Annotated in this window: 67 protein-coding genes (2 of these 67 running past the window's edge); 19 read left to right on the forward strand and 48 right to left on the reverse strand. The window is 61.3% G+C overall.

The window, feature by feature from the left end; genetic code table 11:
- The 5 genes from Q0602_RS11160 to Q0602_RS11180 all read right to left on the reverse strand — a co-directional run.
- On the reverse strand, positions 1-292 hold the 5' end (the start) of the coding sequence (locus tag Q0602_RS11160; RefSeq protein ID WP_298842998.1) for a hypothetical protein. 650 nt of this gene lie to the left of the window's left edge; only the first 292 of its 942 coding nucleotides appear in the window; its start codon is at positions 290-292; its stop codon lies beyond the left edge, outside the window.
- Positions 293-328: 36 nt separating this feature from the next.
- The gene (locus Q0602_RS11165; protein WP_298843001.1) at positions 329-1,159 is read right to left on the reverse strand and encodes a hypothetical protein; all 831 of its coding nucleotides are present in this window, start codon (positions 1,157-1,159) and stop codon (positions 329-331) included.
- 131 nt (positions 1,160-1,290) lie between these two features.
- On the reverse strand, positions 1,291-1,581 hold the full coding sequence (locus Q0602_RS11170) for a hypothetical protein (protein WP_298843004.1): 291 nt from the start codon (positions 1,579-1,581) through the stop codon (positions 1,291-1,293).
- A complete protein-coding gene (locus tag Q0602_RS11175; protein ID WP_298843007.1) occupies positions 1,578-1,952 on the reverse strand; it encodes a MarR family transcriptional regulator in 375 nt (124 codons plus the stop codon). The genes Q0602_RS11170 and Q0602_RS11175 overlap by 4 nt, the downstream gene beginning before the upstream one ends.
- 51 nt (positions 1,953-2,003) lie before the next feature.
- Positions 2,004-2,798 carry a hypothetical protein gene (locus tag Q0602_RS11180; protein WP_298843010.1) on the reverse strand — a complete coding sequence of 265 codons (795 nt, stop codon included), beginning with the start codon at positions 2,796-2,798 and terminating at the stop codon, positions 2,004-2,006.
- Positions 2,799-2,878: 80 nt separating this feature from the next.
- Here Q0602_RS11180 and Q0602_RS11185 point away from each other — a divergent pair, with 80 nt between their 5' ends.
- The gene (locus Q0602_RS11185; RefSeq protein ID WP_298843012.1) at positions 2,879-3,346 is read left to right on the forward strand and encodes a hypothetical protein; all 468 of its coding nucleotides are present in this window, start codon (positions 2,879-2,881) and stop codon (positions 3,344-3,346) included.
- Here Q0602_RS11185 and Q0602_RS11190 read toward each other — a convergent pair.
- From Q0602_RS11190 to dnaN, 6 genes are all read right to left on the reverse strand, one after another.
- Positions 3,343-3,837 carry a dihydrofolate reductase gene (locus tag Q0602_RS11190; protein ID WP_298843014.1) on the reverse strand — a complete coding sequence of 165 codons (495 nt, stop codon included), beginning with the start codon at positions 3,835-3,837 and terminating at the stop codon, positions 3,343-3,345. The genes Q0602_RS11185 and Q0602_RS11190 overlap by 4 nt on opposite strands.
- A gap of 25 nt (positions 3,838-3,862) precedes the next feature.
- Positions 3,863-4,780 carry a thymidylate synthase gene (thyA, locus tag Q0602_RS11195; RefSeq protein ID WP_298843016.1) on the reverse strand — a complete coding sequence of 306 codons (918 nt, stop codon included), beginning with the start codon at positions 4,778-4,780 and terminating at the stop codon, positions 3,863-3,865.
- Entirely contained in the window at positions 4,777-5,397 is a 621-nt protein-coding gene (locus Q0602_RS11200) for a MotA/TolQ/ExbB proton channel family protein (protein WP_298843018.1), read from the reverse strand. Before Q0602_RS11200 ends, thyA begins: the two co-directional genes overlap by 4 nt.
- A complete protein-coding gene (locus tag Q0602_RS11205) occupies positions 5,394-5,765 on the reverse strand; it encodes a hypothetical protein (RefSeq protein ID WP_298843020.1) in 372 nt (123 codons plus the stop codon). Before Q0602_RS11205 ends, Q0602_RS11200 begins: the two co-directional genes overlap by 4 nt.
- A 212-nt stretch (positions 5,766-5,977) precedes the next feature.
- Entirely contained in the window at positions 5,978-6,526 is a 549-nt protein-coding gene (locus Q0602_RS11210) for a DUF2726 domain-containing protein (RefSeq protein ID WP_298843023.1), read from the reverse strand.
- A 107-nt stretch (positions 6,527-6,633) separates the two neighbouring features.
- Entirely contained in the window at positions 6,634-7,728 is a 1,095-nt protein-coding gene (gene dnaN, locus Q0602_RS11215) for a DNA polymerase III subunit beta (RefSeq protein ID WP_298843026.1), read from the reverse strand.
- Positions 7,729-7,885: 157 nt separating this feature from the next.
- Between dnaN and Q0602_RS11220 the strand changes: the two genes are divergently transcribed.
- Genes Q0602_RS11220 through Q0602_RS11230 form a run of 3 tightly spaced genes read left to right on the forward strand, consistent with a single transcriptional unit; the run spans position 7,886 to position 13,413 of the window.
- Positions 7,886-8,194 carry a hypothetical protein gene (locus Q0602_RS11220; protein WP_298843028.1) on the forward strand — a complete coding sequence of 103 codons (309 nt, stop codon included), beginning with the start codon at positions 7,886-7,888 and terminating at the stop codon, positions 8,192-8,194.
- A 22-nt stretch (positions 8,195-8,216) separates the two neighbouring features.
- Positions 8,217-12,359, forward strand: a complete 4,143-nt coding sequence (locus tag Q0602_RS11225; protein ID WP_298843030.1) for a hypothetical protein — start codon at positions 8,217-8,219, stop codon at positions 12,357-12,359.
- Positions 12,352-13,413 (forward strand): hypothetical protein, encoded by a 1,062-nt coding sequence (locus Q0602_RS11230; protein WP_298843032.1) that lies wholly within the window; start codon positions 12,352-12,354, stop codon positions 13,411-13,413. Before Q0602_RS11225 ends, Q0602_RS11230 begins: the two co-directional genes overlap by 8 nt.
- On the opposite strand, the gene Q0602_RS11235 is transcribed toward Q0602_RS11230, so the two are convergent.
- Positions 13,400-14,008, reverse strand: a complete 609-nt coding sequence (locus Q0602_RS11235) for a hypothetical protein (protein ID WP_298843034.1) — start codon at positions 14,006-14,008, stop codon at positions 13,400-13,402. The two genes, Q0602_RS11230 and Q0602_RS11235, sit on opposite strands and share 14 nt — an antisense overlap.
- 216 nt (positions 14,009-14,224) lie before the next feature.
- On the opposite strand from Q0602_RS11235, the gene Q0602_RS11240 reads away from it, so the two are divergent.
- Positions 14,225-15,091 (forward strand): hypothetical protein, encoded by an 867-nt coding sequence (locus Q0602_RS11240; protein WP_298843037.1) that lies wholly within the window; start codon positions 14,225-14,227, stop codon positions 15,089-15,091.
- A 53-nt stretch (positions 15,092-15,144) separates the two neighbouring features.
- On the forward strand, positions 15,145-15,507 hold the full coding sequence (locus Q0602_RS11245) for a hypothetical protein (RefSeq protein ID WP_298843040.1): 363 nt from the start codon (positions 15,145-15,147) through the stop codon (positions 15,505-15,507).
- Here the strand turns inward: Q0602_RS11245 and Q0602_RS11250 are convergent.
- The 15 genes from Q0602_RS11250 to Q0602_RS11320 form a co-directional block, all read right to left on the reverse strand.
- Complete coding sequence (locus Q0602_RS11250) at positions 15,498-15,848, reverse strand: hypothetical protein (protein WP_298843041.1); 351 nt, start codon at positions 15,846-15,848, stop codon at positions 15,498-15,500. The two genes, Q0602_RS11245 and Q0602_RS11250, sit on opposite strands and share 10 nt — an antisense overlap.
- A complete protein-coding gene (locus Q0602_RS11255) occupies positions 15,848-16,270 on the reverse strand; it encodes a hypothetical protein (protein WP_298843042.1) in 423 nt (140 codons plus the stop codon). The genes Q0602_RS11250 and Q0602_RS11255 overlap by 1 nt, the downstream gene beginning before the upstream one ends.
- 17 nt (positions 16,271-16,287) lie before the next feature.
- Positions 16,288-16,896: a DUF1643 domain-containing protein gene (locus Q0602_RS11260; protein WP_298843044.1), complete on the reverse strand. Its 609-nt coding sequence runs from the start codon at positions 16,894-16,896 to the stop codon at positions 16,288-16,290.
- Positions 16,878-17,336 carry a hypothetical protein gene (locus tag Q0602_RS11265; RefSeq protein ID WP_298843046.1) on the reverse strand — a complete coding sequence of 153 codons (459 nt, stop codon included), beginning with the start codon at positions 17,334-17,336 and terminating at the stop codon, positions 16,878-16,880. Before Q0602_RS11265 ends, Q0602_RS11260 begins: the two co-directional genes overlap by 19 nt.
- Before the next feature lie 69 nt (positions 17,337-17,405).
- A complete protein-coding gene (tmk, locus tag Q0602_RS11270) occupies positions 17,406-18,035 on the reverse strand; it encodes a dTMP kinase (RefSeq protein ID WP_298843049.1) in 630 nt (209 codons plus the stop codon).
- On the reverse strand, positions 18,032-18,466 hold the full coding sequence (locus Q0602_RS11275; RefSeq protein ID WP_298843051.1) for a hypothetical protein: 435 nt from the start codon (positions 18,464-18,466) through the stop codon (positions 18,032-18,034). Before Q0602_RS11275 ends, tmk begins: the two co-directional genes overlap by 4 nt.
- Complete coding sequence (locus Q0602_RS11280) at positions 18,466-19,050, reverse strand: hypothetical protein (RefSeq protein ID WP_298843053.1); 585 nt, start codon at positions 19,048-19,050, stop codon at positions 18,466-18,468. The genes Q0602_RS11275 and Q0602_RS11280 overlap by 1 nt, the downstream gene beginning before the upstream one ends.
- On the reverse strand, positions 19,047-20,324 hold the full coding sequence (locus Q0602_RS11285; RefSeq protein WP_298843055.1) for a VWA-like domain-containing protein: 1,278 nt from the start codon (positions 20,322-20,324) through the stop codon (positions 19,047-19,049). The genes Q0602_RS11280 and Q0602_RS11285 overlap by 4 nt, the downstream gene beginning before the upstream one ends.
- Complete coding sequence (locus Q0602_RS11290; RefSeq protein ID WP_298843058.1) at positions 20,321-21,454, reverse strand: MoxR family ATPase; 1,134 nt, start codon at positions 21,452-21,454, stop codon at positions 20,321-20,323. Before Q0602_RS11290 ends, Q0602_RS11285 begins: the two co-directional genes overlap by 4 nt.
- Before the next feature lie 70 nt (positions 21,455-21,524).
- Positions 21,525-21,983 (reverse strand): hypothetical protein, encoded by a 459-nt coding sequence (locus Q0602_RS11295; RefSeq protein ID WP_298843061.1) that lies wholly within the window; start codon positions 21,981-21,983, stop codon positions 21,525-21,527.
- A complete protein-coding gene (locus Q0602_RS11300; protein WP_298843064.1) occupies positions 21,980-22,600 on the reverse strand; it encodes a hypothetical protein in 621 nt (206 codons plus the stop codon). Before Q0602_RS11300 ends, Q0602_RS11295 begins: the two co-directional genes overlap by 4 nt.
- The gene (locus Q0602_RS11305) at positions 22,597-23,187 is read right to left on the reverse strand and encodes a hypothetical protein (protein WP_298843067.1); all 591 of its coding nucleotides are present in this window, start codon (positions 23,185-23,187) and stop codon (positions 22,597-22,599) included. Before Q0602_RS11305 ends, Q0602_RS11300 begins: the two co-directional genes overlap by 4 nt.
- A complete protein-coding gene (locus Q0602_RS11310) occupies positions 23,178-23,732 on the reverse strand; it encodes a hypothetical protein (RefSeq protein ID WP_298843070.1) in 555 nt (184 codons plus the stop codon). The genes Q0602_RS11305 and Q0602_RS11310 overlap by 10 nt, the downstream gene beginning before the upstream one ends.
- Positions 23,729-24,415 carry a hypothetical protein gene (locus Q0602_RS11315; RefSeq protein WP_298843072.1) on the reverse strand — a complete coding sequence of 229 codons (687 nt, stop codon included), beginning with the start codon at positions 24,413-24,415 and terminating at the stop codon, positions 23,729-23,731. The genes Q0602_RS11310 and Q0602_RS11315 overlap by 4 nt, the downstream gene beginning before the upstream one ends.
- On the reverse strand, positions 24,412-24,981 hold the full coding sequence (locus Q0602_RS11320) for a hypothetical protein (protein WP_298843075.1): 570 nt from the start codon (positions 24,979-24,981) through the stop codon (positions 24,412-24,414). The genes Q0602_RS11315 and Q0602_RS11320 overlap by 4 nt, the downstream gene beginning before the upstream one ends.
- 133 nt (positions 24,982-25,114) lie before the next feature.
- Between Q0602_RS11320 and Q0602_RS11325 the strand changes: the two genes are divergently transcribed.
- A complete protein-coding gene (locus Q0602_RS11325) occupies positions 25,115-25,570 on the forward strand; it encodes a hypothetical protein (protein WP_298843078.1) in 456 nt (151 codons plus the stop codon).
- A gap of 45 nt (positions 25,571-25,615) precedes the next feature.
- On the opposite strand, the gene Q0602_RS11330 is transcribed toward Q0602_RS11325, so the two are convergent.
- From Q0602_RS11330 to Q0602_RS11355, 6 genes are read right to left on the reverse strand one after another with little or no spacing between them, the layout of a single operon-like run.
- The gene (locus tag Q0602_RS11330) at positions 25,616-26,143 is read right to left on the reverse strand and encodes an RNase H family protein (RefSeq protein ID WP_298843081.1); all 528 of its coding nucleotides are present in this window, start codon (positions 26,141-26,143) and stop codon (positions 25,616-25,618) included.
- A gap of 49 nt (positions 26,144-26,192) precedes the next feature.
- Entirely contained in the window at positions 26,193-26,981 is a 789-nt protein-coding gene (locus Q0602_RS11335; RefSeq protein ID WP_298843084.1) for a methyltransferase, read from the reverse strand.
- A gap of 14 nt (positions 26,982-26,995) precedes the next feature.
- Positions 26,996-27,736, reverse strand: a complete 741-nt coding sequence (locus Q0602_RS11340; protein ID WP_298843087.1) for a hypothetical protein — start codon at positions 27,734-27,736, stop codon at positions 26,996-26,998.
- 42 nt (positions 27,737-27,778) lie between these two features.
- Positions 27,779-28,054, reverse strand: coding sequence for a hypothetical protein (locus tag Q0602_RS11345; RefSeq protein WP_298843090.1), 276 nt, complete (start codon positions 28,052-28,054; stop codon positions 27,779-27,781).
- A gap of 1 nt (position 28,055) precedes the next feature.
- Positions 28,056-28,721, reverse strand: coding sequence for a PH domain-containing protein (locus Q0602_RS11350; protein ID WP_298843093.1), 666 nt, complete (start codon positions 28,719-28,721; stop codon positions 28,056-28,058).
- Between the two features lie 12 nt (positions 28,722-28,733).
- Positions 28,734-29,009: a hypothetical protein gene (locus tag Q0602_RS11355; protein WP_298843097.1), complete on the reverse strand. Its 276-nt coding sequence runs from the start codon at positions 29,007-29,009 to the stop codon at positions 28,734-28,736.
- Between the two features lie 203 nt (positions 29,010-29,212).
- Here Q0602_RS11355 and Q0602_RS11360 point away from each other — a divergent pair, with 203 nt between their 5' ends.
- Positions 29,213-29,647 (forward strand): hypothetical protein, encoded by a 435-nt coding sequence (locus Q0602_RS11360; protein ID WP_298843100.1) that lies wholly within the window; start codon positions 29,213-29,215, stop codon positions 29,645-29,647.
- A 1-nt stretch (position 29,648) separates the two neighbouring features.
- On the opposite strand, the gene Q0602_RS11365 is transcribed toward Q0602_RS11360, so the two are convergent.
- From Q0602_RS11365 to Q0602_RS11385, 5 genes are all read right to left on the reverse strand, one after another.
- Positions 29,649-29,876, reverse strand: coding sequence for a hypothetical protein (locus Q0602_RS11365; protein ID WP_298843103.1), 228 nt, complete (start codon positions 29,874-29,876; stop codon positions 29,649-29,651).
- A 12-nt stretch (positions 29,877-29,888) separates the two neighbouring features.
- The gene (locus tag Q0602_RS11370; protein ID WP_298843106.1) at positions 29,889-30,368 is read right to left on the reverse strand and encodes a hypothetical protein; all 480 of its coding nucleotides are present in this window, start codon (positions 30,366-30,368) and stop codon (positions 29,889-29,891) included.
- Positions 30,369-30,431: 63 nt separating this feature from the next.
- On the reverse strand, positions 30,432-30,806 hold the full coding sequence (locus Q0602_RS11375; protein ID WP_298843109.1) for a hypothetical protein: 375 nt from the start codon (positions 30,804-30,806) through the stop codon (positions 30,432-30,434).
- The gene (locus Q0602_RS11380) at positions 30,803-31,162 is read right to left on the reverse strand and encodes a hypothetical protein (protein WP_298843112.1); all 360 of its coding nucleotides are present in this window, start codon (positions 31,160-31,162) and stop codon (positions 30,803-30,805) included. Before Q0602_RS11380 ends, Q0602_RS11375 begins: the two co-directional genes overlap by 4 nt.
- Before the next feature lie 83 nt (positions 31,163-31,245).
- On the reverse strand, positions 31,246-31,950 hold the full coding sequence (locus Q0602_RS11385; RefSeq protein ID WP_298843115.1) for a hypothetical protein: 705 nt from the start codon (positions 31,948-31,950) through the stop codon (positions 31,246-31,248).
- Between the two features lie 166 nt (positions 31,951-32,116).
- On the opposite strand from Q0602_RS11385, the gene Q0602_RS11390 reads away from it, so the two are divergent.
- Positions 32,117-34,414 carry a thrombospondin type-1 domain-containing protein gene (locus Q0602_RS11390; protein ID WP_298843118.1) on the forward strand — a complete coding sequence of 766 codons (2,298 nt, stop codon included), beginning with the start codon at positions 32,117-32,119 and terminating at the stop codon, positions 34,412-34,414.
- A gap of 89 nt (positions 34,415-34,503) precedes the next feature.
- Complete coding sequence (locus tag Q0602_RS11395; RefSeq protein WP_298843121.1) at positions 34,504-35,637, forward strand: hypothetical protein; 1,134 nt, start codon at positions 34,504-34,506, stop codon at positions 35,635-35,637.
- 36 nt (positions 35,638-35,673) lie between these two features.
- On the opposite strand, the gene Q0602_RS11400 is transcribed toward Q0602_RS11395, so the two are convergent.
- The 10 genes from Q0602_RS11400 to Q0602_RS11445 form a co-directional block, all read right to left on the reverse strand.
- Entirely contained in the window at positions 35,674-36,150 is a 477-nt protein-coding gene (locus Q0602_RS11400) for a hypothetical protein (protein ID WP_298843124.1), read from the reverse strand.
- Between the two features lie 54 nt (positions 36,151-36,204).
- Positions 36,205-37,293: an RIP metalloprotease gene (locus tag Q0602_RS11405; protein WP_298843127.1), complete on the reverse strand. Its 1,089-nt coding sequence runs from the start codon at positions 37,291-37,293 to the stop codon at positions 36,205-36,207.
- Positions 37,294-37,371: 78 nt separating this feature from the next.
- Positions 37,372-37,953 (reverse strand): hypothetical protein, encoded by a 582-nt coding sequence (locus Q0602_RS11410; RefSeq protein WP_298843131.1) that lies wholly within the window; start codon positions 37,951-37,953, stop codon positions 37,372-37,374.
- Positions 37,954-38,056: 103 nt separating this feature from the next.
- A complete protein-coding gene (locus Q0602_RS11415; protein ID WP_298843135.1) occupies positions 38,057-38,707 on the reverse strand; it encodes an MT-A70 family methyltransferase in 651 nt (216 codons plus the stop codon).
- 23 nt (positions 38,708-38,730) lie between these two features.
- Entirely contained in the window at positions 38,731-39,597 is an 867-nt protein-coding gene (locus Q0602_RS11420) for a hypothetical protein (RefSeq protein WP_298843138.1), read from the reverse strand.
- Entirely contained in the window at positions 39,587-40,132 is a 546-nt protein-coding gene (locus Q0602_RS11425; protein ID WP_298843141.1) for a hypothetical protein, read from the reverse strand. The genes Q0602_RS11420 and Q0602_RS11425 overlap by 11 nt, the downstream gene beginning before the upstream one ends.
- A gap of 73 nt (positions 40,133-40,205) precedes the next feature.
- Positions 40,206-41,252 (reverse strand): hypothetical protein, encoded by a 1,047-nt coding sequence (locus Q0602_RS11430; RefSeq protein ID WP_298843144.1) that lies wholly within the window; start codon positions 41,250-41,252, stop codon positions 40,206-40,208.
- 271 nt (positions 41,253-41,523) lie between these two features.
- Positions 41,524-41,748 carry a hypothetical protein gene (locus Q0602_RS11435; RefSeq protein WP_298843146.1) on the reverse strand — a complete coding sequence of 75 codons (225 nt, stop codon included), beginning with the start codon at positions 41,746-41,748 and terminating at the stop codon, positions 41,524-41,526.
- A 1-nt stretch (position 41,749) separates the two neighbouring features.
- Entirely contained in the window at positions 41,750-42,202 is a 453-nt protein-coding gene (locus tag Q0602_RS11440) for a hypothetical protein (protein ID WP_298843149.1), read from the reverse strand.
- Between the two features lie 67 nt (positions 42,203-42,269).
- Positions 42,270-43,619, reverse strand: coding sequence for a helicase HerA-like domain-containing protein (locus Q0602_RS11445; RefSeq protein WP_298843152.1), 1,350 nt, complete (start codon positions 43,617-43,619; stop codon positions 42,270-42,272).
- A gap of 208 nt (positions 43,620-43,827) precedes the next feature.
- Between Q0602_RS11445 and Q0602_RS11450 the strand changes: the two genes are divergently transcribed.
- From Q0602_RS11450 to Q0602_RS11490, 9 genes are all read left to right on the forward strand, one after another.
- The gene (locus Q0602_RS11450) at positions 43,828-44,295 is read left to right on the forward strand and encodes a hypothetical protein (protein WP_298843155.1); all 468 of its coding nucleotides are present in this window, start codon (positions 43,828-43,830) and stop codon (positions 44,293-44,295) included.
- A gap of 29 nt (positions 44,296-44,324) precedes the next feature.
- A complete protein-coding gene (locus Q0602_RS11455) occupies positions 44,325-46,763 on the forward strand; it encodes a hypothetical protein (protein WP_298843158.1) in 2,439 nt (812 codons plus the stop codon).
- A gap of 1 nt (position 46,764) precedes the next feature.
- Positions 46,765-48,000: a hypothetical protein gene (locus Q0602_RS11460; protein WP_298843161.1), complete on the forward strand. Its 1,236-nt coding sequence runs from the start codon at positions 46,765-46,767 to the stop codon at positions 47,998-48,000.
- 14 nt (positions 48,001-48,014) lie between these two features.
- A complete protein-coding gene (locus tag Q0602_RS11465; protein WP_298843164.1) occupies positions 48,015-48,419 on the forward strand; it encodes a hypothetical protein in 405 nt (134 codons plus the stop codon).
- A 470-nt stretch (positions 48,420-48,889) separates the two neighbouring features.
- A complete protein-coding gene (locus tag Q0602_RS11470; RefSeq protein ID WP_298843167.1) occupies positions 48,890-49,333 on the forward strand; it encodes a hypothetical protein in 444 nt (147 codons plus the stop codon).
- Between the two features lie 172 nt (positions 49,334-49,505).
- Positions 49,506-49,730 carry a hypothetical protein gene (locus Q0602_RS11475; RefSeq protein ID WP_298843170.1) on the forward strand — a complete coding sequence of 75 codons (225 nt, stop codon included), beginning with the start codon at positions 49,506-49,508 and terminating at the stop codon, positions 49,728-49,730.
- Between the two features lies 1 nt (position 49,731).
- The gene (locus tag Q0602_RS11480) at positions 49,732-51,225 is read left to right on the forward strand and encodes a hypothetical protein (protein ID WP_298843174.1); all 1,494 of its coding nucleotides are present in this window, start codon (positions 49,732-49,734) and stop codon (positions 51,223-51,225) included.
- A 133-nt stretch (positions 51,226-51,358) separates the two neighbouring features.
- Complete coding sequence (locus Q0602_RS11485) at positions 51,359-53,254, forward strand: GspE/PulE family protein (RefSeq protein WP_298843177.1); 1,896 nt, start codon at positions 51,359-51,361, stop codon at positions 53,252-53,254.
- A protein-coding gene (locus Q0602_RS11490; RefSeq protein ID WP_298843180.1) for a hypothetical protein crosses the window boundary here: on the forward strand, positions 53,255-54,620 show its 5' portion. It continues 89 nt past the right edge of the window; 1,366 of the gene's 1,455 nt are visible here — the first part of the coding sequence; it begins with the start codon at positions 53,255-53,257; the stop codon falls past the right edge of the window. It abuts the gene before it with no gap.

Raw genomic sequence — 54,620 nt, forward strand, 5'->3', positions numbered from 1 at the left:
TCCGGGCATTCTTCGACTTTCCTATCTGAAGCCTCATCGGGGGAGCCTCGAAGGGAACGGTTTCGAGGACCACGTGCCGGGTCTCCTCGCTCGAGAGCGTCCTGCTGCTGCAATAGGCGTATTTCCCCATATGCCGTCTTTTCCAGCATATCTCCTCGATCACGGATTCAGGATCGCATCCGTAGTGACGAAGCATCAGGCAGACGTATTCATCGAGGAAGAGGCGATCGGGAGCGGGCCCCCACTTCGCGAGTCTTTCTTCATGCGTCAGTGGCTTTCGGATCGATCCCATGGCCTCATTCTAGGACGGCGCCCTTCCGCCACCAAGTCAACCGATGCCGTTCTCCTGCATCTGCGGCAGGATCGGGACTGTGTAGGGAATTGATACGGCCGGTTGCGGATCGGGTCGGGTCTGATGGATGATCCTGTGCCGCTCGGCCGCGTTGCGTGCGAGACCGGCCTCTGATGCGCTGGCCTGGGCCTGCCACTCGATCCCCACGATCATGACCGGTCCGTTGGGGGATCCCGTCATCGGCCTCGTGGTCCATCGACCGTTGACGCCATTTTCCGGATCGCCCACGAGCGCCTCGTTCCATGATCCGGCGTTGGTGAGGCCTGATCCCAGCCCGATGACCCGGCGGGCCGCTCCGATCCTGCCTTCGGCAAGGCCGTCCATCGGGACTATGTAGTCGGCCTGATCACACCGTATGAGGACGGCGTATCCGTCGCGGTCGGTGCCTCCGTCGTAGATGATCGGGCGGGGATCGGGAAGCATGGAGACGGCATGCGAGAACGGGCTCTCGTTCGCCGTGCCTCCCTCGAGATAGTCCACTGTCGATCGGCTGAGATGAGGTCTGACCCATGCGGCTCCACGCATGGTGGCGCGATGCCCCTCGGAAAGCCATTCCCAGCGGTCCTCACGGGACAGGCTGGCGAGAGCTCCGGCCTCGGCACTGCGGACGCTGTCCTCGAAGCCGTATCCCTGGAGCGAGGCGGCGAGCATCGGAAGATGTATGTGGACGTATGTGGCACTGGTCAGACGTTCGCCGTCCGGAAGACGGAGATCCTCGGGCGAAACCATCTCGGCGAGATCTTCGTGGGCACGCTGTATGGTTTCATGGAGTGGGAGATCATGGGAGTTCATCCTCCAATCGTACATGTTTCCGCGTCCTTTCGCCATGAGCATTCGCGCGACATCGGGAACCCGGTCGCTTCTCCGCCGTTGATGTCACGGTTCCTGAGAAGATACGAGTTCCTGAAGGGGTCCGGAAATCCGGGCCCCTTTTCCTGTCAGAGGTCGATGTCCAGCTGCTTGGCCCGGTTCCTGACCGGCCTCTTGAAGTGCTGGGGTATCTGCCTGACCAGCATCCTTTCACGAGGTCCCTTGTCTCCGTTGATCACGACCAGGGAGACATCCACCTTCCTTCCGGTGTCCGTCCGCCTTTCGTGCGCCCTGCGCCAGCCCATCTTGGGCTCGGGACGCGCCATGAGGGAGAGAAGCGTGTGATCCAGAGGGAGTTCTTCCTGATCCATCCCACTGGGATAGACGGTATCCCGGCTCTGTTCAATGGTCCGGGTCAAAGATGCCTCGTTATCGATGAGAGCGCCCGCCCGATCATGGCCTCGCCCCGGGGCCTGAGGAACAGCCTGACGTATTTCCCGTCTCGCTTGCGCCTGATCACCTTCTTGTTCTCAAGCGCGTCAACCGAGCGCGAGATGCTGGACATCGAGATGTTGAGGAGCTTGGCTATGTCGCTCATCGAGAGGCCGTTCGCCTCGGATACGTGCATGAAGATGGCCATCTGACGCATCGTGAGATCGCCGATGTCGTTCTCGAGGATGCCCGTGAAGGCGTCCTTGAGAACCTTGCCGGCGTGCGCCTCGCGGTCGCACGTGGTCCGCGCCGCCTTGGCTTCCGCTATCTCTGCGCTGACCTTCTTGACGCTTGCCACGGTGGTGCCCCATCGACTTTATTCCAGCGTCTTTTAGGATGGCCCTCGTGGTTATCCAAGCAATCCGGCGATTCCCTCTCCGACCTTCGTCTTCTTCTTGCGAGGATCGACGAGGATGCCTTCGTAGAATATGACCGCCTGCGAATCGGCGTCCTCCAGGATGTCCATCCACCATGGCAGGGACGAGGTGGCCAGGGGCTTGTGCGAATCCGCCCGACCGTCGTTCCCGGAGACATGGACCTCCATGCACAATGGACTGGAGATGAGATCCCTGACCAGGTGGTCACGCCGCCCGTGGACCCTCGTCACGATGTTGAGATGCGATAGATCGAGTGCGTATCGGAATCCGCGTTCCGCGACCCTCTCGTGCTCCTCCCATGTGGACATGAGCCAGCGATCGCGAGGCGAGGGATAGAGGCCCTCCACTCCGATGGCCATGCCGGTGCGCTGCTGCAGTGCATCCAGCCGGTCGAGCATTCCGTCTATGTCACAGTCGGCTCTCTCTCCGGCGTGGATCGTATGTCCGTGCCCACCGAGCCTCTCGCCGTAATGGAAGGCCTCCTGGATGTAGGCGGGGTGCTGGTCGGAGTTGCTGACGTGGACGATTGCCCTTCCGTATCCGCTGAGCTTGGGTGAGGCGTGTAGCCTGAAGCTGGTCGAGGGATAGAGTTCCATCAGCTGGTCGAGCAGTTCCTCGTCGATGTATCCGGCGTGCTGGGGGCAGAGCTGGACATGTTCCATGCTGATCGGGCCCAGGACGTCATCCTCGAGGCCTTCCGCCAGATGGGAGAGGGCGCGCTTGTGCGTGGTGACGGGCGCGACGGCGCTTGCTGCATGTATCTTCATGTTCGCCCCTTTTCCTTTCCATTTCACTTTTCAGGATGGACGATCTATAAGAACGTTCGATTCTCACACGAGGAACCACCGTGACCAATCTCATGCTTTCCACTATCGGGGTCCTTCTCGCGGCCGCAGCCGTGCTGATGATCACGTTCTACGGTGGCGATGCATTCTACTCCGGGACGGAGAAGGCGGAAGCGTCACGACTGACGGTGGAGGGAGCGCAGATCGAACAGGCTATCTCCAATTACACCGTCAGATACGGCAAGGCGCCCGGAAACGGCGGGTCGCACGAAGACGCCATGGCCGATCTGGTCTCCAAGAAGTTCCTTGCCTCGGCCCCGCCGGGCGGAGGTGAGCCGTGGGTGATCGATTACGGCCATGGTCTCATCAGGTCCGACATAGGATCGTCCGACGACGACAGGGCGCGCGACATATGCGCCGCTGCGAGGACGCAGCAGAACCTTCCGAATCCTGAGAGGGTCTATCGTTGCGACGGGTCCGATCATCCTTCGGGGATGCTGCCCGCGAACGAGCCCTGCTGCCTCTTCTAGTCCTCGTTCTCGTATTCGCGGAACGTACAGTTGAGCGAGGGATCGTCAGGATGCGTCCACCTCTCCTCGGAGAGCAGAACCTTGGACTCGAGAAAGGGAACCTTGAAGTAGACGTCGGCTGGCCAGCGTCCTTCGATGGTCGTCAGAAGGAAATGGTTCACATAGAGCAGTGAGTGGGAGAATATGCCTCTTCCGCCTATGAAGAAGGGGTGGCTGTCTCCAGCCTCCTCCAGAGCTTCTTCGATCGTGCTGACTGCGTCGGCCTTGGTCGGGTCTATCCTCGAGGGATTGCTCGTTATCACGATGTTGTGCCGATACGGAAGAGGCTTGGGGAGGGATTCCCAGGTGTGCCTCCCCATGATGACGGCCTCGCCGAGTGTCGCCTCCCGGAAGCGTCGCATGTCCTCGGGGTGATGTGGCCAGGGCAGCCCTCCATCATGGCCGATCGCGCCGTCGGCGGCGTGGGCCATGATGAGGGTTATGCGTTTCAAGTCTTCTCTCCTCTTTTCCGTTGGCTCAGACGGCCACGGGCGCCTTGATGGGCGGATGCGGGTCGTATCCGGTGACCACGAAATCGTCGATCCTGTAGGAGTGGATGTCCTTCGCCTTGGTCAGGTGGAGAACGGGCAGATCCCTGGTCTCGCGGTCGATCTGTTCTGCGATCGCATCACCGTGGTTCAGATAGACGTGAACGTCGCCGCCCATCCATACGATCTCCCCTGCCTCCAGTCCCGCCTGCTGAGCGATCATGGACGTCAGTGTGGCCTGTCCGGCCAGGTTGAACGGAAGCCCGAGGAACATGTCGCAGCTTCGCTGATAGAGGAGGCAATTGAGGCGTCCTCCGTCCACGTGGAACTGATAGCTCTTGTGGCAGGGCGGGAGTGCCATCTCGTCCAGCTGCGCGACGTTCCATCCTTCGATGATGTGGCGCCGACTCGTGGGATTGGTCCTGAGATCCTCGATGACCTTCGTGACCTGATCGATTCCCGGACCCTTGCGGAAGAGGCCTTCACCGGCGGGCTCGTAGGTGTCCCAGTCGACCCATTGCTTTCCGTAGACCGGACCCAGATCACCCCACTGCGATGCGAATCCTTCGTCCTGGACGATGCGCCTCTCGAAGTCCTCGAGGGAGATCTGCTCGCCGGTCTCCATGACATATTTCTTGTGCGGCCACTCGCTCCAGATGCTCACCCCGTTCTCGAGGAGCGCCCGGATGTTGGTCTGACCGGTGAGGAACCAGAGCATCTCCCTCACGGCGGTCTTCCAGTAGACGCGCTTGGTGGTGAGAAGGGGGAAGGTTCCGCTGCCCATGTCATGGCGCAGCATCGCACCGAAGACCGAGCGTGTTCCGACACCCGTCCTGTCGACCCGTTCGTCGCCGTGATCATGGACGTTGCGGATCAGTTCGAGATACTGCTCTTCGATGTTCTTCATGCGTTCTTCTCCGTGAATCTTCCTGGTGATCTTCCCTCGAGGATGCGCATGTGCGCTCCTGAGACACTGCCTGTCTGCAGATAGACGGCATAGGCGAGCAGCATGTTCTCCAGTCTCCTGCGCATCTGCCCTATGGCATTGTATCCCATGACAGCGGGTATCGCGACCAGCAGGCCGAGGGCGGTCATGACGAGAGCCTCACCCACTGGCCCGGCGATCCTGTCGGGTGTTATCGATCCTCCTCCACCGAGCACCTGGAGAGCACCGTAGATCCCGACGACGGTCCCGAACAGGCCGATGTAGGGAGCATTCGAGCCGATGGATGCTAGTGCCGTGGATGGGCCTGCGCCCCGTCCCATGGCCTCTTTCACGGCCACCTGCATGCGCACCGTGAGCTTCTTGCCGGCGTATCCCGCGGCGAGACTGCGCTCGTATGCATCCCGGACGAGCAGCCAGACCCCTTCCGGTTCCCTTCCCGAAAGTGGTATCGAGTGCATCTCGCGTCGCAGCCTGACGGCTTCCATGATGATGCTGGTCAGGGACACGATCGACATGAATATGAGAATGGCGGCCGTCAGGATGCTCTTCCACCCTCCGGCCAGCACGGCTTCTATCATCTGTTCTTTTCCCCTCTTGCGATCCTTATCGCCCTGTAGAGCCACACGGAGTCGGGTCCGGCACGGTGGACGAAGCTCGTCCTTCCCCGCATCTCCTGGACACGCTGGGCGATCCCGCCATCGATGTCCGCGAGGCTGAAGGCGGGGACCCTGTCCTCATAGAGCCTGTTCAGCCAATAGCGGTCATGGGATCCGCCGTCGCAGACCAGGGTCATTCCGCTCAGCGTGGAATCGAGAATGTCGCAGACCCTGTCGGCATCCACGGCGTCCTCGAGATCACGAGCATCTATGCCGTTGATGCGGAATGCGTTTCCGGCACTCTCGTGGCTCCAGGCATCCCGCGGGCGCACGAGCATGGATCCCGTCATAGACGGCTCCATTCCGAATCCTACGGCATATCCGACCTCGATCGGATAGGTGGAATGCTCCAGACCGTTCGACTCCATGTCGAAGACGGCGAGCATGGCGCGTGCCTCCGAACGACGCCCTGAACGCAGGGCGTCGGATTGATCCCGAAGGACCCTCTCGCGCCTGGTCATCCTCTCGAGGACGGCGGCATCGTCCTTCTCTTCGGAGCCGCTCACTTCAGGATGCCCGAGAGACGCTTGGCCATCTCGCTCGATGAGACCCGGGGGTCCTTGACCCTGATGATGGGCAGACCTGCGCGCCGCGCCTGCTCCTCGCGCTTGTCGTCCTCTGCCGAATCGAGCTCGATGACGGCCACGGCGATGCGACTGCGATCGAGGATCACGAAGTCGTGCGCATCGTGGATGAGACTCTTGAGGATGGCCTTGGTGACCTTGGGGTGCTCCTCTTCGGTGGCCCCCAGGATGGCGGCGGTGGAGACCTTGGGGTGCACGGTATGATTGGGGAACGAGGTCATGGCGGTGACCAGGACCTTGTAGAGGGCGTGCTCGCGATCGTTCATGACGGGGATCGGGGCCACGGGGAGGCGCTTGGGGACCTTGACCTTTTCCGGCTTGCCCGATCCGCCTTCCTTCTTGGTCGCCGAAAGGATCACGACTAGGATGAGAATGATGATGAGCAGGCCGATCAACCCGCCTGCCCCCATGATGACGTATTGCGCCTCCTGGGGCAGTTCGTTGAATTTCTCGATAAGGGCGTCCATGCCTGCCTCTGGTTCTTCGTTTAATGTCCAGCGGGGACGATCATGGATCGCCCCCGCTGCTCTTTTAGGATGATTTCATTCCGGGCAGGAATGGTTTCTGCGATCGGTCAGATTCGCATGGGCATGAGAACACTGCGGTTCACGGTCGAGTTGTCGGGCCTGATGAGGGCCGGGGACGTCTCGTTGCCGAGGCTGATCGTGACCATGTCGCACTCGGAGTAGTTGGACAGGATGTCCTTCAGGTAGTTGGAATTGTATCCGACCCTGATCTCCTTGGTCGACTCGGCCGGCACCTCTTCCTGCGCACTGCCGGTGTCCGGACTGGTGGCGATGATCGTGATCTTGTCCTTCTCGACCGACAGCGTCACGGCGCTGGTCTTCTCGGTGGTGACGATGGATACCCGTTCGATCGCCTGCTGGAGAATGACCGGATCGACCTTGATCACGACGTCGTTGCCGCTGGGGATGACCCGGGCATAGTCCGGGAAGGTCCCGTCGATGAGCTTAGAGCGGAAGAGCAGGTCTCCGGCCTCGAACTCGATGCTGCGCTGATCGATCCTCACCGTCACCTGACCCTCGAACGAGGGCATGATCTTGATGAACTGGTTGACGGCCTTGCGCGGGACGATGGCGTTGGGAGCGTCCATTCCGACGTCCGCGATCTTCGCGATGCCGAGACGATGGCCGTCCGTGGAGACGGCGACGAGGTCCTTATCCTCGATGGCGAGGAAGGCCCCGTTGAGATAGTATCGGGTCTCTTCCGTCGACATGGAGTCGCGGATCAGCTTGAACGCACCGACCATGTCCGTGATCGAGAATTCGATGTCCTCGCCCTGCGTGGGCTGGGCGAGCGGGAAGTCGTCGGCCGGAAGCACCGGGATCTGGTAGCGGATGCGACCGGAACGGATCGTCATCCGTCCTTCCTCGACCTTCATGTCGATGAGGGACGAGGCGGGCATCTTGCGGATGAGGGCGGAGAACGTGGCGGCACCGACCGTGGTCTTGCCGGCTGCCCCGACGTCGATCCCGGTGATCCGATCGCGGATGGTGATGTCCAGGTCCGTCGCGGTGACGGCTACGGAATCCCCCTCGACCTGGATCAGGACGTTGGACAGGATCGGGATGGTGTTCCGGCGCTCCACGACGCCCTCAACGTGCTCGACGAGGCCGAGGATCTTTTCTCTTTCGATGCGGAATTCCATGGATTTTCCCCTTTCTTGGATTGACGTATTAGCGATTTCGTCGGGTTTTGGAAGATTGCTAATCAGGTTGAAAATTATTGCCGGTGCGTTTGGCCGAACTTCCTTTTCCATCCTATAACGGCCCGGTAAGTCACCCACCGCCGATAGGAGAGCCGTTTTGACCGACAAGGATAAAGAGACCCTCGAAGAGATCCGTGGCATCCACTCGAGGATGCAGGAGCTCCAGAAGGCCGCAGCGGCCGCGAAGGCCAACGTCTCGAAGAAGGAGACGGCCCTCACCAAGGCGCAGGAGCGTCTGGACGAGGCGAAGACGCAGCTTCAGGAGGCCGATTCTGCCGTCTCGGCGTTCGCGTCGGAACAGAAGAAGGCCACCCAGAAGATGGTCAACCTGATGAGCAAGAACCCCGAGATGGTCCACGATCTGCTGGGCTCGGCCCTGAGCATGGCGCCCTCGACGGAAAGCTGAATCGGACAGGAAGACCGAAGCGATGGAACCCGCTCTCGAGACGATAAGGTCATGGCTACGCTGGCGCGCGGAGAAGCGTTCGAGCGTGCTGGGATGGATCGGGGTGTTCGCCGGCCAGGGGCTGGCCGGCGTCGTCCTGTATGCGGCGTTCCTCTTCCTCATGGGTGCGCCCTTCAACGCTGCGACCATCTACGCCGGCGCGTTCTTCGCTGTCGGATGCGCCATTTCCGGTGTCGCGTTCGGTATGATCTGGGCGATCCTGTTCACCCAGATCATCGGGATCGCGATGGGTGTCTCGGTAGGAGTGTGGTTCAATCTGCCTTCCTGGTGGGAGGCGGCTTCGACCGAGTGGGGAAATGGTGCATCCGTGCCGCTGCTCGTGGTCGTGCTCGGCCTCGTCCTTCCCCCGCTCTGGAGTCTGAGCTGTTTCATCGTCCACAAGGGCTGGATCAAGGTTATCGATATGATTCTTAGTAGATTGATGGCTTCCATCACGGGAAGGCCGTCCGAAGCGGACAGACGGAAGGCTGCGGCGAAGGATCTCAAGGTGTCCGACACCGAAGCTGATCGCGCCATGCGCGAGACCGAGACGGAACCCGAAGGCCTGACGGTCATCAACAAGTCGAGGATCGTTCGCGAGGAGCAGGCGGGGGATGAACCGGAGCCCGAAGGGGAATCGCTCTACGGCAGTCTCGCTGTCGAAGGCAATGACGCCGAACTGGACGGTCTTTCCGAATCGGCTGCGAAGTCCAAGCAGGTCGTCGACGCCTCGGGCGCGGTGATTTCAGGAGAGCCGGAGATCAAGACCGCCAAGCCGACGTTCACCGATGATTTTTCCTCTCCCTTCGAGAATCAGGCAGCACCCGCTCCGGCAGCGAAGTCGAAGCCCCAGGAGGAGGCGCCGGAGAGACTGCGCTCGGAGGACAGGAACAGGCTGATCTTCGTCACTGACGACTACAACGTGATGATGACGCAGTCGTCGAACGAGAACGACGCCCTGCTCGACTTCATGGAGCGCCACACGAGCACGCTCCTGGGCCTCACCGATCAGGAGATCGCCTTCCTGCGGTCGCTTCCCGATGGGGCGGGTCTCGGTGTGGCCGAAGCTGCGATGCAGATCCAGATGAACACCTCGGACATGGACACGTCCTTCGAGGACATGGTCAGCGCAGGCCTCGACGAGGACGAGATCATCGCCGCGAGGCCGACGGCCGAGGTGTCGGAAGAGGATGATGACGGGTTCGACGTCAGGTCCCTCTACGAGGACCTCGACGTATCGGATGGTGGAGCCGAGGAATCGCCCGAGAAGGATGACGTATCTCCGACTGAGGAGGCAGCGACGTCACCGGTCGACGACTTCACTCCCGACTTCAGTTTCTCCGGGGATGATGCCGCGAAGTCGCTTTCCGGACGCAGGGTCGCATCCCTTCTCTCGGCTGCGGCATTCGGTCCGGCTGGAGATCGCTCCCAGGGATTCGAGAGCGACGACGATCAGGAGACGGACGAGCAGGAAACGGACGAGGAGGGTGTCGTCCTTTCCGAGGGTGATACGGCTCCTGCCTCTACGGACGCAGCCCCGTCGGTCTCGTCTGATCGATCGATCGATCCGGTGGCACGCAAGATGGAACTGATCCAGGGAGGGATGTCGTTCCGCGAGGCTACGGCTGCGGTGGAACGCGAGCAGGCAGAATCCGGGGCCGAACCCGATGGGGAAGATCCCGACGAGGCGCGGGCTGCGGAGACCCTGGGCGGTGAAGGTGAAGTGCCTTCCATGACGGATGGCGACGCCGCCTCGGATGTCTCTGCGCCGGATGGTGGTTCCTCGGCTACCGAGGGTGATGAGGCCTCCGATGAGATATTCGGCTTCGAGGTGGACCCGTCGGTTGATGGCGCGTCAGCGGGTGATGAGACCGGAGTCACGGGGGACGGGGAAGAGACGCATGCCGCCGAGGACGTCGGTGGCGATGAAACAGCGAAGTATGGGGAAGCCGATGGCACCTCCGATGAAGAACAGGAAGATACGGACATGAGCATCGAAGTTCCGCTTAGCTGGGAGCAGGCCTCTGCGATCTTCAAGACCATGAACGATACGAATCTCATGCCGGAGGGCAAGTATGAGGCCCTGATGCGCATCGAGAAAATCGAAGGCAACATCGATACGGTCTCGGCCTACAGGTCGAAGGCGCTGATCGAGCACTTCGGTGAGAAGCCGGCGCATGACCTGAAGAACCAGATCATCGCCCTCTTCCGGGACTTCAAGGACTCGGAAGCCGCCAAGTTCGGTGAACTGGCCTCCGAGGCCGAGGCGAAGATCGCTGACATGCGTCAGTTCCCGCACAAGATCGATTCCTCGAAGTTGAATCTCCTCGCGACCTCGGCCTCCCAGATGGACGCGCTCCTGAAGGGCAACCCTTCGAACATGGGGATGGAGCGCAAGATCAGGCTTTCGCGCATCCGTGCTGACATCGAGAACCTGAAGGATCTGCTCGAGAGCCAGACGACCCCTCCGGTCAGGAAGTCGGCTGCCGCCTCCGAAGAGGGAAGACGCAAGGCCGAGGACATGATCAAGAGCCTGTCGGGGCACGACGTCTCGGTGTCCACGGCTCAGGATGATGACGCCGAGGGCGAGGAAGTGGACATGGCCGCCGTTGCGGCCGACGACGGAGAAGATGAGGACATGGTTCAGGGGCCGTTCGCGGACAAGCCTTGGCTCGATCCCGAGCTGGGTGATCTCGATGAGGAATTCGTCCTCGTGCCGGAAGGCCTCGACATCAACACCTCGCAAGGTGCGGCCACTCTCCAGGAGCGCACGGCACTGCTTGCCCGGAGAGTCAAGGCCAAGGAGGCGCGTGACGCCTTCGAGGAGACCGAGAAGGCCGCTCGTGCGGAACGCGAGGCCGAGGAAGGCGAGGAACGTGCCCGAGTGATCAAGGCCTCCGAGATCGCCCAGAAGGAGGAGAATCTCGTCGAGCGCGAGGATGACCTGGCACGTCGCGAGGCCGATCTCGCCGAGCGCCTCCGAGATCTGACGAGAGAAAGGGAGGAGGATGCCAAGGTTCTCGCCGAACAGCGCAGGACGATCGAGGAGGAGCAGACCCGCCTCGGTGAGCGCGGCAAGGTCCTCGACCGGCTGTCCGACGTCTTCAAGGGCGACGCGGAGAAGAAGGTCGAGATCGTCCGCTTCGTCAGCGACAACATGTCGGGGCTGTTCTCGGTCCGTGAGGTTCCGGAACGCTTCGCGCAGGTCAACGGCATGTTCATGGACCTGGCTCTGGCGCGCGCCATCCAGAAGCGCGTCAAGGGTTCCTCCGTCGGTCTGCAGGACGCCCTCATGAGCGAGGGATCGGAAGGCCTCCCGGAGAGGATCTTCCCGAACAAGCTCAACATGGCGTTCCATGGCGCCACCGTCTTCCGCAAGTCGGCCGAGATCGTCCACAAGCTGGCGACGGAACTCGAAGTCGAGGTCTCCGTCCCGAATGCGTTCGAGGAGGAAGTGGACGTTCAGGCACTGATGGACGCTTGCACCAGCGAGGACGAGAAGGCCTTCGTGGCGGACATATCCAACTGGATGAAGTCCTCGCGCACGGAATTCTTCGAGATGACCAAGGCCATGGAGGACAATGTCCACGACTACCGCCTGGCACGGAAGATCGAATCCTCGAATGTGCAGGACGTGGAAGAGCTGGCGGCGGCCAATGTCCAGTTGAAGAAGGAACTCGAGGCGCGCAACGGCGAACTGGTGGAAGTGCGTGCGGCGCTGAAGCTGGCGGAATCGAAGCGCCCGATCGCCAATGCGACGACCGAGACGGTTGAGGGATACGTGGACAGCGGAACGGCCGCCATGGAGATCCACGAGATGTTCGACAAGGAGGACTTCACGGCTCCACGTGGCAAGGGCCTCAGGGAGGTTGGTCAGCGCAAGGTGGCCATAGGTCTGCTTGACGGGAATTCCGGCTTGCCGTCGAAGAAGAAGATCATGGCAGAGCTGGAGGCCGGCTCCTCTTTGCCGGTCGTCATCTTCACCAACGCCCCTGACGATGAGCAGGAGGACATCTCCAATCATCTCGCCGAATTCGCTCAGGTCACCATCTCGTTCCAACCGCTGGACCCCGATGTCGCTCGGGATTTCATGCTCGAAGAAATCAGGAAGATTGAAAATGAATAAGTTCAAAATGATCGGTCTGCCGCTGGTCGCGGTCGCATCCATGTCGGCATTGTCGAGCCCGGTTCATGCCGCGGACCCGGAATCGCTGGCGATCGGTCGGTGCGACATCCCGCGGTCGACATCCCTCTTCGAGCGCACGCCGGAGAGACTGCCGGCATCGTGGGTGATCGAGACGCGCGGAGCGTCTCATGGTTCGGCGCTCCCTTCGGTCATGGTCGACGGCTGGCCTGCGAAGAAGGCGCCGGCTGACGTGCTTCTACGCGAACTCATGGACGAGGCCGGTTTCTCGTACGCAGGGAACCAGGCACTCCCCATGGTCGACTGGGATGGCCGCACCGCCTCCTTCGAGGAAGTCGTGAGCGGTCTCGTTTCGCAATTCGGAGGCCACTGGACCTTCGACGGATCGCGACTCTCCGTTTCTCCGACGGTGCCGGTCACGTCCTCGACCGCTTCGGTGGCACTGCCCTCGGACAGGGATGTGCGCCTGGCAACAGTCGATGTCCTTCGCGCCTATGATCTCGATGTCTCGATCGGGGCCTCCTCCATCTCGCTGGTAGGAAGCAGGGAGGAACTCGACAAGGCGCGGAAGGCGCTGGCAGAAGCCAAGTCGATCACCGTTCTCGATGTCATCTTCTTGCGCGGTCGTCCGTCAGATGGTCGCTATGACTGGAATGCGCTCGGCGCCGTGAAATCGAGCCCTAACGGTGCAGGAGGCAACTTCGTGTTCACCGATCCGGAGCCCGAAGCGTTGATCAAGCGCTTGGTGGCGCGTGGTGATCTCGTCGAGGACAGTGCTCAGTCGGTCGCCGCTCCCGAAGGATGGGGGCATGCCGTACCGCCCGAGCAGTGCGGAGCCGGCAATGGTGAGATCGTCGTGACCACGAAGAAGAGCGGCGACAAGCTGGACCTGACCGTGGAGGGATCCATGATGGACGCGCAGTTCCCCGGGTTCGTGCTGGGGAGTACGGCCGCGTCGGTCTCTCCGGCTCCGCAGGGAGGCTGGATAAAGATGGTTCTGGTTCGTCCGCGAGTGGTGAGCTTCAGCACTCGTTGAGAGTCAGCATCCTCTGTCGCCCGATGGCGATCGAAAGCGTCTCCTGGGTCGTCATCGCGCTGATGTCGTCCCAGGGGATCGACCTCTCGGATCCGAGGTTAAGACCCTCTTCGTCGACGATGAACTCGGCGGCGTCCATGACCTCGCATTCGTCATCCGCGTCCTCGGACAGAAGGATCCTCGTTCCGCAGTTCATGGAATTGGTGGCTGCGACATCAATGGCTTCGGCGGCGAACTGCATCTTGAGCTGCCTGCCGGTGTCACGACCGACGACGGTAAGGAAGCTACGATCCTGCGATCCGTAGTCGAATACGCACGCCTCCCCTGCCATTATGTCCTCGATCGTAGGCAGGTCGCCATGCGGGACCCTTGTCACGATCCTGAGATTCTCGTAGGGGATGGTGATCCCTCGCAGGCGCAGTGCGCTGCTGCCGATCATGACGTCACCTGCGTCGATGTCCTGCAGGGTCTGTTCTGCGATGATCGTGACGCTCTCTGAGTGGAGCTTGAGGATCTCCGATAGCCGCATGAGCGCGGTCGCGGACTTGCTCGTATCATTGGCGGCGACGGCCGCGATGATCTTGCTCGGTTTCATCATAATCTTTTTTCCCTTCTCGGACTTCAACTTAGCCCGTCCAGGATAAAGGTCTACCTTCGCCTCGCGAAGCGAGGTGCACAGATGTGGGTTCTCATGTCGGTATTGTCCTCTTGCTTGTTTGGGCCGTGACCGGCCGCATCCTATAATTGGCTGATGAGATTCTCGCCCGTTCCCCTGATAGTAGCCGTGGCGTGTCTCGCTGGTGGCGCGGCCGTGAGCATGTCGTCCCTGCGGATAGACAGCGACTTGGGCTCGGAATGGGATCAGCGGAATCCTACGCCGGTGGTACAGTCCGACCAGCCATCCTCGCTGGCGAGATCCGTGAGGGAGGACATCGAGACCGAGGCCCTGATGGCCATGAGGATACTGAAGGACAAGGAGCGCAGGAACGTCGTCCTGGAATCCAGCAGTTTCTCCCGTGGGGGCGGTGCGGTCCGCGGACAGGGAGTGTTCTGGGACGGTGCCGGTCCACGGGAGATAAGGATGTATCTCGACGCCTACGGAGACGGTCGTCTGCCGATTGCGTCATTCCCGTTCGATTTCGTATCGACGGGGCAGAAGCAGCCCCTGTCCGTGTCCGCGCGGGACTATCCGGCATTCAAGAGGTTCGCCTTCCGGTTCTCGCATGAGGGGGTCACTCTCGATCTCCAGGCGCAGCAGGAGGGCGATCTTGCGGTGTCCTCCGTGTCACCTTCGGCGATGCTGTTCCATTCGGACTACGGAGAGCTTGCCGGGCTGCTGGAGGCTGCCGGATTCCGCTCATCCGCGAGTATCGAGCCGGAGGCCATGCTCGGCGCGGTGCGCCGCTTCCGAGCGGAAAATGGAATATCGGGACCCGATTTCGTATCGGTGGGCGACCTCTTCGCGCTGCGGCGGGTGACGAAGGTCCAAGGAGGACCGACCTCCCTTATCCCCTATGTGGAATGGTCGACGGCATCAGGCGGAGCGCGCGAGAAGCACCAGGAGGAGTACTCGGAACCCGTTGCGGAAGACGAGAGCACGAAGCGGGAGCCGGATCCCGAGGAGATATATGCGGACATGGATCCGCCAGCGGAACAGGACAGGGATTACCCACGATGAACGAAGCAATGAGAGAACCGGCACCGGGATGGAGGATCCTTGCGGAGAGATCCATGGTAACAGGGACGCTTATTCTGGGATGCGTGCTCTTCGTGAGCATGATCGCTGCGCCTTCGGTCATTGCGGATCCGATCTCGTCGGGGGTGGCGACCGCCGGCCTCATCCTTGCGTCCGCTGTCGGAGGATGGTGCTACGCCGGAAGGACCGACAGATCCGCCGTGATCGGGTTCGGTCTGGGAATGCCGCTGGGCTTCTTCTATTTCCAGAACGCCTACGCGAGGAAGGCCAGCATCGTCGATCTCGCAGCGGGTTCGGCCAGGATCATGCTCGTTGCCGCGATCGTCGCCATCGTTGCCGGCGTCTCCGCGTGGGTTGTGCGCAGATTCATGTCACCCGGGAATGGCGATCAGAGATAGTAGCCGGGATCCAGCGTGCCGTCGCTCTTGACGAGCTGGCATCTGTATCCTCCGTGTTCCTGCATGAAGTCCACGACCTCGTGGAGACGCCGCCGGTTGAGGATCCGGTAGAGCGCGACCTTGCGCGCATTGTTCGGAGCGCCCGGCCCGTTCGCGGTGCTCAGATTGACGAGCTGGATGATGTCCTTGTGCTCGTCCTCGGGATATCCGATGTCCATCGGGATCGCCCCGCTTATCAGGAGAATCTCTCCGTCTTCGGATTGCGCCATGTCGCGAGCCAGGTCGAGCGGCATCCTGCTGGTGGCGTAGGCGCGGAGTTCGTGTAGTTCGGCATGTGCCATCACCTTTTCCTCCTCAGTGCGAAAGGCATGAGCACGTCCCTCAGTTTCCTCCTCTTGTCCGGTATCCATGGTGCGAAGATCACCGAGGGGTGATCGATGTCCCCGATGTCGATGTCCTCATCGGGGAATGACTCGGAGAGCTCACGATGTAGCAGATAGGCAAGCTCTCTGGCGCTCGAGAGAGCTTGCCTCCAGATGAAGATCGACAGTCCGATGCCCATCACGACCGTTGCCGCGGTCTTTAGGAATCCCTCCAGGCCATGGGTGTCGTTGGCGGTGAGTACTGCGGAGACGGCGGTCATGACGACGGCCAGCCCGGCAGCGCGACGCATGAGACGGACGCGGTGACCGCGCCGGATGAAATCCGGATGCAGACCTTCCCATTCCTTGTCGTTCCGCTTGGTCCTTCCGGCATCGAGCATCGCGACGAGCGTGGCGCTCAGTTCGTCGATCCAGACAGAGGCAAGGGAAACCAGCCTTGCTCGAGTCTCTTGTATAGAGGATGCTCGGGTTGTCCGTCCTTCGAAATCTTCAGGGTGACGGGACTCCTGCCCTTCTTCACGATTCTGCAAAGCACTTCCTCGCTTCTGTTCAAGTGTGTTCCGTGGGTCCCCCATGCACACAGGAGGACGCAGTCTTCGGCCTCGAGAGCCGTGTCGATGGCGGTGTCATTATGCGGTCCGACCGGGTCGGATGCCTTCTTCATCTCGGAGGGCTGCGTGGCCCGCCAGGCGAAGAGATTCAGGACGAGGATCCCCCCGTGGCCCGTCATCCTCGCTCTCGCGATCAGCGTCTCTATGGTCCGATCGTTCTTGTCGTGATCGGCCGTCGACGGATTCAGCATGATGACGAGAAGGACCGGCAATGAGCTGTCCCATACTCGCCAGAGCAGGTAGCGGTATAGCGCCTCCTCTTCCGCGCTGAGGACCGCTCCGCTCAGCTGCCCGCTGCCGAAGAGATCCTCCTCGTCGGAGGTGAGGAGGACGAGTTCGGGGCATTTGCCCATGAGTCCCTCGACCGTCGTCTCTATCATATGCGGAAGGCGCACGGCATGATCTCCCAGGTCTTCCTGTCTTCATCGAGCATGCACGAGATGGCATCTATGCATCCTGAACGGTCATCGGGATGGTGCCATGCCCCGGTGAGGAGGAAATGGTCCCCATCCGTGGCGCCGATCGCCTGGCGCGCGATATCTATCCACATGGGATCGCTTGCGCAGGCATGGGAACGCCTGACGTCTTCCAGACCGGAAATGGCCAGCCCTATCTGACCGTAGGTTGCCAATTCGTCGTTGAATTCATTGTCGAATACGACTGCAGGACCCTTCCACTGGTGAATGGTCCTGCCCAGGGCATAGCGTGCTTCGGCGGCCTCTATGTCTCCCATGCTGAAGTCAGCGGAGCCGCACGCGGAAGCAGGGTGCACGACGACGAGCACGCATTTTCCTCTTTCCCCCATCTCTTCCTCCAAATTCATCATGTCGGGCATGGAACGCCGAGCACGAGAGTGATGGCGGATTGCCTTCCGTTATACCGGTGCAGGCGTGTTTTCAACGTCCTAGGAGGATGACAGAAGTCCTCTCAGGACATCGAGAACGTCCGAGAGAACGTGGTGCTGGGCGCGTGAGGCATCGATGATGGTGCGGGGCGAGAGATCGTATGAGAGCATGGTGGCTCTCATCCTGTCGTGGAAAGAGAGATCGTATCCCTCGAACCTGTTCTCGCTGTTCTCCTCCTTTGCGAGGCGACCGATGCTCCGCTCGAGTCCGACTCTCGGATCGACGTCGAGGATTATGGTATGATCGGGCATGAGATCGTCCGTGGTCGAGGCGTGGAGCGATCTGATGAATTCCGCATCGACGCCTTCCGCGCCCTGATAGGCGAGAGTGGAAAGGAAGAAGCGATCGCACACGACCCAGTGACCGGCCTCGAGGGAGGGACGGATCAGCTTCTGGACATGATCCCTCCGTGCAGTGGCGAACAGGAGCGTGTTCGAGATGCTGTCGTATGTCGCACCCTCGGTGATGAGGATGGAGCGGATGATCTCCGCATTGGGAGTGCCGCCTGGCTCCCTCGTCAGGACGACGGGCAGGTCGTGGCTGCCCTTCAGGTAAGCGACGGCCTCGCGGGTCGCAGTGCTCTTTCCCGATCCTTCGCCGCCTTCGAATACGATGAACTTGCCTCTCATGCGAACTTCCCCTTGGTCATGTCGTGATTGATGCGCCGGACGAGAGCCTCCTCGTGAAGCGCGGGACTTCCGCCCTCGCAATGTGGTCCGTCCGCCCATGCCTCGAGCGCCTCCCGGTCGAACAGTGTCTCGATATGCCACCCGATGCCGTCTCGATAGAGCACCGTGCCCACCTTCCGGAAGGTCTCGGCGTCTCCTCCGGTCATCTTCGATGTAGGATAGCTGTCATGGAGTCGCCCGGCGGCATGGCGTATTCGGTCCTCGTGCGTCACCACATTGCTCGCGTCGCCGGGTTCTTCGAGGTGGACCAGATAGCGCCCGTCTTCGAGATCCATGCCGACGAAGGCGGTCTGCGGTGCGAACATACCCCTCATCACCCCGATGGGGACCATGAGATGATAACGTCTGGAGGCATGACCCATGTCGTTCATCAGCGGGCTCCCATGTATCTGCGCAGGCTGTCCTGCATCATCTCGCGATAGCGTTGCTTCAAGACCGCTCCCGTAGGCGTGCCGCCCACTCTGGATGCGAGATCGCCAAGGAGCCTGATCTCGTTGTGGACGAAGGACAGGAGATGTTCCGCGGTCCGCTCGTCGTGCATGATCTGGGTGGCGCCATAGAGCTCGTCCCAGTCGTCATCCTCCCTGACGAGACGGTATGTGCCGGTGAATTCGGCATCGGGCTCGTCGCGGTACTCGATGTTCCGACCGTAGAGGCCCTCGATCAGGAAGCCGTCCTGTCCGTCGCGAGGTCTGCTGTGGAACAGGAGCGTCTCCTCGTACCACCCCTTCTCGTCGCCGTTGATCTCGGTGTTCACCATGCAGTAGTGAGGCTCCTCGTCTTCCTCGTAGGGAAAGACTTCGAGGGCGGTCTTGCGGATCTTCACGGTGAAGATGCATGGCCCGTCCTCCTGCTGCTCGATGGATTCGGGATATTCCCCGCAGAGACGCTGTATGTGATCCGCGGCCGCGAGGATGTGTTCGTCCTTCTCCGTCATGTGGTCTTCGTCCTTCATGATAGTTCGATGAGCCTTCCGAACGGAGGCTCCTTGCCCTTCCCCTCGGGTGCTACCCAGATCACGGGAACTCCGCATCTATCCGGGAACGGTCCGTCCATATCGGTCATGTAGATGATTAGATCGACGCACATGGCCTCGGCCGACTCCAGCGGCTTTATGAAGTTGGTCCCGCCCCTTCCTTCGAGGCTCAGTCCCCTGAGATCGGTGGTGTCGGTTATCTCACGGACCTCCCCGAGCTCCGTGTCGGCGAGGGCGAAGAGGAGTGTGGCGTTGGTCCTGCGCCGCATCCCCGATAGCTCTCCGAGGAACCCCAGATACATGTCCATGCTGATGGAGCCCGAACTGTCAGAGATGACCAGTGCCTTCGGCCTGGGAGTGCGCATCCGACCCGGCTCCCATACCGCACGCGAACCCATCGCGTCACGACTGATCATGGACCCGCTCGGTTTGCGGTTCGTCTTCTTGCGCTCGCGCGTGAGATGCTTGGCGGTTATCGTCCTGAAGGATGATTCCCAGGGGACCCTTCCCTTGGGAATGTCGCCCTTGATCCTTTCCAGAAGATCGCCCTTGGAACTCCCGAAGGAGCGCGCGTTGTCGAGACGGGCCGTCTGTTCCCTGATCCTGTCCTTCAGCTCCTCGAGGGTGCCACTGTCGGCGACGAGGTCGGGCTCATCGTTGAACATGGACCCGATGCGGTCGAGCGCCTTCTGTTCGGCTTCGGTCCTCTTGCCTTCAGCCGGCCCTCCGCCTGCGGCATCGTTCGGGTTGTCTTCGTCCTCCTGTTGCATGGCGCGAGCCTGCATCAGTTTCTCGTAGATGGTCTCGACATTGGTGGCGACAGGATCCAGTCCGTCCTTGTCGATGATGCCGAGTGTCACGAGATCCTCGCGGATCTTCCTGATGTCTATGCACCCATCGGGAAGCGCCAGCAGGCTGCTCCGTGCGGAATCCTCCCTGATGACATGGTTGATGAGGGCATCAGCGGCGATGTTGAAGCCCGTCGGGCAGTATGCATCATGCAACTTCAGCCGAAGGAGGCCGGCCCTTTGCGGGTGAGAAAGCACGCAATGCATGTATTCGTGCAGCACGACACCGTTCTTCTCCGCTTCCGTCAATGGCATGAAGCCGGGGCCGAAGATCACCTGCCGTCCGTTGGTCGCGGCGATGGGGACATCCCCCTCGACGTGATCCATGAAGAGCGCGGTCGAGCCCATCATCGGATAGACCTCGAGTATGCGAGCGGAATTGCGTTGAGCGGGATTCCTCCTCATGCCGCCTTCATCTCCTGGAGGTTGTCGTTGGTGCCGTCGCCGTCTTCGCGGCCTTCCCTGCGCCACTTCCTCAGCTCCTCCTTGATCCGCGGACTGTCCTGGACCTTGATGCCATGGAGGTTGCGTGCGCGGTCGAGGATGTTCTCCATGACGTTCGAGCGGCATTCCACGAGCGGAATGGAGGTCTTCCGGTCGAACGCGTCGAACAGATCGATCACCTGGAGGATGCGCTCGTTGGTGCTTGCGTACCAGATCATGGACTGACCGTAGGCCCACATGACGTCCATGCTCTTCGGAGTGTTCTCGGCCTGCTGCTTCTGGGACATCTTCAGCATCTCCTCGAGACTCGGCAGGTCGGCGAGCGTGCCGAGAAGGGTCCAGAGCGAGTCCCCGATCTCTTGGCCGAGCTTGCCCATCAGACCCGCCTTCATGACTGCGGTGTCCACGTTGTTCTCGCGGCAGTGACGGATGAAGTCGGAGACGGCGATCCACGAACGCGGGCTGGGCTTGATCACCTTGTCCTGCGCGTTCTCCTCGTCGGTGAGATCGAAGTGGTCGGTGCGCATGCGCAGGTATCCCATGATGGCGGGATCGACCTTCTTGTTCTCGGCGTAGCCGTTCGCCCAGATCTCGAAATCGGGTCGGACGAGAATGATGCCGAACCGATCGGCTGTGGCGCGATCCAGTTCATAGACGTTGGATCCGTCCTCGACGCTGTTGCCGGCCGCCATGAAGTAGCAGTTGTCCGGGATCCTGTGATCTCCCAGATGGCGCTCCAGAAGCGCGCTCATGATGCCCTTTCGGTATTCGTCCGGAGCCTGCATCAGTTCGTCGAAGAAGACCACGACATTGCCGTCCTTGCCGTCCTCGTCGGGCACCCAGCTGGGCGCATAACGGATCGTCCTCTTCGCCTCATGATCGAGATACTGGAGACCGACCGCCTCCTCGGGGGGAACGCTGTTCAGCCGGATGCCACGGAGCGTGGCGCCCATCTCCTTCGCGATGGCCTCGGCGGTGGTCGTCTTGCCGGTTCCGGGCGGTGAGATGAGAAGCGGGATGATGCCGCTTCTCATGTAGGCCAGCGCGAGGTTCATGGCGACATCGAGTGAGACTGGCGTTGTGTTGTACATTTCCTGTTCCCTTCCGGAATGATTGCCTTTTCCCCCCATTTCGGGAGGATCGTTCTCTTCTCCCTCCGAACTAGAGGGGCCTCATCTCGTTGCGCGAGTAGGTCAGATTCCCGGCGTTGCCGTAGTCGCTGATCGCCGGAACAATCTCCATTCCGATCTTCGCGAGCAGTCGCATGGCGTCTGGAGCCTCGTCCGGCCACATGAGTTCGAGCGCGTATTCGGCATCGGACTGTGCGATCGCCCTGTCCGTCTCGGAATCGATCCTGATCGAACGATGCTGCGTCTCGAAGAAGGGGTCCTGCTCGAGGTCGATGACGACATGCCCGATTCCTGTGGGAATGAGAGCCTGGGCCAGGCTCTGTTCGTCGATCCTCATCCCCCATCCCTTGATAGGGAGGCCCTGGGCGCGGGACAGGGCTGACAGAGCGACGCCGGGAGTCTCGTCGTTCCATTCGACCAGATCCTCTCCTTGGGTGGCGGCGAGGTCCTCGGACAGTGCCTTGCGGACCTTGTCTACGATGTCGTTCATCGGGTGTGCTCCATATTGAACTGGAAATGGGTGAAATCGAGTCCGTCCATCGCGGTCGTCAGGTCCCTCTCTTCGTCTAGATCATAGGAGAGGAGGGTCCTGCGGATGGCTCGTGTTTCGAATTGCTCGAGGAGATGTGCCCGGCGTCCGCCGATCTCGGCCTCCTCGGTCGCGGTGATGCGCGGAACTGCCTCGAGATGGATCCCGCCCCCGGTCAGCCAGGAGACCGGATCTGCTTTCGGGTCCCGCGTCTCGCTGCTGACCCTGAACCTGTCCCTTCCGACATGATAGCTGATACAGAGGGAATCCCTCCCGATGGTCAGGCAGAAGTGGTCGACACCGCGGAGGAACCCCTCCTCGATTCCCTTGGCATCCAGGAGATCCTGCATCATGCTGTCGTTCTGGCGGGTCAGATCCGGGTCCGTCCTCCTTATGGAGGGACCGGTTATCCAGGGCAGCTGCTGACCGGGATGGAGTTCGAGCCTCACGGAATTCCAGGCTCTCGTTTCTCCGCGCTCGTGACTGATGTAGTCCGCTTCCTGGGAGATGCATGAAGCGCGCAGGGCATGGACTTCGGGAGTGTCGAACCACGGATGGAGGACCCGACGGAGACTCATGCCGCCTTCAGGCAGTGCCTGACCAGATCGGTGATCGAATCACGCGCCACGGGTTCGCGATGTCCGAGGGCGCGAAGGGTCCGGACCTGGTTACTGGTGGTCCTGACCATGTCCTCGACTGCGGACTCGATGTCGCGGATGCAGTCCTTCCGGCTCTCCTCCTCCGCCCAGCCGCTTGATCCGGCCTCGATGTAGATGATGCCACTGAGGTATCCATCGCTCTCATCGTCGCAGTATTCCGGGGCGGAGAGATTGCCGGACAGCATGATCGTGATCATGTCATGAGGAAGGTCCTCGAGATGCGGGTTCTCATGCATGTCCTGCTTCTCGATCACGATCCCGGTGCGGAATACGGTATCCGTGGGGGCGTTGTCGGAGGTGGAATTCCCCGTCACGAAGGAGATGTCGAGCGAGGAATCACCGCTCACGAAGAGCTCGCCCTCGTCGCGTGGCGAACCCTGGATGGTGATGGAGGCCTTGACCCTGTTGGAATCGAGGATCTGCAGGTCCTCGATCTCTATGTCCTCGGGTTCGTATTCCATGAATCCGGGAAGGATGTCTTCGATCTGCTTTGCGTTCAGAGGCATGCTATCTTCCTCATTATTGCGGAGACGTATTCCTTGAGAGCCTCCTTCTGATGGGAGACCATTGGCTGTCGTATGTGGTCGAGTTGACGCAGGACGAGGAACAGGTCGCCGGACGCCTCCGATGCCAGATGCTGCTCGAACTCTGCCCGTATCGCACTGCGAGGCCCTTCCGAGAGATCTGCGGGGCCCAGCCAGGCGGTTATCCTGTGCGTGTCCGGTGAATCTGTGTATTCGTCATACCCCTCCACCGCCGAGCACCATTCGGCCTGCCAGCCGTCGGGGATGCCTTTTCCGAATTCCCACTTGCTCGATTCGGCAGAACCGAGTCGGGCGCTGTGATATTTGCAGTCACGGCCTCGCAGGGGGACGAGAATTTCCTGTCCCTCCCTCTCTCCGAAGTCCTCCGAGGAGAAGGGATTGCCATCCGCCTTGATGCTTATGTCCCAGCCTCCGTCTTCGTCCGGACGCAGATCGATCTCCTCGATCTGCGTGCCGTTCTCCTCACCGATCTCCCTGAGGAGCTCTTCGAGATCGACCGAGGTCATACGACGCTCGACTCGTGATGTTCGAACAGACCGCCACCCTTGGCGATGATGGTCAGACGGTCATCGTCGGGCTCGTAGAGATGCGTCAGGCGCGTCACGTCGGGCATCGTCTTGAGACCCATGGAATCCGCGGAGATCTGCTGCATGATCTCCGCCGTGTCGTCCATTGCCAGGACGGTCTCGCTCACCTCGAAGTCGTAGAGGATGATGCGCTCCTCGTATTCCCAGGCTCCGTCGACCATGACGGCGTGGGCTTCGTAGTCCGCCTCGTCGGTGAACTCCGAACGGTTCCATTCATAGGCGAAGCCGTCACGAGTGAAGTGATAGTTGAATTCACCGGTCGTGTTGCCTTCGTCGTCCGCGTCGAAGGGGGCGAAGTCCCACACATCCACCGCACGTCGTTCCAGGCGCCGCATGGCGGGAACATGGTCGAGTTCGTCCTCCGAGACGCTGTCCTGGTGATCCACCGGCGAGATGCCGGCGTGGCCGCGAGGATCGATGTTCGAATTGTCGTCGTAGTAGTAGCGGGCGTAGAGATCCACGTAGACCGACCTGATCTTGGCGCCGTGTGCGGCCGTGAGCTCATCCACACTGGCTGCGATCCAGTCGGGAACCAGACGGACGTCCAGCCCCGTGAAACGGGGCCAGGGTCCTTCGGTCTTGATCTCGGTCATGCAGTTCATGCAGCGATCCTTTCGATGGTGGAGCGGGCCTGACGCAGGAGGGCCAGACGCCTGTTGTATGGAGCGTCCTGGCTCCGATCGACGAGATCGTGCACCAGGCCGGCCACGTTCACGATGTCGACGCCTTCCTGTTCCGGTTCGCTCTGGGAGAGAGTGGAGAGGAGCGCGGCGTCCTTGAGCATCTTTTCCATGGCAGCGCGCTCGGGGCGGAATGCGTCCATGTTCCCGATGATGCTGCTTGCGAGCCGCAGACGCACGGTGCGGAAGCCCTCCGGAGGCGCGACGAAGACAGGGACGTTGCCGGCCGGGATGTCATCGAGCAGCTGGTTGAGCATGGCCGATGCGGTGGCCATAGCATCCTGCTGCGTCTCGAAGTCGGTGGCCTTGGTGATCTCGTCGAACTGCGAGAGCATGTCCGACAGATCGATACCGTCCTCGATCGCGGCGGCTCCCAACTGGGTGGTCCATCCCTCGGCGACGATCGCGGCGGGATTGGAGAAGACGCCTCCGGCCTGCAGGGTCCCGAGGAGAGGCAGGATGCTCTTGATGGTGACGAGGCTTTTCATGCTCTTTTTCCTTTCAAAAATGCTTATGCATTAACCCCGTCCAGAGAAGGCCTAACCGCACGTTTGTCGTAGCGGTGTTTTCCATCCTAAAAGGGACACGGAAAAGAATTCCGGCAATGAAGGGAAATCACAGATGAGTCTGAAGGCGAAGATGGCGGCGCAGCGGGCCAAGAAGGAACAGAGGTTCGCGGAGCGTCAGCTCATCAAGGCTGGCGAGACCGGGGAGTCGCTCGCCCGCAGCATCTCCTCGATGCGACAGCCGTTGAACCTCAAGAGGATCGAGGACGCCGCGGCGATCTTCGATCCGAACTCGCAGAATGCCGAGGTGATCGAGAAGCTGTTGAGCAAGCCCAAGGAGAAGGCCATGTATCTCATGGTTAAGGACGAGCTGCAGGGGGATTGGATGGCGGATTTCCGTCGCCTGCTCTCCGTCATGCCGCAGGTTGCGATCATGCAGGGTCAGACGCTCTCGTGGGATGACTGGCGTGGCTACGCCGATCAGGCGGGTCTCGACGAGAAGGGGCTGACCCAGGCGCTCAAGCTGATCGTCGTGTTCCGAAAGGCGGAGAACAAGCGCGCCGGAGGCTGACGGACCGGTGATTATCGGAATAGGCCGGCCACCTCGGTGGTCGGCCTATTTTCTTGCCAGCTTGCGAGCTTTCTTCATGGCCTGCCTGGCTCTCGTGTCGCAACCGTGATTGACGGCTGCTCGCCTGTCTATCTTCCCGCGATGGGCCTTGACGTGGTTCCATCTGAGATCGAAACCGGTCTGCGTAATCTTACGGTCGAAGATCGACGATATCTTGTCGATGTGTTCGTTGCTCTGCTTCACGTAGAGGCGGAGCTCCTTCATTGTCCATCCACGCTTCTTGGCGTCCTTGCGCCTGAACTTGCGACGCGCTTGCCCCGTGAGGACGTTCATGACATTGTCGTTGTCCGTGGCGAGGACGACGACGTCACCTTCCTGGATCATGTCCTGCGCGATGGCATAGCAGATGCAGTTGAGAGCCGCCATCGCCTCCGCGATCGTCGTGTCGAGCAGCTTCGCCTTGAAAGCGCCATCGATCTCGAGGACTCCGCGATCGCTCTTGATCCATCCTGCCCATCCTCCGGCCATTGTTCCGGGGCAGATGGAGGCGTCGCTGAAGATTGTGACGTTCACGTCGCCATTGTAGGAAGAAAATCCCCCTCGGCGTAGGGGAGATTTAGGATCATGCGGCGATTCCGAAGAGTTCTCCCTGTGCCTCCTGCCTTCTCTGTCTGGCTTCGCTGAAGTCGGCCATCACGATCTCGACCGTGATGGTCGTCGAGCGGAAGGGCGTGAGCACGGTCGTATCCGTCGCGACGCCCAGTTCGAGTTCGACGCCGGTGGCCTTGCTGAACCGATCGTAGCGCTCGTTTTCGATACGGGTGAATCCCTGCCGGCCCGAGTAGGCGAAAGGACAGGCCTGCTGGGGAAGGATGAAGACGCCGTAGTCCGCGATGTCGCTGACCATGTCGATGGCCTCGTAATGGGCCTCGCCCTTGAACCGCGGTCCTGACGCTCCTTTCGGTTTCGAGACGTTGCCGAAGGGAGGGTTGGAGATGACCGTGCGGAACCCGCGACTGGTGAGCTCCCTCAGCAGGACGTCATCGTAGATGGATCCGCAGATGACCTCGGCCATGGGAAGGATCTTCCGGGCCACTTCGCAATAGTCGGGGTTCAGCTCCAGCAGGACGATCTCATCGAACGTCTGGCCGTGGTCCAGTACGGCGGCGGTGAGTCCTCCGATGCCCGAGCATAGGTCGAGCAGCTTTCCGCCCTGCGGAACGTTGAGAGCGAGGTGGAAGCCGATGTCCCATGGCGTGAAGAATGCGCTGTTGGCGGCATTGTTGTGTGCCGCACCCTCGTGCCATCCGTCGATGACGGCGCGCCGCTCGTCGACATGATGGGCGTTGCCGCTTCCAAGGATGCGTTCGGCGGTCGCGTGGGAGTTTCTCTGTGTCCTGGTGAGCTTCATGAGGGTGTTCTCCGTCAGAAGGGGATGTCATCGTAGACGACGGGGCCCGTGATGGGGGCGAGGTCATCGAAGGGATCGCGCTCGGGCATGCCTTCGGGTCTGTAGTCGACGCCGGGGCGCCATTTGTTCGGGTCCCCGGCGACGATCGCGGGCTTTCGTGCGGGTGTGGGCGCGGGTGCATCCAGTGTCAGGAAGGGTATGCCGAGTCCTCCGGCGAGGAGAGGCAGCACCGCGACCTTGTCGAAGGGCAGCATCGCTGCTCCTGAGCGATTTCTCATCGCGAACCGCATCTCGTCTTCCGCGATGATGGCGGAGACGATCGTGGCCATCATGCGCCGGCCCTGGGTCGCCTGGGCTGCCTTCATCCACCTGATGACCCGGATTTCGGTGCCCCCGTCATCATGGACGTCCTGCCGCATGATCTTCGTCATGGTGGGAAATCGAGGAGCCTCGGTGACGAACCTTCGTTGCAGGTCCTCATGTCGTTCGAGGATCCTGAAGTCCTGGGGACGCCAAGGCTCGACATGGTCCATGATGACGCGGCTCCCGCTCACATCGCCATCGAGGATGACTTCCTCTCCCTCCTGCGGCTTCCAGGACACGTCCCGGTATTGCGCATTGATGGCCTTGGCTATGTGGCCCCGGGTCTTGAACTCGTATTCTGAGCCCTGGATTTCGAGTGTCCCGGTGAGGGAGTTGTCCCTCCAGTGCTCGAGGTTGAGCACACGCGCGCGCATGCAGACGGCGTAGGCCATCGTATTTCTCCTGATTGTTGGAATGGGTGGTCTGGTGGACCGTCAGTCGAAGAAGACGATCCGTCCGAGACGGTCGTCGACACGCAGGAAGAGCCGCGTGCGTTGCCACAGCCAGGTGGCGAGAATCCCGGTCAGGATCGAGGCGGGCAAGGCGATGAAGCCATCCATGCCGCTGACCCAGAGGATGTAGACGCCGATGGCGAGGCTGGAGATCATGGTCCAGAACTGCCAGATCATCTTGAGGACGAGACCGCCGGCGAACCAGATGAGCGGCGCCAGTATCACCACGATCACGCCTACGGCGACCCAGATGTTCATGTCAGGCCAAGCCGGCCTTGGCGAGCCTCTGCATCGCGGGATTGCCCTTGGGCGCGCTCGGTGGATCCTGTCCCGCCTGATCCTGCTCCGGATCGGAAAACGCATGGAGAGCCAGCGGCCCGCTTTCCTGAGGAGGCGTATACACCTCGTAGTCGCCTTCCACGAGACCGTGGTCCTCTTCTCCCTCGGGCATCCCGGGAGGGACCGTTTCGGAAGGGGGACCGCCCGTACCGGGCGATCTCATGATCTGCCGGTTCTGCTTCGCCTTGACGGCTTCCCGGAGCTTCTTGGTGAAGGGATCGACGGTCTTCTTCCAGACGTTCGTGATCTCGTAGACCTCGGCATTCGACCCTATCGATATCCGGCCGAACATGAGGCCCTTCTCGCTGTCGAAGTTGTTGACCCGCTCGAGTTCGATGCTGCTCTGCTTGAGACCGTAGAGCATGCCCTTGTCCAGGAAGATGACCCGCTCGTTCGTCAGGACGATGAGCCACGTGTTCCCCTTGTGCAGGCCCGAGGAGAACGCCAGGACCTGCTCCTGATTGTCGAGGATGCGAGGAAGGTAGTCGAGCTCCTTGCTCGTGAAGAAGCGATCGTCACCCATCTCGTCGGCGATCGCCTTCCACACTCTCTCGAGCTGGGACCTGTCCGCGGTCGTGAAATCCATCAGTTCCATTCGTCAGTCCCTTATACGAGGAAGCACGAGCGATATCTCGCACAGGAGAGGCTCCCAGGATGGCGGGTAGATGTCCATGAACCAGGTATCCCCGGTCAGCCTGACATGGGGACTTCCATGCTCCATGAGGGTGAGCCGTCTCCCGTCGCGCAGATCCTCGCTGAAGTCGGATCGATGCGGCATCTTGAGGGAGACGGACAGGAAGGCGTGGAATATCTCGGCCTCGTCCTTCTTCATCCTGACCTGAACCGTGGGATCGAGGGCGTCGGAAAGGATCATCTCTCCTCCGCTGACGCTGATGGTATGGGAGTGCCCGACCCCGTCGTTCACTGTCCTGGCCCTTGCGGCCGTCGTTCCTGGTGCCTCGTTCATGCTGGCGTTATAGGTTGCTTTTCTCCTGCGCCAAAGCACGCACGGCCTTTTTGTGGAGGCTTGGTGACTTTCGGTTTCCTTCCTAGAATACGGGGAAGGAAAGGTTCGTCATGAAAAGATTTCTTCTGCCCTTGTGCATCGTGATGCTCGCTTCGGCGTGTGGGAGCGAGAACGGCACCGACGCCTCGGAGGCTGATCTGGTGAGGCCCGAGGCGGAAGTCTCGCAGATGCGCATGGTGGCCGGTCGCTGGCAGTCCCGCACCGGAGTGCTGCCGGGGCAGGACAGGCGTCATCTCGTGGTCGATTTCGCGAATGATGGTTCCGTGAACATGACCCTGCGCGAGAGAGGCCCGAAGATGGACATAATCATAGCGGAGAGCACGGGGACCATGGTCCTGGGCAAGGATTCCATATCCGGGACGCTCGATGAACCCGGTAGGGATCTGCGTGGATTCCGGAGCTTCTCCGCCGCGATGCCAAGGGAGGGCGTCCTCTCCCTGAAGGGCAGCGGGATGGGCGTGGACATGACCTACAGCGGCCAGTGACCTAGAAGTCGACCTCCTCGGCGAGCTTGTCGATCTCCTCCCTGTCGGGCTTCTCCGCCTTGGGGGCGAGGTAGCGCCGGCCCTCTTCCTCTATCCATTCCTCGAAGGAGCGCCTGTTCCTGTCTACCTCGAGCTGGAGATCGAGGTAGACCTCCGACTGCAGCTGGAGCGCGACGTCCTCGTCGCAGTCCGCCATCTCCGAAAGATGCGCGAGACGTTGTGCATCCATGCCGTTTTCCTCTCAGCTCATTTCTTCGTATACCGCGCCCTCGTTGCCGAAATCGGCCGAAGGCCTGACCTCGTTCTCAGCGAAGATGAAGAGATCCTCGTGGATGAGATCCCCCACGTAGGTGTCGATCATCTCCATCCATTCCCCGTCGATCTCGATCTCGTAGTGGACGACCTCCCACTCCTTCTCGATCGCCCGCATATGGAGAATCCAGCTCTCCCCGCCGACCTCGAAGACGACCCCGACGGAAGGATGCTCGTCGCTCTCAAAGGTGTAGCGGCATACGGCGTTCATGATCGAACGCGGGAGGACCGACTGTGCGAGAATGTCATAGAGCTTGCGATCGACACCGTCGCGATCCTTCGTCGTCCATCCGACGATCTCGAGACCGTCCGGACCACGCTTGGCTTCGGGGTAGATGTCGAATTTCCCGTAGTTCACGCCGTTCAGAGCGAGCTTGACCGAGGCGGGAATGGGGATGTGATGTGGCATGTGCTTGGCTTCCCTGGAATTGATGTGTTCTTCTAGGATGATTGATCGTCTTTTCAAAACGAGTCAGGTGCATAGCCTCACTGCCGCACTGGCGACGTGCATGAGGAGCGGTCCATCGGGCTCGCCGCCCGTTGCATCGAGTCTTACCGCATCGATGAGCCGCTCGGGAGTGAGAGCTCTGCATGCCGCATATCGGGGAGACCAGCGAAGACCCTCGATGGTGATCCGGATGTAGGACATCTGGCCCTTCTGGGTCATGGAATTCCAGGAGGCGACGGTGAACGGCGGCTTCACTCCGCTGTCGGAATCCTCGCGCGATGTTTCATCCTGCACCTGGTCGAGGACTTCCTGAGGACTTTCCTGCGCATGCAGGACGCAGGGGGCAAGCAGGATAGTGGATCCGAGGATCGCGGACCCGAGGGCGGTCGAGATCCTCATTGCGCTGCGCTCCCGTAACAGCCCGTGAGAGCCAGGAAGGTGTCGACGAAGGGCAGATCGGGTCTTTCCTTGGCGACCTCCACCATCACCTTTTCGACATGCCTGGGTGTGATCCCCGAGAGGCACTGCTCGTCCATGATCTCGGAATGCTGGGGATGATCTGACACCGCGAGGAACAGTGATTCGACCGCGGCGAGGATCATTGCCTGCCGCTCGTTCCGTGCCAGGTCCGCCCATTCACCGAGTGTAAGCGGTTCGGGACTCGTCTGCTCGGCGACGGGCTCCTGTGCCTGTGCGGCTGCCGGCTGCGATGTGATCATTGCCAGGGCCAGAGCGGTTGCGATGTGTCTCTTCATAGAAAAAGGGGCCTCCTTGATCCATCCTTTTAGGATGCCGGAGACCCCTTTTGCAAACGGGTGTTGAACAGGTCGGCCACCAGCTACATCGCCATGGCCTCTCCTGCCGCGATGCGATGGGCCTCCATGCGCCGACCGAAGGTGGGCTGACGGCGAGGCGAGGAGAGCTGGGGACGCGCCGATCGCATCACTGGAGCGCTCACGACCGGGGCGCGGGCGGGCGCCTGATCCTCGCTCTGGATCTCGAGAGCGGCGGTGAGTCTGTCCTTGTTGCCATCCGCGACGCGATCGAAGGCTCCGACGGACACCGACTTCAGCTCCGCAGGCGTCATGTCCTTGAGCATCCTGCGCGCATCGATGCCTTGGCGTTTGAGGGTCTCGATCGCGACGAGGCCGGACTGGTTCTGCTTCCCTTCGTCGACGGCCTTCTTCAGCGACATGAAGTCACTCGCCTTCGCGACCCCCTCCCTTTCGCCGATGATGTGGCTTGCGGCCTCCTGGATGGAGACGCTGCGGTGCGTCCTGCGCACGGCCAGGGTGAATTCCCTGTCATTCATCTTGTCGCTTCCGATACCGGCTATCTCGCGAGGAGCGGTGTTCGAAAGACGATTGGCGAGCATGACCGGATCGGCGGCGGGCAGCTTTTGCGCGGCCACTGCAGCCACATCGGGAAGATTGGGGTGGATCCGCCTGAGATCGGAGACGGCGGCCTTCCAGCGCACGCTGTGCTCCTGGCTATGAGCTTCGTCCACGATAACCTGGAAGTTCTCGATATACCGGTTTTCCATGTCCTTCGTCCTTGCATGCGTGTGTTTCGCGTATGATAGCACGTGGACGTTTTAGGATGGAACGAAAATTTTTCCCAACTCCGGAGACCGCATCATATTCCTTGCCTTGTCGGGCATGGAGATAGTAGTGTCATCCTGAAAACTGCTGATCGAATCAGAGGAAATCATGCGCGCAAAGATCCTTCTGGCCTCCTTGGCCCTTCCCATCGCAATGCTCGATGTATCGGCCGCCATGGCGCAGGACGGATCCAGGATCGTGATGCGGCGTCCGCTCGAGGCTCCGGCATCGCCCTCCAGCGCTCCCGGTCCGTCGACATGCGGTGGACCCTCGAACCCGTGCCCCGAGACCTGCGACTTCACGCGTCCGCGCTGGGTCAGTGATACCTCCGATTCGTCCGTCTGCACGGGTTCGCTTGCGCCGGCCAACGCGCATTGCGAGGCGATGGACTCCTCGAATGCGATGATCGCCGTCCCCGATTCGGTGTGTCTGGAGGATGCCTCCTCCTATTCGGCTCGATGCGGAGCGTTCATCGGGATGCCGGGTTCGGGTGCCGTCGCGGGCCCTCGTCCCCAGACCATCCCGGGTTCGATGAACTGCGAGCTTTCGAGCGAGGTGGTGCTGGTGTCCGTCGGCGCCGAGAGAGTGGCCACGGGCGCGATGGGAGGTGACGGTATCTGGCGCATCTTCGGTTTCGAGGGTTCGACGCCTGCATCCTGCACGTATCCGTCGGCAGCTCCGGCTGCGATCGAGTGCCGCGTGAACGGTGTGCCGAGCGACCCTTCCAACTGCAGCGTTGACGCCTATTCCGCGCTCTACTCCCAGAACCTCGTTCCGGTGAGCCCGAACGGCGTGACGCCTTCCGATATCAGATTTGCGCAGTGGGTCCGGCCTGGCACCGAGACATCGGGCTGTGTCGCCGATTGGGAGACATCGGAAGGTTCCGTTCCTCCGGGCTGCGGGACGGTCACGATCCCGATCACGGTGACCTGCGAGGCGCAGAACGCCCAGTCGGGTGATGTGCCCGAGGAGGAGCTCTCTTGCGATCCTTCGACCCGTCCCGCGGAAAGCAGGCAGACGCAGGACTACAGGGCCTGCACGATCGCGATGGAGAGTTCGAACTGGTCGTCCTATTCCGGCACCTGTGGGTCCGTGCAGAGGACGAGGCAGGCATATTGCCGGAGGTCGGACGGCACCGCGCTCAATCTCTCGGATCCTGCATGCAGCCAACTGGTGTCGGATTACTGCACCAACCTGTCTCCCGGAGTCTCCTGCGAAGGTCAGACTGCGACCGTGATCACGGTGAGGGAGATCGCGGACCTTGGTGCGTGCCCTGACCCGGAACTCACCAACTTCGAGTGGGCGACAGAGGAATGGGGCGCGTGGAGCGCCACTTGCGGCGCGGCGACGCGCTCGCGCAGCGTCTCGTGCGTGAATGGCTACGACACGGTGGTGGATGACGATGAGTGCAATCCGGAACTGAGGCCGTCGAACTCCGAGAGCGCGACGCGCACTGTGGGATGCTCCGGTCCGAAATACTGCTCCGGATCGAACGTCATATCCAGCCTGGTGAATTCGTCGAATGTGGACAGATCGGCAGACTGCGCGTCTCTCGGTGCGACGTGCATGGAGAAGTCCTACGTCAACAACGGCTCGACGGCGTCCTACGTGTCGTCGTGCTACGGAGCATCGTCATCCGTTAGCACGGCACCCAATCAGACGACCGCGGTTACGGTGCACGGAAAGCAGTATACGTTCGGTGCGGACGGCTGGTGTGTTTACGGTGACTCTCCGGCGAGGGACTGCCTCCGTGATGCAGTGTCGATCACTCCCGCGACGCCGACTCCCCCGACGGTCCTGCCTCACTGCACGGCCTACAGCAAGCAGGTGACAGGTGATACCTGCGAAGGCGGAACGCTCATCGCAACCGGAGAATACCATCGCTACAGCAATGGTCATCCAAGAGGTGCAGGTGAAGAGAGCTCGGGAATGACTTCCGAACTTGCCTGCATAAATGCAGGAGGAAACTGCTGGCAGGAGCAGCGCCTGCCTCACACCGAATACGGAGAGTGGAGCGAGGACAACGACTACTTCGAATGCCATGCCGGCGCGACTTCGATCTCGCCGGACGGCACTGCCGACGGCCTTCCGAACGTCACTGATCCGGAATACTTCGATGCAGGATTCCTTTCCTGCACCGCGAGCACGAATCCGTGCGATGCCAGTGATCCTTCATACAACACATACGGTGGCCGCGTCTGGGTGAACGATCCTTCTGAGCAACCGCAGACGTTCGTGGATCAGTGTGCTGCCGCCTCGGGTGCGTGCTACGTGACGATGCAGACCGGCGCAGTCGAGAACGAGCAGGCCGGTGGCTGGGAGATATTCGACACGGCCTGCTTCAGGAAGAACGGCGACGGCTCCTTTTCGCAGGTATTCCGGACGGAATGGAACAATCACAACTGAGGCCTGACGGATCTGTCGAGGACAGTTTGGGAAGGCTGTCTTTCCTTCCTATAAGTCAGGGGTGAATGCACACACCCATGGGATCCTTCATGACCGAAGAAATGACCAAGTTCGATCGCAAGCTGACCGACATATCCCGTAAGGTCGTGGCCCGATGGGGTCTGGACTTTCCGAGCAATCCGAAGAATCCGAAGCGGGCTGTGGTGATCGCCCTTAAGCAGGCCATCGGCGTCGCGTCCGAGCGATCCTTCATACCGGTCTATCCGGATGATCACGGATGGAACTCCATCGGCCTGCGTGGCCTGACCGTTGAACGCCTTAAGGCCGAGGACGAGCCGACGCGCCTGCAGAAGGCCGGGGAGGAGTGGGGTGTCGTCGCGGTGATCGAGGGAATGGGTTCCTCGATCATGGTGCCGATCGCGGCCGATCTTTCGGAGGACGTGGCTCGTACCGTCGCGTCCATCGTGGACGAGGACAAGACGGAGTTCCTGCTTCTCGACGAGATCCCCAAGCTGCTGTCGTCACGGACCTCGACGGATCCGAGGTCCGATGACGCCGAGGTGTTCGTGACGATCGCGGCGCTATCCTGGGATGAGATCAGGGACATATCGCAGGATTCGAATCTTCCCCTCTCGGAGTCGGTGTTCTTCAGGCGGCCGGTGGCCTGGGACCTGCTGAGGGCGAGAATGTCCGGTGGAAAATGCCCTCAGCTCCCGGTCTTCTCGGAGAAGGACTTCCTTTCACGCAAGGACAGGTCCGTGAAGTTCGACCGGAGACGGACCGCCAGTACCGTATCGCTCCTCTCGAACGCCGCCAAGCGGGATGTCGATCTGGATACGCCGGCGGGCCGCAACTGGTTCGCCATGGTCGTTGACGGGCTGAACTCGCTGGGGATCGGTAAGCCCATCGAAGGCCTCTCTGTCGTCATGAACTTCGAGGTGATCGAGCGGTCGGCCGGTGTGGTGGGCATCCGCACCCTGTGCATCGGTTTCGGACTCGATCCGCTCCAGGCCTCATACTTGCTGGATCTGGCCAGATCGGACCCGGATGCGTTCTTCGATCTCGAGTCGGAGAAGGACAGATTCTTCCATCTGTCATCCGTGGATGTCGTTCCCGACATGTATCTGTCGGCCGTGAATGCGACCACTGCCGGTCGTGACGGGAAGACCTATGACAGGCTGGTGGCCGCCACGACCAGCAAGAAGCAGTATCTCAACGCATGATCGTTACATGAGCTGGTGAATACGGGAAGGAAGGCGTTATTCGCCCTTCTTCCCGTCCAACCCTTTGCCGATCCCGGAGACCATGGATCCCGCATGGTCGACGACCGTGGCGGTGCCCGCCTCGATGCTCTCCTGCTCCTTCATCTCTGCGAGAAGCTGCATCCCGAGCCAGATGAGGGTCGGCGCCAGGATGAGGATGATCGCCATCTTGACGATCCCGATGACGCCGTCGACGAGGCCGTTGATGGCGTTGCCGACCACCCGGAAGGGGAATGCGAACAGCGATCCCACGGAGCCTAGGATGCCGCGGAGGAGCCAGTCCTTGAAGGGCAGATGGATGTTGTGGTTGGTGACGACGCTGATGTTCTGTCCGTTGGGAAGGACGGCATGCGCCTGCTGTGCGCCGCTGACCTGATCCTGCACGGTGGGCAACGTCTCGCGATTGGGCACCGGCACGATGTCTCGCGATGCGGTTGCGGCAACCGGCCGCGCCATTGTCCTGAGATTCCCCATGACGTTCTCCTCTTTCGTATCTTTTTTCCACCCCAAGGGGCAATTCCCGAGATCCTATCCTCCCAGGAAGACGATCCTGATGTCGTTCGTGAAGGAGAAGACCATGAGCAGGGCGAGTATGGCGTATCCGCAGACGACCACTCTCTTGAGAGTCATCTCCTCGAGGTTCCTGCCGGAGACGCCCTCGAAAGCGTAGATTGCAAGGTATCCTCCGTCCAGACCAGGTATGGGCAGGAGGTTCATGAAGCCGATCGCGATCGATATGAGTGCGGCGAAGTAGGCCAGCTGTATCCACCCGAGGGATAGCTGTTCGGCGCTCATCTTCGCCATGCGGATGGGTCCGCTCAGATCGTCCAGACTCCTCTTCCCTGTGAGTATCTGTCCGACGGAGACGATCTGCAGGCGGAAGAGCCTGACCGTCTCGGTGAGAGAGACATCGATCACGTCGGCCAGACCGCGGACTTCCTGCTTGTGCTGCGGGAAGGACAGTCCGAGGGTCCCGACCTCGTATCGGTTGCCGAATTCGTCCGTCATGTCATCCCTTCGGATGGTCATCTCATGCGTGTTCGTATTTCCATCACGCTCGACGGTCAGGGATATCGGTTCGCCGGGATTCATCCGGATGGACCTCGAAAGGGTCTGCATGTGGGGGTCCGGTTCGCCGTTCCAGCCGACGACTGCGTCGCCGTCCCTGATGCCGGAGGCGTAGGCCGGACCATCGATGTCGACATGGGACACGCGCGGCTCGACCACCACCTTGCCGAAGGACATCGCGAGAACGAGGAAGATTATCGCTGCGATGACGAGATTCATCGCAGGCCCGGCCGCGATGATGACCGCTCTCTTCCATCGTGGGAGAAGGGAGAAATCGTGCTTCTCTCCCGTGGACTCCCTACCCGGGACCGGGTGCATCTCGCCGGCGAACTTGACGTATCCTCCGATTGGGAAGGCGCTGAGCTTCCAGCGTGTTCCCTTCTTGTCGACGGCAGCGGCCAGTTCCGGACCCATGCCGACGGAGAACGCCTTGGGGATCAGGCCGAACGCCCGTGCGGCGAGATAATGTCCCAACTCGTGGAGTATCACCAGGGTGACGACTACCAGGAGGAAGCTGAGTATTGCCGTTATCACGAACTGGACGACCATGTGCGACGCACTCCATTGGATTCATTGTCCGGTGGTGTGCGCCGCATGGTCTTCGTGGTCAACTGTTTTGAGGATGGATCAGGCTGCCTTCCTCCCGGTGACCGGAGGACTTGCCTTCGATTCGGTGTCGAGCTTGGCCGAGAGGAATATGTCGGCCTGGGTGAACTCGACCCTATTTCCGTCGAGGGTCGAGACGGCGTCCCATTGATTGGCGTTCAGCCATGCGAGACCGGATTCCTGATCGAGGAGAATGGGCACACCGCCGTGATCGACCGATTCGGTGATGGTGACGATCCCGCCGTCACGCGAGGGATCGATCAGACCTGGCACCCATGCCCGCTCGCCTGACATCCAGCGCCGCGTGGGAGAGCTCTCAACGTAGGCATCCACGGGAATGAGGACGCGCATGCGAAGGAGTCGGGACCACTTCTCGTTCGTCTTCAGTGATTCGCGCTTCGCGTTCCAGAAGATCCGTGGCTTGCTGCCGCTGAACATGGTCTGCCCGTAGCGCGACAGCCCCCACTGCGAACGACCGCCGGGACGCTCGAGGAACGGCACCTGTCGTCCGGTGGTGACGACCCTGCCATGGAACTTCATGGCATCCTCGATTCCATTCGCGCGCGCGCTTTCCGGGATCGATAGTCGATATCCCCAGCTCATATCCTTTTCCTTTCTTGGAGAGATTCCAGAGAGTCAGTCTGCCGGAGGCCTTTTCCCCTCCTTCAACAGAAATCTCTCTCTCATATCCTCAGGAAGAGGGGCGCTAGAGCACGTTCCAGTGATCCCATTCTCCGCCACCGGGACCGAACAGCTCGAGATAGGGACCATCGTATATCTGCTCGACCATGGTCCTGAAGCGTGGGTGTGCTCCTCCGGAGGTATACGGAGCGAACTGCAGCTTCCTTATGTCCTTGCGCGTCTTGCGCGTTCCGTCCTCCTGCAGGTGCTTCCTGAGGGACGGCTCTCCGCGGACGCCCATGATCATGGGTACGGGATTGCTGCGCGTGATGTAACCGGTGGCCATGGGAAGATCACGTTCGTGATGCATCGCCGTAAGGTCGGTGTCCTCGCGGGTCCTGGCCCAGTAGAACGCGAAGCCGTTGTAGCGCAGCCCCCAGATGTCGAACAGCGACAGGACCCGGTTCAGCTGCGTGTCGGGCGCCCATATGAACACGACCGCATCCTTCTCGAGGAGAATGGGCATGGGAAGACGGGCCAGATCGGAGAACCCGAGCGTCGTGGTGTCGACTCCGCCCGGCTTGCGTGTGTCGCCCTTCTTGGACCTGTGCTTGAAGAGCCAGGGAGGCGTCATGTAGACGACCTTCCATCTGCGCGTGGATTCCCCCAGGAGATCGAAGCTCGGAGGCCTCGAACTGATGATCTCTTCGGGAACTCTGGACAGGTCGATATCCATGGACGCATTATAGGATCGGATGTTCAGGCTGCAAAATCGAGTTCGTCCTGCCGATTGCTCACATCCCGTCCATTACCGGTCCTCCGGGGATATTCCACCGTGGGCATGGACCTGGATCTGGCCTTGGCCTTCCGCGTCAGACCGAATGCATATATCCAGTTCCCCGGATGTCGGCGTGTCCCGATGAAGCCGGTGTCCATGAGACGACCGATCCAGTCCCGGCCGGTTTCGCCTGCGAGTCGTCGAGGAGCGCCGCGCTCCATGAGGTCCCTTTCGGCATAGTCGGATCCTCGCTCCCCGAGGCGGATCTTCGATAGCGCCCGCTCGCTGAAGAGCTTTTGATCAGGGGTCGTGTAATGTGTCCTGGAGCGCGATCGTCCTCGGCATTGAGCGTTGAGGGCCTGATAGATCTCGCCGATATGACCAGGCATGATCAACCCGTGCTCGGGATCGATGCGCGGAACGGGGTCGGAATAGGCGTAGACGGCTTCGATCGAGGGTTTCTCCGCACGCAGCAGGGAGAACGCTCTCGACATGAACCAGCTCTCCGCGTTCCCCTCGATATGATCGAGTAGCACGAGTCTGCCGAGCTCCACTGACGACCCGTCGTCCATTCCGGTGTATTTCGGACCGGCCGCGGAGTTCATCGAGACCGAGAAACTGGCGACCCCGACAAGTGATGACCGCCCTCCTTCGTTGCGGAACAGGCCGCAGGACAATCGCGTGGCAGGAAAACTGGACGAATAGTGATGTCGTTCCACGAAGGGCTTGGCGACGCTGTGACAGGGTATGACATCGACCGCATGGATGGACGGATCGATGACGCGGCTCTTGCCGGTGAAGCTCATGCGCCGATCACGCCAGCGCTGGGATCGCGAATCAGCGGACATTGCGTGCCCTCGTCGCGCGATCGGTATATTCGTGACAGAGATCAAGACCGTCGGAGCCGATCTGTCTCACATTGTCTCCGGGGCCGATGTTGCCTTCTCCGAGGAGGAGGGCCAAGCGCTTCCAGCTCATGTTCCCGGCTCCGGGTATCTTGCGGATGTCGCGGATGTCGGCCTTCGGCGTCCCCTGCAGGTATCGCAGGGCAGCCAGTTCGCCCTTCGTCGGGATGACGGGGGTGGGGAACCTGTCGGGAAAGTACCAGCGGACGGGGAAGGTGTCCTCGTCGCGCGCTCGCATGAAATCGCCTCCGATCCTGCATGGACGGTCCTTCGCATCGAAGCACTTCGCACCGGTCCATCCGATCCAGGATGCGGCATGGTTCACCCAGCTGGTGAAGGTCTTGAACTCGCCGTCGGCTTCGCCCTCCGGCGGAAGACGGTCATCGATATACTGCCATTCGCGCTGGAGAGCGATGGGCGGGATGGGATCTGCTATGCCCGTCTTCGCATAGAACTGACGTCGTGTGCGTGGATCCATTTTCTCTTCTCCAATGAAAAGGGGCCGCATGTGCGGCCCCTTGCGTGATTTCCATGAAAGATGCCTCGGTTGGTCAGAACCGGCTGATTCCCCTGTCACTGTCCTTTTCCTGCTCATGGAGGAGCGTCAGGAGATGGATCTGGTCGTTGTCGGTCCTGGTCGCCGATCTGGGGGAGCGCATGACGTCGGTTATGTGCTCGTCACCCTTCTTCTGTTCCAGGTCGTTGTCGGGGTTACGGGCTTCGAACTGGGTCTCGAGACGGAGCGATCCGTGCTTTCCGGTCCTCTCGGTGATGGCTGTCCCCAGATCCTGTGTCCTCAGTGCCTCGCGCAGTTCCGCCCGGTGTTCGATCTCCAGGTTTTCCTTCTCCAGCTGGATCTCCTCATTCTCCTTGCTGGCGCGTTCCGCCTTGGTTTCGGGATTCTCGTCCTTGCCGCTCTCGGTCGTGTAGGCCTGGGAGGCGAGGGGGTCGTCCATTCCGACGGCTCTCTCGGTGAGCCTGCTCTCGTCGCTGCCGGTTGAACCGGAGCCGTTGCCGCTGCTTCCCCCGTCTCCGGATGATTCCTCGCTGCCGTCATCCTTGCTCCCGCCGCCGTTCTGCGACATGGCATTGCGGGTTCCGGCGCCCATCCCCTGCTCCATCAGTATGGATAGACCGTCTCCCGCATCGAGGGACTGGCCCATCGCGAGCTTGGCGTAGTCAGCTCCCGGAAGGTAGTCCGGAACATCGATCGTATGGCCGTTTACCGTCATGGAACCCGAGCCCCCGACTGACGAAGCCGCTCCGTCATGTCCGTAGGTGAGCTCCATGGACTGCTCGAGGGATGATTCGGCCATGGTTCCGGCGATGGGACGCTCGAGGAAGCCTCCGCCTTCGGCGGGACCGGGGATGACCTCTCCCTGCATGTCGGGCAGGGAGGACAGGGATTCGTGATCATCGGGAAGATCTCCGGCGGTGACACCTTCGGCGACCGCTCCGAGCACGGCATTGGTCGTCATGGAGCCGAGACCGTGCTTGATGAGCTTCCCGTAGATGCTCTCCTTGTCCTTCTCCTTGTCCTTGCCCTGCTCGTGCTCCTTCTCGGGAGTGCTTGCGGACCTTTTCCCGTAGAGATTCATTCTTCGCCTCCGATGCGCCGTATCCTGATTCTGGTTATTCTATACGGTCTTTCGTCGGCTTCCACCACGATTATGGAATTTCTCCGCTCGAGGTGTGTGATCAGCCTGTCCGATCCCGACAGATGGACGAGCTGACCTCCTTCCATGGAGATGTACAGCCCGGCAGATGACCACCCTGCCCCGATGGGGAAGTGGCCAGGGTCGAGCATGATGACGAGGTCCGCGCCGGAGACCGCGTCCCAGCGCGTTATCGAAGGGACTGGAGGCACCTTCAGTTTCCGAGATAATGACGCTCGATGATGATGACCTGATCATCCGATGTGCGGCATTCGATCATGGGCTTGGAGGACATGGCGCGCTCGATCTCGTTCTTCTCGGCGTTCCGTCCTTCGACTTTTGTGACATCGAGGCCGTAGGCCTCCATCGCCACACCAGTGATCGTCCTGTTCACGGAAAGTATTTCTCCGGTGACCTTCTTGATGATGTATACGTTCATTTCAGTGACCCTCCCTGTTCGCGTCCGTATGCGGTGCATCGAATGGCATCGGCCCGTCTCCCCTGTGGATGACGGCGCAGGGACTCGAGCCGTCGAGATGATCGATCATCCAGGATCGCAAGGATCCGTCGGGGCGGCCGGGATTGAACCAGAGATGGCACCCGTCGGTCATCAGTGCGATGTCGTCCGGTCTTGCGGCCACGGGCCAGCGCATCGCCAGCTCGGATGCGACGGCTATGAGGTCCGGGCAGACGTTCTCCCAGTCCTTGCGCTGACCGTGAGCGAGCTTCATCGGTGTCAACGTCACGGAATCCTCGTCGCTTTCCAGACGGAGCATCTCCAGCTCGACCTTCCTCGGTGGGCTGGAGATCCTGAGCGTCCTGTGGAGAAGGATGGTCCCGGACTGCAGTCTCGCCTTCACGTCGGCGAGGGTTCGCTCGATGCGTCTGCTCATCCTCTCGTCGAAAGGAGGAGTGGAGAGCCACCGGCATTCACGAGCATGACGGAGGACCGTCAAGGGCTCAGCGTGAGAGGTAGATGTCGACATATTCGTTCCTCTGATCCCCGATCGCCTTGCACTGGATGAGGGCGCTCTGCCTCGGACGGATGGCTTCGATCTTCGCTGCCTCTACCCTGAGCATGCGCGACATGCCTGCGATGAACATCTGGTCGACACCGAGGATGAGCTTGAATCCGACATTGGCGAGCACGTCCTCGGAGAAGTGACTGATGGCTTGGGAAGCGAAGATGATCCCGAGACCGAACTTGCGAGCCTCGCGGATCAGGATGTTGATGATGTGGTCGGAATCGTTGTTCACGAAGATCGACGCCTCGTCCATGATGATGAACGTGTTCGGCTCCGAGACCGGCCCCATCGCCTTCTGCTCGTTCCAGAGATCCTCGAGAAGGACGTCCACGAACATCTGCTGTTCGTCGCGTCCCAACGAGTGGATGTCATAGACTTGGATGCCCTGCCCGGAACGGAAGTCGGGCGGCGCGTCCTTGAAGATGCCGGACTTGTCGAGATGGTCGATCCTGTCGACGAGACTGGCGAGCGTGGGGATGTCGGTGTAGCGCAGGAGATCGTTGACCTCGTCGCCCGTCTTCACCGCGCTGATGAACTCGCTGTAGGAGCCCATCGCCTTGTCCCGGAGCTTCTTGAGCTTCGCGGTGTCCTCCGGCGAGAGGTAGTCGAGCGCATGCTTCTCCGCTACGTCGTTGTGCGTGCGGATGACCTGACGGTTGAGCGTCTTGATCGTCTTGTTCAGGTCTTGGAGCGCCTTGAAGGCCTCGCCTCCCGCACCCGTCATGAGCTGCTTGTACTTGTAGAGCGAGTAACGCTTGAGATCGGAGATGTTGGGATAGACGCCCTGGCTACGAGAGCGTCCCCGGGCATCCGGATTGTTCCGGGGATCCCAAGTGCGCGGATCGGTGGCATCGAATCCGTTCTTCTCGTAGATGTCCTCGACGAGACGCCGCATCGCGGCCTCCTGCCTGGCACCGAGCTTGTGCGATGTGCGGTTGATCATCGAGATGAATCCACGGATCCGCCTGTTGACGCCGCCCGATGCGGGGTCCGGATTCACCTTCAGGGGATTGAGTCCGTAGGGCGATGTCTCGTTGAACTCCGCCCTCTGCTCACCGTCGATGTTGATGTCGCCGTGGACATCGATGACGATGACCCGCGCTCCGTAAGAGAAGGCGAGGTTCTCGGCGATGAGACGCAGGCGGTGGGTCTTGCCGACGCCGGACGCGCCGACCACGAGGCCGTGCCCGTTGATCGTGGCTTCGGGGCGCCAATGCACGAGATCGCGCTTGCCGCCGTTGGACGGCGTCACTTCCGTTCCCATTAGTATGGCATTGCGAGACATGATTGGCTCCCTGCTTCTCGCACGGCTTATAGGATGCTTTTCCCCTCCGCCAAAACAGGCCCATGCATGCGTAAATCGGGCACAGTTGACGATCGTCAAAAAAAGTTTTCCGGATGGTTGGGAGCCTTTGGAGTTCGTCCTATAACTGCGTGAAGATCGGTCCCGTGTCGGTCCTTGGGAAGCGAACAGTTTTGACGTGGAGTGTTGAATGAAAGCCCGCATCGTTTTTACCGCGCTGTCGCTGATGATGGTGTCGGACGTCGCAGTCGCTCAGGAGAATCCGTTCGCTCCGCGATCGAATGGAGGTCTGACACGCGCTCAGATCGAACAGATCGCGCGTCAGGAATACCAGGAGCAGCAGGCCCAGCGCGAAGCTCAGAACCCGGCACCGGCCGAAAGCGCACCGGGAACCCCGGCCGCCCCCGGTGCGCCCGGTACCGATGCCATTCCGTCGCAGCCCGGAGCTCCCGCGGGTAGCCCGATCGCTGGCGGCGCGGGCGTGACCGCGGTCGTCGAGGCCGAGGATCCGGTCGCGGCGCTCATCTCCGATGGAGGCGCCTTCGTGGGCTGCGCGCGCAATGTCCCGATCTTCAGGGACAAGGTCGGTCGTCGGATCTACTTCACGACCAAGGAACTCAAGGACAGCGAAGCCACGCGTCGCTACGCGCGCTGCTGATAATCGGGATCGATACGGAGAACATGGACATGAAATTCAATTCCAAGCGGATGGTGAAGAGCCTCGCGAGGCTCACGGCCAGCGCCGCCGTCATCTCGATGATCGCGACCCCGGCGATGGCCCAGGCCAAGGAGAAGCGTCGCTCGAGCGTAGAGAGCCCGGGTTCGTTCCCGCAGGCCGAACGCAATTATGACGCGATGTTCTCCGGCAGGCCGGCGGTCCAGCGCGTCCGCGTGCCCGGCGGTCTCTTCGTGTCGAAGCCCATGAACGACCTCGCTCCGCAGTCGCTCCTCGCGAAGCACATCGAGATCGATATCCGTTCGGAGGTCCCGACGCTTTCCGACCTGCAGATGCTGCTGGAGATCGAGGGCGTGAGCATCACGGTGGACTACAACTCGCTCTACGAGGCCGCGAAGGTCTCGAGCGAGGTCGGTTCGTTCACGGCGGCGTCGAAGTATCAGCAGGTCGCCAACTCCGTGAAGGGAGGGACGGGCGTCCAGCAGAATGGATTCGGTGGTGGTTTCGGCAACAACGGGTTCGGCAACAGCGGCTTCAACAACGGCGGCTTTGGTGGAGATCAGTTCGGCGGGAATGACGCGAATGTTACCATCGAAGGCGCGGCCAGTGGCAATGGTGGCGGTTCTGCATCTAGCCCAACGCAGGGGACGATGACCACAAGTGAGGTGGGAATTCGCGGCAATCCGGATGGTTCTGCGGAAATTTACGCATCTCGCAGTGAAGCAAATAACAGACCGAGCTTTTACAACCGCGTCCTTCCTTTCCGTTATTTCAGCGGCACTGTCGGCGAACTAATGCGCAAGCTGGAAAACAGCGGCAACATCGCGGTCTGGTATCAGAACGGCATCGTGATCGGCGGCATGCGCCGCTACTCGATCTCGCTTCTCCAGCAGCAGGACGTCATCCAATCGGTGGTGAACGAGCTCCAGAGCCTCGGGGCCGCGCAGGTCGTCGGCTCGGTCGGTGCCGGTCAGGTTTTCTACTCGGCTCCGCCGCGCACGAACAACGAGATCATTGAGCCCTATCTGCGCCGGATCTCCGGCAACCTCTCCGAGGTCACCCTGCAGGTGGCCCTGGTGACGGTCGCGATGTCCCGCAACGACGAGCGCGGATTCGACTGGTCCGCCCTGAACTTCGGCTTGGGTCAGGACGTGAGCGGACTGGGCAGCACCGGGGACGGTGGCGATGCGGTGACGTCGCAGAACGGCGTCTTCACCATCAACTCGAACAGCTTCGCTGCCAATCTCGGCGACGTGTTCGGGATCGACCGCGTGGTTTCCATCGCCGGAGCGATCAACTTCCTGTCGCGCATGGGTGACACCTCGGTTGCACAGAACGTTGAGCTGCGGACCCTCTCGGGATCACCGGTCATCCTTCGCTCGGGCGAGGACATCCCCTATGTCTCGGGTGTGGGTTCGACCCTGACCGGCGGCCTCGGCGGTGGGTCGTTCGGCAGCTCCCAGACGCAGAGACTCGGGACGGGTCTGACCTTGAACGTGGATCCGCGCTACGATCACACCTCCGGCATCGTTACGATGGATATCGGCCTCAAGCTCGTCGATCTCGTGGAATTCGTCCAGCTCGACGCGGGTGATCAGATCGGCACGCTCACGCAGCCGCGGACGAGGGAGCAGGGCGTCAACTCGATCCTCCGCGTGCCCGCAGGGCAGACGACGATCCTCGGCGGGATCAGGCGCGAGCTCAATTCGGACCAGCGGAACGGTCCCTTCGGCCTGTTCGGCATCGGTTCGCGGCAGAAGCAGAACGAGGTGTTCTGGCTCTTCGCGGTCGTGCGCCCGGTCGTGACCGTCTACGAGACGGCGGATTCTCCGGTCGCGCCGCGTTCGGTTCTCGATACGCGCACGACGGTGAACCCGTATGACGAGGGCAGTTACGGCGTGTCCGGTCGTCCGGGTGCGGCGGTCCCCGCTCCGAATGATCCGACCACCAACAACCAGGGTGGTGTGCCGTCCTACTACGGTCAGGGTGGCTCGACACCCGCCAACAGGATGCCGGCCGGCGTCACGACGGCATCGCCGCCCTCGCCGCGCGGTGTCGTCGTCCCGGGTGCGAGCACTCCGCCCGAGGTGAATCCCTACATTCCCGAAGGCGCCATCCTGCGTGATCCGGGCGCGGCGGGCGTGAACTATGACGAACAGGCTCCCGTTCGTCGCCCGCAACCGGCGGGTGCCGCACCGGTCCAACCGGCGTATCCGGTTCCGGCTCCCGATCAGACGATCACCGGAAGCGCTCCTGCCGCGACACCGATCCCGGATGCGGGCACGATGGACAACGGCGCGGCGGTCCCCGTCGTCGAAGGTCAGCCGATCGCCGTCAGCACGCCCGAAGCAGGAAGCACGAGCACGATCGTCACGATCGATCCGACACCCGAACCCGAACCGCGTCGATCCTTCATCAGGCCGATGACGCAGGGCGAAAAGGAAGACTGAGATGGGAATCTTCAGCAAGAAGGACACGGGCAAGTCGCGTTCCAAGGGTCTGGGAAGGTCGGTGTCGTCCGCAGGGGATGATGGCGACATCGTCATGGACCGCGAGTTCGACGCCTTCGACGATGACCTCCCGTCCGATGACGGGGACAAGGGCACCGGCCTGAGCGACGAGATCATGGAGATCGACCGTGCCGATAGATCGGACATCGACGCAGCTCTCGAAGCAGCCGAACCGAAGAAGAAGAAGTCGAAGGGTCTCTTCGGAAGGAAGAAGGCCGCGAAGACTGATGACGACCTTCCCTGGGAGGCTGCCGACGACAGCAAGCCGGAGAAGGCCAAGCCCGAGAAGAAGCGCAAGCTCTCGCGCAAGGCGGCCAAGGAACTCAAGGAGCAGGAGGACGCGAAGGAGCTGACGACGCGTCTCTCGGTCCTGGTCGAGATCGAGGAACTGCCGGGCGTCACCAAGGAGGACGCGATCGAGACGGCGAGGCACCAGGCGCTCAACCACAGCGATCGTCCCTCGAACTGCTACTTCAGCGTCCTCCAGACGAGGAAGGGCTTCCTGATCGAGGTCCAGGAGGGCGTCGGACGATCCTACCTGCCGTCGGTCCACAAGCTGGCGATGGACAATCCGGGACGCATCGTCGTAGTGCCGATGGTCCGTCGCAAGTTGACGGTGATCTACTCGCCGCGGACGGACAGCTTCGACACCCAGATCCTGGGCGAGGACATCGAGCCGCCGGTCATCAACGGAGAGCCTCCTCTCGATGCGCTGCGCGGCGGAGCCATGACGCCGGTGTTCAAGCAATACCAGCAGTGGTTCATGACCGGCGTCATCACGGCGGCGATCGGCGGGATCGCGTTGATCTCGTCGCTGGCCTTCTACGCCTTCGATCCGGGGACGCAGGTTCCGCCGGACTGGAAGACGACCTCGGTGACGCAGCTTCCCGTCATGCAATGGTCGTCGTTGCAGTCGGACCGTCCGAACCAGTTCGTCGCACGTCTCGAGTATTCGGACAGCGATGGTTGGCGCACGGTGTATCAGAGCAACTATGCCGATGTGCAGGTGAATGCCGTCACGCCCGGGGATGACGGAGCCATCGTGGGTGGCGAGGTCCAGGGACCCGCGACTCCGGATGCGCTCGCTCCGGGCGCGACGCCGCTTCCGTCGGCTCCGGCTCCCCTTCCGGCTCCGGCAGGATCGCCCCCGCCGCCCGCCGGCATGACCAATCCCTAACGGAGTTACGATAGATGCTTCTTCCAGAACAGCGCCGCACGATCGGAGTCGTCCTCTTCGTCGTGGGTATCCTCAGCCTGGCGATGACCGGTGTCATGGTCAGCCTCATCTCGTCGGCGCGCGAGGACAATGCGGCTCGCTTCACCGAGCAGCAGGCGAGCTGCAAGGGACGCCTCACTGCCCTGGGCGGGGAGGTCGACGAGATCCCGGGACGCATCGTCTGGCTCAAGAGGGGCCTGGACGAGGGCCTCATCCGCATGGGCGAGGCGAGCGTCGTGGGGGTCCTCTGCCCCGGATGGCGCATGAAGACCGCGTGCATCGGTTCGCAGTGCCCGGGTGAGGGAGCCAATGCGATGCGGATCGTGCTCGAGCCGATGAACGCTGATCCGGCCACCGGAGGCGCCTTCTCGGGTGAATGAGGACCCAGAGCGCGAATCAGACGAGGGAAAGGGCGGCCATCGGCCGCCCTTTCTGCGTTTCGGCCCCGCGAATCACGCGTCGAGTTGGCGGCCGAAGACGGATGATTCGCCGCATATGGGCGGTTGATGGCATCGATAACGCCGGGGTCATGGATGAAGGAAGAAGATTTACGGATGGTTAAAGTTCATTTCCGCTATTGCAAGCATGGCGGAATTCTGCGGGTTTCGGAGGAAATATCGAGAATTGTGGTTACGGTAAAAGTGTTAGGAGGAGGAATTTTTAGGATGAGACTGTTGTCTGTTTGGCCGATTCCTTCCTAAAAGCCCCTCAGACCAAGGGTGAACGTCACGCACTGGTCGGAACCACCGGGCCATCAGGTCCTAGAGACGGGAAGAACTGGGGACATCGTCCTCCCGACTCGAACAAAACAGTCCGCCCCGGGCACAAGTGAAATGAAGGAACTCTTTCAATGACCACCATCATCCTGACCATCATCGGTATCCTGCTCGCAGCTGCCGCGGCCCTCATGGTCATCTTCTACGGCGGCGACGCCTTCAACTCGGGTTCGATCGGTGCGCAGGCCAACACGCTGCAGAACGCCGGCACGAACATCGAATCGGCTGCGACCCTCTACAAGGTCGAGAACGCCGAAGCTCCGGGCACTGTCGCTGACCTGACCGCCGTCGGCGCCGACGGCGAATCCTACCTCAAGGAATCGCCCGCTCTGACCGGCATCGGCGAAACCGACGGCGACCTGTCGACTGGTTCCTTCGTCGTGACCGGCGTGTCGGACGAAGTCTGCGCCAAGGTCAACGAGAACATCCTCGGCGACGGCTACACCGCCCCGACGGCCATCGGCCAGGGCAAGATGGGCTGCGTCGAAACCAGCAACACGTTCTACGCCGACCTCTAAGTCAGAGCGTGACGATCCGGCGGGTGACCGTCGGTAGGGAGGGCGGGATGCTTAGGCATTCCGCCCTTTCGTCTTTTTTCCCCTTCTCTCGGGAACCTTCTCATTTACCTCTTGGACAATCGGGCGGTTTCATCCTAAAAAAGGGGTCAACGAATCTCCCCGGGAGGAATCCTTGTTCAAGTTCATCGCACGCCCTGTCATCATGTGGACCACCGGTTTCGGCCGCTACCTGGACCTCGTCGCAGGCGTAGCGCTGCTCTTCGTCGCGTGGTCCTGGAGCCAGCCGCTGGTTGCGGCTCTCGGTGCTCTGGCCCTCCTGAGCTTCACGATCGACATCAACGGAATCTTCCAGCGCTGGACTCTGAACCGTCTGCTGGCGAAGAAGGGAATGCGCTGACATGCTCCAGATCATCCTCGCAGTGATCGGCATCTCCATCGTCTCGACGATGGGCTTCATCATGCTCGAACAGCTCTCGCTACAGAACCAGATGCAGGTGCAGAGGGAGAATACCCGCCGCCTCGATGTCGCGGCGGACGGTCTGGTGGGAACGCTGGGCAGGCTGCCCGGGGTCGACAAGCTGGTGGCCCCCGTTCCGGGAACGAGCGGATCCGTTCCGTGGTCGGTCCTTCCTGATGACGTGGGTGCGGTGAACTCGACCGTGTCGGGGGTCCCCTTCCTCTATTGCCCGGTGGCATCGCTTTCGGCCGAGGAATTGGAATCGGTCGCGACCAGATCCGTATCATCGGTCCAGATGAGCGATTCGAACTATGCGACCGAGGTCTCGGGGCGCTATGTTGTATCCTCCGCTCTGGCCATGGACGGCGATCTGCAGACGCTCTTCAATCCGGTGGCCTTCATCGTCTCGCCCGGGACGAGGTCGGAGACCCCACCCGACTGCAGTGACATTCGGGTGGTGAACAACGTGGCCGTGGTGGAAGGCGGGATCGTCAGGGTCGTGTCCATGCCCTCGGGTGTCGCCTCGGTGGGAACCGGGGCCGATGCTGCCGCCGAGTTCTGGGTGACCTCCAACGGCAACGGCAACGGCCAGTCGGCTACCACGCCCACCTCGATCAATGCGGCTCTCACCCATTTCATCCGTTATTCGCCGGATACGATGACCATCCACATGGCGGATGCGGTCTTCCCCTCTGCCGATATCTGGTCGCGCTTCCTTGCGGCATCGGCCGACTCGGGGGCTAAGCTGCGCCTCATCGGCAACGGAACGGGTGGGCTGGACGTCGGCGCCGGCGGAGCGTGGAACGTGCCCGCATCGACCTTCTTCGAGAACGTGACGATCAAGGGTCCTCGCGTCGTCGTGGGACGGGGGGACAGTCTCTTCGCGGTCGGATCGGTGAACCTGCTCCCGCACGGCAATCCCTCGATCACGATGGACGTGCTGCAGGGCGGTAGGTTCATGGCGACGGACAGCATCGTCTCGTTCGCCAACCAGGGCCAGCATGGGATCCGCGCAGCGGGTGACGTGGACCTGAGGAACTCGTCTCTCCGCAGTTCGTCGGGGCAGCTCTCGAACTTCGTCTGGCTCAACAACGGTGGCGAACTGAACCTGGTGTCCTCGCAGTTGGGCGCCGGAAGCGATCGTCCGATCCTCTCGTCGATCCTCTCCGACGGGTCGATGCAGATCGCCAGCGATGCGAACTCGACGGCCTATGCTTCATCGAGCTCGAACGGATGCTGGGCGTGGAACGGTGCGGACATCGCCTTCAAGTGGTCCGCCACGGGTGTTGGATCGCGCTCGTCGGTGCGTCCGGAGACGGAATATCCGGCCCCAGCTGCAGATGCGGATCCTTCGGTCATCCAGGCCTACCAGGACGGAGCCAACGAGCGCTACAGGGCGCGCAGGATCAACGCCTCGAACATCTATTGCGGATGATCGCTTCCATATCGATCCCGTTCATCCTAAAAAGTCGAGGAGAGGGATCGCCTCGAGGGCGGATGACCCCTTCGGATTATCCACGAGAGCCGTGGCGACCCGCGGCGTGAACATTGACAGGAGCTAGTTAGGGATGGGCATTTTTGGTAAGGGATCGAAGAATGCTTCGGAACTGGCCGACGTCGATCTGATGGATCGCGGACGCTCCGGGGAGGAGCGTTCCTCGGACATCGTCTGGGCCCAGCGCGAACAGATGAACTTCGGGATCATGCTCATCGAGAAGGGGCACGCCTCCGATGAGCAGGTCGAGGCGGCGCTCTGGGAGTCCAACATCACGGGCAGCTCGCTGGGCGACACGCTGGTCAAGCACGGCATCATGCGCCAGTCGCACCTCATGTCGCTGATGGAGGAATACGACTCCGCCCAGATCTCGACCATCGTCCAATACAACGTGCCGGTCGATGACGTGAATCTCCTGCACCGCGAACGCGTCGTTCTCTTCGGCATGAGCGCGAAGGTCCTCTATCTCGGATGCCTTGGAAACGAGCGGCGCGTGCGTGATTATTTCGAGAAGGAGTTCCCCGACAAGACCCTGAGATTTATGCCCATCAAGCCGTCGCAGCTGACGGAGTTCCTCGAGAGGACGGACAGGCTGCCCCGCAAGACGGCGGAGAAGTCCGGCGACGGCCGGCTCGAGATCGTGCGCTACATCCCGCGCAACACGAGCGACTCGGACGTCCTGGACCTGCTGATCAATGTCGCCGGCGTCCGGGGTGGATCGGACATTCATATCGAGCCGAAGGCGAACAGCTACACGGTGATGATCCGCATCAACCGTATCCGGAAGATCGTCCACGAGGGATCGATCACCCAGTACAATGCGCTGCGTGCCCAGGTCAAGGACCGGTCGCGCATGGACCAGATGGAGATGCGCAAGCCGCAGGACGGCGCCTTCAGCCAGGAGATCATGGGACGCATGTTCGACCTCCGCGTCGCGACATTCCCGATGAACGCCGGCCAGGAGAAGATCGTCATCCGTCTGCTCGACCCGGACAAAGCGGCGAAGCGCCTGCCCGACCTCGGCATCTCGAAGACCGATCTGTGGCGCGCCGCATGCGGCTATCCGCACGGTCTGATCTATGTCGCGGGGAAGACCAACTCGGGCAAGTCGACGACGCTGATCTCGACCCTGCGCGAGCAGGACCGCATCGGCAAGGCGATCTACACGATCGAGGATCCGGTGGAGCACCGCGTCGACTTCCTGACCCAGATGGCCGTGAACCGCTCCGAATCCGTCGGGCTGGACTTCCAGACCGCGACGCGCGCCATGATGCGTGGTGACCCGGAGATCATCCTCATCGGTGAGACCCGTGACGCGGAGACCGCCCGTGCCGCCGCCCAGGCCGCCGAATCGGGTCACCTCGTGTTCTCGACCATCCACGCAGGCACGATCCGTGAGACCGTCGGACGCCTGAGGGGCTTCGGCATCAACGACTCCGAACTGCGTCCAATGCTCCGTGGCATCCTGGCCCAGCGTCTGATCAGGACCCTGTGCAATTTCTGCCGCGGTGCGAAGTGTCCGCATTGCCTGATGACCGGTTACGACAACATGACGGTCATCTCCGAGATGGGCTTCTTCCCGTCGGAGCGCGATTTCGAGCGCATGCTGAAGGGCGATGTGTTCTGGGATCCGATGGTGAAGGATGCTCTCCACAAGCTGGAGCAGGGCATCACGGACGAGCAGGAGGTCTATCGTGTCTTCCGCTCGGAGATCGACTACCTGTCGGATGACTACGAAGGCGTCGAGGAGCTCGCTGCGCGCGTCAAGGACGTGGTGGCGGGCAGAGCGGAATCGATGGTCGACAGGACGAACCGGACGTCACCGACGCAGGAGGACGAGGACAAGCTCGTCATCGCCAGCGAGATGGAGGCCGAACTGTCGCGTCACTCGATCAGGGCGGCGGCGGCCCCCTCGGAGGACGAACTCATCAATCTGGACATGACCAGGTACGACTACGAGGACGAATAAATGACTTCGCTGCTGATCACCGTCATCGCGATCGTGCTGTTCGGGATCGTCATCACGGCAGCGATCATGTATATCGATTCCGACGAGATCACCGCCGTGGGCATGGCGCCCGCGGCCGCATCGTCGCTCATGAACGTGGTGGAGGCATCGCAGCAGTTCCGCGGTGCCCGTGGTCACTACCCCGTGTCGATCGCCGATCTGGAATCGGAATTCGAGATCGAGGCGAGAGGGCTGGGTGATGCGGACTTCGTCATATCGGACGGTGTCGTATGCCTCTCCATGCCCTATGAACTCGAGGTCAACCGCATGCTCGAGGCGGCGGCCGTCAAGATCGAGGGGTCGGTCGTCACCGATGTCTGCGGGTCCAGCGATGTCTCTGGACGTCGATTCCTCGCCTATTCATTGGATGGCGTATCCCCGCCGGTAGCGATGGCCTTCGTGGGTACCCCGGGATCGCCTGGTGGAGGAGGCACGCCTACCCCGACCTATGCGTTTCCCTCGACGGTCCCGTTCAGTCAGGCATCGGCTCTCTCCGACCCGAACTGTGGTCCCGCAGGGTCATGGGAGGTCCTGACGGGATCGGGTCCTGCTGTCTATGATGATCACTGCGCGGCTTCCGCGAACAACCAGTTCCCGATCTGGGAGAAAGCCGCCCCGATACCGTCACAGTATGCCGATGAGGTGGCTGCCGGTGTGGTGTCGGCCAGACTGACGATGGAGATGCAGGGCTGGAGCGGGGACAGTGATCGGGGCCGCCTGATGATCAGATGTCTCGCTGCGGACGGAAGGCAGGTGGGCTTCCAGGTGACCGACTACGTCGATCCGACCTCGTGGACTCCGATCTCGGTGCTCATGAGAATGCCTGCTCAGTGTGCGACCCTGAAGATGGGTGCGATCGGATATCGTGCGAGCGGGACCGAGAATTCCATCTACTTCCGCAATCCCTCGTATGAGCTGGTCGGGAACGATGGTGGCGTCCAGACCATCTCCCTCGCCTCGTTCAGGGGCGACGAGATCGTAGGGTGGACGGTAGAGCAGGGAAATCTTCGTCTGGGATCGACCTACTATTACGGCTGGCCGACGGTTAAGACGGAGAGCGTCACCTATGGGAAGGGATCGAAGGTCATCGATGTCCCTGAGTCGGTTCTCCTGGCGGTCGACGCCGGGAAGGCGGAACTCGCGCTGTCGGTCTTCGCATTCAACTGGGGCGGGCAGGACGACAGGGGCCGGATCAGCACGATCTTCGTGTCCGAGGACGGCAACGAGACGGAAGGACCGGCATCCTTCCCGTCCCTGCATGCCCCGACATCGCTGGGAGGCATGTATGAGCAGACGGTCAGCATGCCTGCCAGGACGAGGAAGGTGC

The sequence above is a fragment of the uncultured Salinicola sp. genome (assembly GCF_937921195.1).
Classification (GTDB): Bacteria; Pseudomonadota; Gammaproteobacteria; order Pseudomonadales; family Halomonadaceae; genus Salinicola.

Bases quoted from the DNA above. Each gene is read 5' to 3' on its own strand.
- Q0602_RS11165 (WP_298843001.1), bottom strand. From the start codon at position 1,159: ATGTACGATTGGAGGATGAACTCCCATGATCTCCCACTCCATGAAACC.
- Q0602_RS11180 (WP_298843010.1), bottom strand. From the start codon at position 2,798: ATGAAGATACATGCAGCAAGCGCCGTCGCGCCCGTCACCACGCACAAG.
- thyA (WP_298843016.1), bottom strand. From the start codon at position 4,780: ATGAAGAACATCGAAGAGCAGTATCTCGAACTGATCCGCAACGTCCAT.
- Q0602_RS11200 (WP_298843018.1), bottom strand. From the start codon at position 5,397: ATGATAGAAGCCGTGCTGGCCGGAGGGTGGAAGAGCATCCTGACGGCC.
- Q0602_RS11205 (WP_298843020.1), bottom strand. From the start codon at position 5,765: ATGACGGGATCCATGCTCGTGCGCCCGCGGGATGCCTGGAGCCACGAG.
- Q0602_RS11210 (WP_298843023.1), bottom strand. From the start codon at position 6,526: ATGGACGCCCTTATCGAGAAATTCAACGAACTGCCCCAGGAGGCGCAA.
- dnaN (WP_298843026.1), bottom strand. From the start codon at position 7,728: ATGGAATTCCGCATCGAAAGAGAAAAGATCCTCGGCCTCGTCGAGCAC.
- Q0602_RS11225 (WP_298843030.1), top strand. From the start codon at position 8,217: ATGGAACCCGCTCTCGAGACGATAAGGTCATGGCTACGCTGGCGCGCG.
- Q0602_RS11230 (WP_298843032.1), top strand. From the start codon at position 12,352: ATGAATAAGTTCAAAATGATCGGTCTGCCGCTGGTCGCGGTCGCATCC.
- Q0602_RS11235 (WP_298843034.1), bottom strand. From the start codon at position 14,008: ATGAAACCGAGCAAGATCATCGCGGCCGTCGCCGCCAATGATACGAGC.
- Q0602_RS11245 (WP_298843040.1), top strand. From the start codon at position 15,145: ATGGTAACAGGGACGCTTATTCTGGGATGCGTGCTCTTCGTGAGCATG.
- Q0602_RS11250 (WP_298843041.1), bottom strand. From the start codon at position 15,848: ATGGCACATGCCGAACTACACGAACTCCGCGCCTACGCCACCAGCAGG.
- Q0602_RS11255 (WP_298843042.1), bottom strand. From the start codon at position 16,270: ATGCTCGATGCCGGAAGGACCAAGCGGAACGACAAGGAATGGGAAGGT.
- Q0602_RS11265 (WP_298843046.1), bottom strand. From the start codon at position 17,336: ATGCCCGACATGATGAATTTGGAGGAAGAGATGGGGGAAAGAGGAAAA.
- tmk (WP_298843049.1), bottom strand. From the start codon at position 18,035: ATGAGAGGCAAGTTCATCGTATTCGAAGGCGGCGAAGGATCGGGAAAG.
- Q0602_RS11275 (WP_298843051.1), bottom strand. From the start codon at position 18,466: ATGAACGACATGGGTCATGCCTCCAGACGTTATCATCTCATGGTCCCC.
- Q0602_RS11280 (WP_298843053.1), bottom strand. From the start codon at position 19,050: ATGAAGGACGAAGACCACATGACGGAGAAGGACGAACACATCCTCGCG.
- Q0602_RS11285 (WP_298843055.1), bottom strand. From the start codon at position 20,324: ATGAGGAGGAATCCCGCTCAACGCAATTCCGCTCGCATACTCGAGGTC.
- Q0602_RS11290 (WP_298843058.1), bottom strand. From the start codon at position 21,454: ATGTACAACACAACGCCAGTCTCACTCGATGTCGCCATGAACCTCGCG.
- Q0602_RS11295 (WP_298843061.1), bottom strand. From the start codon at position 21,983: ATGAACGACATCGTAGACAAGGTCCGCAAGGCACTGTCCGAGGACCTC.
- Q0602_RS11300 (WP_298843064.1), bottom strand. From the start codon at position 22,600: ATGAGTCTCCGTCGGGTCCTCCATCCGTGGTTCGACACTCCCGAAGTC.
- Q0602_RS11305 (WP_298843067.1), bottom strand. From the start codon at position 23,187: ATGCCTCTGAACGCAAAGCAGATCGAAGACATCCTTCCCGGATTCATG.
- Q0602_RS11310 (WP_298843070.1), bottom strand. From the start codon at position 23,732: ATGACCTCGGTCGATCTCGAAGAGCTCCTCAGGGAGATCGGTGAGGAG.
- Q0602_RS11315 (WP_298843072.1), bottom strand. From the start codon at position 24,415: ATGAACTGCATGACCGAGATCAAGACCGAAGGACCCTGGCCCCGTTTC.
- Q0602_RS11320 (WP_298843075.1), bottom strand. From the start codon at position 24,981: ATGAAAAGCCTCGTCACCATCAAGAGCATCCTGCCTCTCCTCGGGACC.
- Q0602_RS11325 (WP_298843078.1), top strand. From the start codon at position 25,115: ATGAGTCTGAAGGCGAAGATGGCGGCGCAGCGGGCCAAGAAGGAACAG.
- Q0602_RS11335 (WP_298843084.1), bottom strand. From the start codon at position 26,981: ATGAAGCTCACCAGGACACAGAGAAACTCCCACGCGACCGCCGAACGC.
- Q0602_RS11340 (WP_298843087.1), bottom strand. From the start codon at position 27,736: ATGGCCTACGCCGTCTGCATGCGCGCGCGTGTGCTCAACCTCGAGCAC.
- Q0602_RS11345 (WP_298843090.1), bottom strand. From the start codon at position 28,054: ATGAACATCTGGGTCGCCGTAGGCGTGATCGTGGTGATACTGGCGCCG.
- Q0602_RS11350 (WP_298843093.1), bottom strand. From the start codon at position 28,721: ATGGATTTCACGACCGCGGACAGGTCCCAGCTCGAGAGAGTGTGGAAG.
- Q0602_RS11355 (WP_298843097.1), bottom strand. From the start codon at position 29,009: ATGATCCTTTCCGACGCCCTCGATCCCACGGTTCAGGTCAGGATGAAG.
- Q0602_RS11360 (WP_298843100.1), top strand. From the start codon at position 29,213: ATGAAAAGATTTCTTCTGCCCTTGTGCATCGTGATGCTCGCTTCGGCG.
- Q0602_RS11365 (WP_298843103.1), bottom strand. From the start codon at position 29,876: ATGGATGCACAACGTCTCGCGCATCTTTCGGAGATGGCGGACTGCGAC.
- Q0602_RS11370 (WP_298843106.1), bottom strand. From the start codon at position 30,368: ATGCCACATCACATCCCCATTCCCGCCTCGGTCAAGCTCGCTCTGAAC.
- Q0602_RS11375 (WP_298843109.1), bottom strand. From the start codon at position 30,806: ATGAGGATCTCGACCGCCCTCGGGTCCGCGATCCTCGGATCCACTATC.
- Q0602_RS11380 (WP_298843112.1), bottom strand. From the start codon at position 31,162: ATGAAGAGACACATCGCAACCGCTCTGGCCCTGGCAATGATCACATCG.
- Q0602_RS11385 (WP_298843115.1), bottom strand. From the start codon at position 31,950: ATGGAAAACCGGTATATCGAGAACTTCCAGGTTATCGTGGACGAAGCT.
- Q0602_RS11390 (WP_298843118.1), top strand. From the start codon at position 32,117: ATGCGCGCAAAGATCCTTCTGGCCTCCTTGGCCCTTCCCATCGCAATG.
- Q0602_RS11395 (WP_298843121.1), top strand. From the start codon at position 34,504: ATGACCGAAGAAATGACCAAGTTCGATCGCAAGCTGACCGACATATCC.
- Q0602_RS11400 (WP_298843124.1), bottom strand. From the start codon at position 36,150: ATGGGGAATCTCAGGACAATGGCGCGGCCGGTTGCCGCAACCGCATCG.
- Q0602_RS11405 (WP_298843127.1), bottom strand. From the start codon at position 37,293: ATGGTCGTCCAGTTCGTGATAACGGCAATACTCAGCTTCCTCCTGGTA.
- Q0602_RS11410 (WP_298843131.1), bottom strand. From the start codon at position 37,953: ATGAGCTGGGGATATCGACTATCGATCCCGGAAAGCGCGCGCGCGAAT.
- Q0602_RS11415 (WP_298843135.1), bottom strand. From the start codon at position 38,707: ATGGATATCGACCTGTCCAGAGTTCCCGAAGAGATCATCAGTTCGAGG.
- Q0602_RS11420 (WP_298843138.1), bottom strand. From the start codon at position 39,597: ATGTCCGCTGATTCGCGATCCCAGCGCTGGCGTGATCGGCGCATGAGC.
- Q0602_RS11425 (WP_298843141.1), bottom strand. From the start codon at position 40,132: ATGGATCCACGCACACGACGTCAGTTCTATGCGAAGACGGGCATAGCA.
- Q0602_RS11430 (WP_298843144.1), bottom strand. From the start codon at position 41,252: ATGAATCTCTACGGGAAAAGGTCCGCAAGCACTCCCGAGAAGGAGCAC.
- Q0602_RS11435 (WP_298843146.1), bottom strand. From the start codon at position 41,748: ATGAACGTATACATCATCAAGAAGGTCACCGGAGAAATACTTTCCGTG.
- Q0602_RS11440 (WP_298843149.1), bottom strand. From the start codon at position 42,202: ATGAGCAGACGCATCGAGCGAACCCTCGCCGACGTGAAGGCGAGACTG.
- Q0602_RS11445 (WP_298843152.1), bottom strand. From the start codon at position 43,619: ATGTCTCGCAATGCCATACTAATGGGAACGGAAGTGACGCCGTCCAAC.
- Q0602_RS11450 (WP_298843155.1), top strand. From the start codon at position 43,828: ATGAAAGCCCGCATCGTTTTTACCGCGCTGTCGCTGATGATGGTGTCG.
- Q0602_RS11455 (WP_298843158.1), top strand. From the start codon at position 44,325: ATGAAATTCAATTCCAAGCGGATGGTGAAGAGCCTCGCGAGGCTCACG.
- Q0602_RS11460 (WP_298843161.1), top strand. From the start codon at position 46,765: ATGGGAATCTTCAGCAAGAAGGACACGGGCAAGTCGCGTTCCAAGGGT.
- Q0602_RS11465 (WP_298843164.1), top strand. From the start codon at position 48,015: ATGCTTCTTCCAGAACAGCGCCGCACGATCGGAGTCGTCCTCTTCGTC.
- Q0602_RS11470 (WP_298843167.1), top strand. From the start codon at position 48,890: ATGACCACCATCATCCTGACCATCATCGGTATCCTGCTCGCAGCTGCC.
- Q0602_RS11480 (WP_298843174.1), top strand. From the start codon at position 49,732: ATGCTCCAGATCATCCTCGCAGTGATCGGCATCTCCATCGTCTCGACG.
- Q0602_RS11485 (WP_298843177.1), top strand. From the start codon at position 51,359: ATGGGCATTTTTGGTAAGGGATCGAAGAATGCTTCGGAACTGGCCGAC.